Genomic DNA, 57,671 nt, shown 5'->3' with positions numbered 1-57,671 from the left:
CCAACGCGAGACGTCGGTTTGGTGCGGGCCCTGGTTTCCCGAATCGCCGTTGCCGTAGTGGCGTTGCCAGTGCCAGTCGTAATGGAATTTTTGGCGTGTCACTTTGGGGTCGGTGTAGGTCGCCGGTCCGCTCCACAGATTGAAATCGATGGAATCGGGAACGGGGTAATCGCCGAGCGGCCCGATCGATTTGCGTCGCTTGTAACAAAGTCCGCGGGCCAATTTGACTTCGCCGATCCCGCCGCTTTGGATAAAGTTGACCAGATCGATCACGCCGTTGCTGCTGCGGCATTGCGTCCCGGTTTGGAACATGCGGCCGTACTTTTTGGCCGCCGCGACCAACGCGCGGCCTTCGTTAACATTGTGGCTGATCGGTTTTTCCAGGTAGACGTCTTTCCCGGCCTGCATCGCCCACACCCCGATCAGGGCGTGCCAGTGATTGGGCGTTGCGCAGGTGACGATTTGCAAATCGTCGCTTTCCAACGCTTCACGGATGTCGCGGTACACGGTCGGCTTCTTTCCGGTGCGTTTTTCGATCGATCCCGCACGCTGCTGGGCGACCTTGGAATCGACCTCGACGATGGCACGGACTTCCGTACGCGGATCACTCCCGAAACCCGCGACGTGCGACTGGCCGCGTCCATTCACCCCCGCGACCACGACGCCCAGTTTTTCATTCGGGCTGTCGGCAGCTTTGGCGGCCGAACTGGTGTGGACGGCGGTCGCCAGTCCGGCGAGCGATGCGGCCGATGCGGCGTTGAACTGGCGGCGGGTAATCTGTTTCATCAGAAAGGGCTCCAAGCAGATGCGGGGTTCGGGGTGGGACGGGGTCTCAAACGATCGAGAAGATGGCCAACCAGCATAACCCATTTTCCGCAACAACGTGAGAGAAAAGATTCGCCCCTTATTCCCAGGAACTGCCACGAACGACCGCAACACTTTGACGTAGCTACGCTCGATGCGAGCGTGGACCCCCCCGAGGATCCGCCTTCTGGCGAAGGTAGCTACGTTTGACCGGCGATTCGCAATATTTCTAGCGTGAAGTGGCGCTGTCCAGCTAGTGCTTCCCATCCGCCAATCCCAGCCGGGGATCGGAAAGGTCCAATTTGTACATGATTTGGTTGTAATCGTAGCGGGGCGTCGGATCATCATTTCCCGAGAACGTCGCCGTGTACGTGCCTTCGAAAAAGATCACCCGTCCGTCGTCCTTGGCGAAAACAGGGTGCTGTTTCGGATTGTAGAAACTGTACTGCCGGTGGCTGACGACCTTGCGGGCGTTGATCCAGGGGCCGGTCAGATGCTCGGATTCCGCATACCAGACTTCGCCCAACATCGATGTTCCCGCGTGTTGGACCCCGATCATCACCCAGCGGTCCCGTGACACATTCCAGGCCACCGATCCGCGATGCATCGTCACCGGCCGGTTTTGCTCGTCCACCAATCGGAACAGTCCCTGGTCCGAATCGAGGTGCCCGGCTTTGACCAGCCGATTTTGAAGCTGGGGAGTGAACGGAATCGTATCCGGCTTCCAACCAAACACGGGCTCGCCAGCGCTCCGTTCCACTTCGAACGCATCAACACGACTGCCCTGCGTTAAGCATGTGTAAGCCTGGTACTGAGACAAATCCATCAGCGCATCGGCGGTCGCGGGGACACGCACGATGGGAAACGGATCGGCAAAGTACACATAGTCGACGCCGTCGTCTTCATGAACAAAGGGATGCCCGAATGGAAACAGCGGTGCGTCGATCGCGAACGACATGCGTTTTTCGAATCGATTGGATGCGTCGTCAAACTCGGCCAACCCGCGCTGATAAACCGTCAGCGGCGGTTTAATTTTGACGTAGGCGGCAAACATCCGCTCGCGTCCTTTGTTTCCATCGTCTCTCAGCGTGATCAGTCCGTTGATCCAGGTCGGGCCATCGCCCGGAAGCTTCGCCATCGGTTTGGCAAAGCCGTCTTGATCAGCAAAGTACTGCAAGTCGACGCCGACTTCGGGGTCCAGCCCGCCGTCACTCGGCAATCGTGACACCGCACCGGGCACGTCAAAATTGCCCAGCGGATAAGAGGGCCGGTTCGTGTCACCCCAAAACCAAAACAATTTGCCGTTATAGACGGCGTTGACGACGCTGTCGGATCCGAGGACTTGCGCGTTCAAAACTGGCTGTGCGATCGGCACGGGGCGCCCGGCCAGGATGCTGTCACGATAGATGCCCGCCCCCGTGATGCGATAAAGTCGCTCGGCGATGTTCAACCGCTTGATCTTGAGCGTCACGGTTCCACCGGGCTGAACCTTCAATCGTGTGCCGCGATAGCCGAAGCCGTTCTTGGGGAATTCATAGCCGTGACTGCTGACATGAAAGAACACGGTTTGGTCCATCAGGCCGGGTTCGTCAAACGCAACGATCCCGGCCGAGTCGGTGTAATAGCGAACGTCGTTGACCGTCTTTAGTTCCACCATCGGAACGCCACGTCCCGAAACGTCGTCCACGACTTGGATCGCGAAGTAATCGTGCCCGCGGGCAGGAACACAGATCATCAGCGTGATCAAAGTGGCCGCGAGACAGGTTGATCTGAGCGATGGCATGTCAGTGGAAATCGCAATGAGGATGCTGCCGAGGGGGAACGGACGCTGGAAGTCACCGTCGTCGCCTGCAGCATATCCCAATGCCGCCGACGCGTGCCACTTGTGGTCGGCGGGACCAACCGTTTGCCACCCGCCTACGACCCCATCATTCTGCCCCGAAGCATTCTGCCATTCCACTGCCCGATTCCGACCGACTGAAACGAGGGTCCGGCGAAGGCGAAACTCGGGGACGAACGTGCCGAGAAGTTCGCCGCACCGTCTGGCCGCCGAAGTTAGAATGGGCGGCATCCGATCCACGAACCCCTGGAACATCGCATGAAATCCACGCTGTCGATCCTATTCCTTGTCAGTTCAGTTTTCGCCACATCACCACACCTTGCCGCCGCCGATCCGATCGTCATGAACGTCTGGCCGGGGACGCCACCGGGCGAGACAAAAACACTGCCCGCCGAAGCGGATCAGACGAAACCGGAGGATCGATTGATCGCCGGACGCCGGATCATCAAGCTGGGCAACGTTTCCACGCCCCAGATCGCGGTGTATCAACCACCGGCCGAACAAAGCAACGGAACCGCCGTGGTGATCTGCCCCGGCGGCGGACACCACATCCTGGCCTACGACCTGGAAGGCACCGAGGTGGCCGAGTGGCTGAACACACTCGGCGTGACCGCGATCGTGCTGAAGTACCGCGTGCCGGCGCGCGACCCGGAACGCCGTTGGCGGGCCGCCGTGCAAGACGCCCAGCGGGCAATGAGTCTGGTGCGATCCCGTGCCGACGAGTGGATGATCGATCCGGAAAAAATCGGAATCTTGGGCTTTTCCGCCGGGGGTGAAACCGCGGGTTTGACCGCAATCTTTCAGGAAGATCGTCAGTACGAAGCGGTGGACAAAGTCGACCAGGTCTCCATCCGGCCGAACTTTGCGCTGTTGATCTACGCCGCCGGCATAGTGGAAAAGGGCACGACGCAGCTTCACGATTACATCCAGGTTGACCAGGACACGCCGCCGATGTTCTTTGCGCACGCGTTTGATGATCGCGTGTCCGTGCACAATTGTCTGACCCTGGCCGGTGCGCTCAAAGAAGCTGGCGTCCCGGCTGAGCTTCACGTCTATGCGACCGGAGGCCACGGATACGGACTGCGCGTCACCGACCAACCCGTCACCCGCTGGCCCGAACAAGCGGCCAATTGGATGAAAACGATGCAGCTGATCCCGTGAGGGAGCGATTGCGAACACGGCATCATGGTTGGTGCGCAGGCATCAGCCCGATACCGCGAAGTTAAGACTAACGCGGAGGCCGCTCGCACCGGCGCGAACCGGCTGATGTCAAACGAATAACAGCCGTTTGGCGCGAGCCTACGGGCCCTTGCCGAAAGAGAACGACGCTTCACATCGCGGTCTTGGGCTTTCGCCGCCCGCCGCCCGCCGCCCGCCGCCCGCCGCCCGCTGTCCGCTGTCGCTGCGAAGCAGCGACCGGGAATCGCCTAAAGGCTAGCTGGACAGCGCCATTTTGCTCAAAAAACACCGTGAATCGCCGGTCGAACGTAGCTACCTTCGCCAGAAGGTGGATCCCCGGGGTTTTCCACGCTCTGGCGAGCGTAGCTACCCCAAAGTGGCGCTGTCCAGCTAGGCACTCTCATGTTACCGCGCGATTGCGTCAGCCATCCCCTGAAGCGTTTGCAATTTCGTCGTCCACTTGTCGGAGGACTGGGCAAACGTTGCGATCAACTGTCGCAGATGCAGCTTTGAATCCTCCACCAAGCGACGTTGCTCGTCGGGCGATGTCGTCGCGCGAGCCTGAAGGAGACGACTTTCGTTAAGATGGAATCCGGCCAGGAGCAACCGGTCCAGGTAACGCGTTTTGTCGTCGTTGTCGAAGTGCATTCGCGCCAGAGTATTGGTCAGTTTTGCCCAGCCCCAAATCGTGTCGTCGCCGCGTCCGCCCACCGCTTCGGCAAACCGCTCGGCGTGGCCGGTCGCTTTCGCTTCGGCCAGCAACACCTCGGCCGCTTTGATTTGAAGATCGATCGCGGCGGGTGATTGACGGAGGATTTCGGAAAGCAACGTGAGTGCCCGTGGCGCATCCCCGGAACGTTGCGCCAAATCGATTCGCTTCAGCCGCAATGTCATCTTCTCGGCCTCGCTCAATTCCTTCGATTCAGCGGCGATTTGAAGCAATTGGTCGGATCGCGACTGACACAACGATCGAACCTGTCTGTCATTCGCCCGAGTCTCCAGCTCGGACCACGCCTGGACGGCCCACAGCATCACCCCGACCGATGGCTTTCGCTTCGGATCCAAAATGGTTTCCAGCAACGCGTCGAATTGTTTAGCTTGTTCCATCGTGACCGGTTGATCGGGATCCAGGTCGGCCAGGTAATCCTTCGCGATTTTCGTTTGCAGGCTCGCGATCCGGTCACGACCGCTCGCGCCATAGCGTTTGGAGAGGTCGGCGAGCGAGGACTGGATTCCCTGCAAATCACCCGCTTGCGAATAGGCTTGAAACAGACACTCCTGGGCAGCGGTGACAAACGCGTCGGACATCTTGGACTTCCTGGCTTGTCGAATGACCCCGCGTTCGCCGTCAACCAGCTCAATCGCCTGCTGCGGATCACCACGCATCAGTGAGATCTCGGCAAGCGACAACATGCCCGCCAGCTGTGGCGATGTCAGGGCTTGATCGGCATCGGCCAAGTCGATCCCGGAACGCAGGTGCTTGGCCGCACAGCTCACGATTCCGCCGTGCTGTTTCTTGATTCCATCCTTCTCGCGGCGCAGCGCCTCGGCCCAGAACTGTCGCCCCGCAGCCAGCTGGGCTTTGGCAAACAGGGGAGAACGTTGCGGAATTTTGACATAGTTCTGCGCCGCGGTCAGATGAAACCCGTCACGCTCGAACAGCTGTGCCGTCGCGAAACGCATCGTGTCCAACTGCGGGTGCTGGATGCCGCGGCGGGCAATGAGATCACACAGCTTTGACAACTGATCGAGGTCACCCGAACGGTCGGCGCCGGTGTAGTGCACCTGATGAGCTTCTTGCAGAGCGGCGAACGTGAGCGTCGCGGCCGCCTGAGTGATCGGTTGTCCGGCGTCGGCCAGTCGCGTGACGAACAACCCATAAACCGCGGCGTGATACAGGTGCCCGGCATCGAAATACAGCATGGCAAGCGTAGATGCGATCTGAAAACGCTGTTCGGGCGTCGATTCGCTGTGCGGTCGACCCAGGCACTGCTGGAACAGTGTCACGCACTCACCCAGCAATACTTCCGCCTCTTCCGATGAAGCCCCCGACTCTTTTTGTTCCGCGTACGCTTGGTACTTTTCAAATGCGACCTCATAGACTCGATCAAACGAGACGAAGGCGGGTGATCGCGGTGGCAGCGGAACCGATTCTCGCATCGGCTTTTCCGGGGTGTGCTCCAGCGGTTTTCGCTGGACCGGGATAATCGAGCTTGGGTCAGGAGCTGGCGGCGCTGTCCGCGGCGACTCGGTCGGTTTCGCCGATTCCGCATCCATCGTCTGCGGCGGTTTGCGAGGCGATTTAGGTCGACGACCGCGGGGCTTTTTTGCGGCCGGCGTGCGATCGGATCCTTCCAGTGCAAACGAACCGTCGCCGGCGTCCGCCAGAACGTTTTTCGCGATCGTGTCGGCACTTGTTCTGGACCTTTGATCAGGAGCCGGCTGGGTTTGCGACGTGCGATGGTCTTTTTCATTGAGCGCCGGATCCGGGGCGATGCTCGACGGGGAACGGGCAGCGCGATCGGCGGTCTGTTCGGCAGTCGGTGTCGAAGCCTGCGGTCGCCGGAGGTACATCAGCGTCGTGGCGACCAACAATCCCAACACGGCGATGATGCCGATCCACTCCACCCCGGAAAGCCGCCGCCGGCGCGGTCGTTGCGTTTCATCCGGATGGCCGGGATCTGCGTCTGCGACATCGCTTCGGGGATCTGCCTGTGTCGACAGCAATCGCATTGCCGTTGCCGCATCGAGCGATTGCCAACCGTCGGGGGCATGTTGTTCAGGCGACGGTTTAGCAGTCGGAGCCTGTGCGTTGTTGACCGTTGTGGGTGCGGCTTGCTTGGTCGGCTTGTCGGCCGATGGCCGCGGCGACAAAGCCTTCGCACGCGAGCGCCATGATTGAGAGTCCGTCATTGGCCGTCCAGGTCCGGTCCTAATTCATCTTGTTGTCGTTGGCCGGCAGCTTGAGTCCCCAGTAGCCATTTCGCGTCCGGTTTTTTGGACGCGGAAACTGCTTTGCGATCACGGCGGCTTGCGGGTGGACGCCGACGTCTTGATAGGTCCCGCGGTGTTTGTCGGCCAGTTGCTTGAACGTCGCGGCGTTCTTGGCATTCACCTCCATCCCCAAGGTGTGAACGACGACGTCCTCGTTGGGTCGCTGGCTGAAGTAGCGGGAGGCGCCGTCGGTAAAGGCTCCGTCGCCGAGCACAAACATGACGTCCGGTTCAAGGTTGAATCCAAGCTGAAGCGCTTCCTTGCCGTCGGTTCTCAAGCACAGCGGCACGGTTTGCAACCACTGGACCAGCATCTGCTTGTTTTTGGTGGTCGCGGGGACAAGCGTTTTCGGCGAGTAGGGATGGAACAGCGGATAGGCGGTGTCGCTGTAGAAGATCACGTAGAACTTCTGTCGCTTGTTGAGCTTGCCGACTGCTTTGACCAATTCATTCAGCGCGGTTTCAAACCGGCCCTGTGTCATGCTGTTGGAATTGTCGATCACAAAGACAAAATCGACCGCTTCGGTTTTCGAGCCGAAAAACTGCAGCTTCGCCTTGGCCGGCGTTTCCATCGCATCACCATCGCCATCGCCGGCCGGTGGCGCCAGCAGACTGCCGTCAAAGGAGTCGCTCAGATCGACGGACACGAATTGCTCGGTCACCTCCGAGGTCACGTCGATCGACTCGGTGACTTCCTCGACGACCTCTTCGACCGGTTCGGTGACTTCGACCTCCACCTGTTCGATCACGACCTCCTGGATCGCTTCCTCCACCGCGGTCGAAACGGTGATGATATCCGGGTTGGAGATCCGCTCTTCGGCCAGGAAGATCGTCGACAGGAGCAGCAGCAACGCCACGTGCAACGCGATGCTTAATCCGTTGGTTCGCAATTGCCCCAACAGTGCTTCACGCTGCTCGAACCACCACAGTCGAATCCAGGCCAATGGTTTTCCAAGGATTGACGCGTCATCGACGGCCTCGCGAAGCTGCTCATGCAAGGCTTCCTGTTCCAGTTCTGCGCGGCGATAGGCGGAAACGGCCTGCGACGGAGCCTGCCGCGCCGAGGCGTCCTCGGAAGATTCGCCGCGTGAATCGACCGCGTCACAGACGATCGATGGTCGTTCGATCGCCAGCACGTCGCGGTACCCCTCGGCCATCGCCGCCGGCAAATCTGCCAGCGGGATCTCAAAGATCTGGGTTCCGTCGGAAACGATGGTCCGCCCCAACACACCCGGGCGGTAGTATCCCCCACGTTGAGCTCGTGGCAATTGGCCCGACGGGATTCGGAAGAACTGTTTGCCGTTGGAGACGGTCACAAGATCAGACACGAATCACCTCAAGAAAAGTATTTAGCGGCTCCCCATCAAAACGTGCGTCTTCGTCACAATGGACTCAAAAAGCCGGCGAGAAACTCGCGAAGCGAGCGTCACAGTGGCAGGGTCCGCAAGAATCGGAGCCCGAATCGGCCATAGTCCTGCCCGTCAACGTCCCCATCAAAATCCGAGTCCAGGCGAGAGTCAAATCCCGCTTGTCCCACCGATTTCAAGAAGGTGAGACCGAAGCGACCGTAATCTTGTCCATCGACATCGCGATCGCCGTCGGTGTCTCCATAGAACCTGAAGAACGCGTCGGTCGCCTGATCACCGAATCGATAGTCGTCCTCCGCATCCACGACCCCGTTGCCGTTGCCGTCCAGTTGTAATCCGGAGGCAGTGATCAACGGCGACTTGAGGATCAACACATGGTTCCCGTCGACGATCTCTGACGGACGGGTGAACGTGATCTCCAGGACGGTTTTTTCATCGGCAACCGAGGCCGCGAGTTCGATCGGTACCGCCGCGCCAGAGTCCCGATTCAGCACTTTCACGGCAGGTTCCGGGCCGGATGAATCGAGCGTCACCTGCTGGTCGAATCGCACGCTGATCGAATCCAGCGACGACCTTGACGGATCGCCGCCATTGAGTTCCACCTCGATGACCGTCGGCGCCGCGGGCACGTCAAGCAGCAATAGTTCGTTCTGCGCCATGGGGGTGACTGCCGGGGTGGCTGAAAGCTGCACGACAACGTCAGACGAACTGCTCGTATCGGCGACGGTCTGGATCGGAAAGATGACGCGATCGCTGCCCGCCGGAATCGTGACCGAAGTGGGAACGGTCACCAACGCTGGATCCGAGGTCAGATTCACCACCAAGGGGCCCGATGTCCCCGCGCCATCATCGCTGCGTCGAACGTTTCCAAACAGCGTGGTTCCTTCCGACGTCTTGCGTTCGCTGAGCCCTAAAATCAATTGTTGCGGTTGATTGACCGACGTGACGATCCCTTCCACCGAGAATTCGTAGACGCCTTCGTCCGCATCATCCGTTTCGATCCTCACTTGGCCCGCGAAATGTCCCACCGTCGTTGTCGACAACTGGACCGTCAATGTGTCCGATTGCCCGGGGGCCAAGGAGGCCGGCAGCGGGTCGGTGACGGTGAATCCCGAGGGGACCGTCACGTCGCCGAGATGAAGCGTCGCTTCGCCATGATTCTCCAGCACAAAACTACGTGATGGCGCAAACGACGATTGCGGGATCGTACCAAAGTCGATCGGGGTGACGCGGTCGTCAACGATCAGCGCCCCGTTCTGTAACACGCGCGCTTCCGGAACACCTTGGGGCGCGACAACAAAGGATTGTTCGGCGAGCTTGACGCCGTTGATCAGGACATCAATGGTCCAGGTCCCCAGATCGGGCTGGTCGGGAAGAAAATAGGAGTACCAACGCCACTGGTGCGCCCAATCGTTGCCCGCGGTGACATGATTGACTCGGAACACCGATCCGTCGGGGCGACGCCAATCCAAATGGATCACATCGCCCTGCTCGACGCCGGAGAACCAATTCCAAGTGTAAACGAGTTGACCCGATTTCTGCTCAAAGACGTTGAACTGCGACGTCCCTTCGCGAACGTGTGGTGCAACGGGAACGTTGGAAATCCCGTTGCTGAGCACGTATTGGCTCTCACCGATGTACTCCAGCGTTGCAACCGAGTCGTGCAGAAACGTCGTCGGATCGTACCACGGTTCGACGGAAAAGCCGTAGTGCTCCAGCGCGAAGTGGAGGTGGGTGATATCGGACCAACCGGAACTGGCCATGTAACCGAGTTTGTCGCCGGCGGAAACGACATCGCCAACAGAAACCTGAACAGAATCTCGCCGCAGATGGACGTATCGTGTCGTCCAGCCGTCTCCATGATCGACCACCACATAGTTGACCGGCGGAAACGTCGATCCGAGGTTGGTTTGTCGATCAAATTCCCCATCATGGGTGTCGATCACAGTTCCATCCGCGGCCGCATAGATCTCGATCCCGGCGTCTTGTTCGTCATAGCCACGAACGGCGATGTCCCACGCCGAGTGTCCGTCGTATGCGTATCCGCCGCCGCGAAAGTCTTCGATTCCCCCGGTCGGATCGACATCCACATATTTCAGGAACGCGTGGTCGTGATACGGTGTGCCTTCGACGGGCCAGATCAGCGGCTGGGCAAACGTCGTCGTTCCGGTTGTGAAGGTGAAACTGATCGAATTGTCCGTCTCGTCACTTTCGACAACCGTATTGAACGCATCCGCTGTCACGACGACTTGATGGGTACCGGGCGTCGCGAACCATCCGGCTCGCCATCGAAACCCCGTGTAGGCCGACTGCCCCGCACCGGTGTTCAGCACGCCGCTGCCCAGCGTGACCCCGTCGACGGTGAAGTGAAACGCGTGCGTTGATCCGGCGGGAAGATCGGTCGTTTCAAACTGCACCTGAATCGCCAAGCGTTGGCCCAAGAACGGCGATTCGATCGGATTGCCTTGACCGTCGCGCACATAACCTGCGATCAGACGCAAGTTCGGCGAGGAACTTTCCGCCAGTTTCGTTTCACGCAGCCCCTGTTGTTGATAGACGGTGTGCACGTCGCCATCTCCCGACAGCACGTCTCCGGACCAGACAGATTCATCATGGGGGTGTTCGGAATCCGAGGTGGCCGCCCAGTCCCCGACGGGGTTCCCCAGGTCGGCTGACAACAGCGCACGAGTTTCAAGACGCTCGATCGATCGCGATCGAAAACGACGTTCGAAGCTTCGGTCGTGCGGATGCATCTTGATGCCTGAACTCGGTCGAGTGATCTGGTTTTCGCCGCCATTGCGGACGATGGAGGTCCAAAGAGAGCCTAGTCGCATCACATCTCGCGTGCAGCGCCCGTTGGTGTCTAGCCGTTAGGCGATTCCCCCCCTCGCTGCTTCGCAGCGAATCGCGACCGCCCGGAAGGGCCGTCGTACTCGGAAGTGGGGCGTCCATCGGAAGGGGCGTCGTGCTTTCTGGGGCGGTCACGACTCGGGATCGTCGTCGCCGTTCTCCGGCGTGTCCCGGCGTTTGATCAGGGTGACCTCGTTGCCTTTTTCGCTGAACGTGACTTCATCCAAGAACGTGCGAATCAGCATGATGCCGCGGCCGCTGGCCTTGAGCAGGTTTTCCGGGTCGGTCGGATCGGGCAGCGACGTCGGATCAAACCCCGGCCCTTCATCGCTGATCACAAACTTGACCTCCGACTGCGTCAGCGTTGCATTGATGGTCACCCGGCGATCGCGATACGGTGGCTCGTGGATCCGCTGGTCGGCGAGTGCTTGATAGGATCCATCGTCCTCTTCTCGCAAGTCGGAGTCCAATTCCAAATTACCGTGGTCGATCGCATTGGTGATCGATTCGCTCAGCGCGGTCGTCAATTGCACCAGCGTCGACTCGTCAAAATAGTTCAACAGCTTCAATTGTTCGTGTAGATAGCCGACCAGGGCCTGGATCCCCCCCGGTTCGTATCCCAGCACGAATCGCGATTCACTCTCCTCCAAGAAAGCGAGGACCTTTTCTCGCTCCTGAATTGCGTGCACGACCGACATCACCGTGCGGAGAGCTTCGCTCAAGCCCTTGCTGAGATTCTCTTTGGGGACATAGCTGGATGCCCCGGCCCGCAACGCTCGAGCGGCCACCTCTTCACTACCGAATCCCGTCATCAGGATGACCGGCAGTTGCGGGTAGAAGTCGCGAAGCCGTTCGACAAGCTCCAGTCCGTCCATCTTGGGCATCTGCAGATCCGTCAGGACGATGTCCGGCTTTTCAGCGTTGACTGATTCGAGGGCTTCGCAGCCGTCAGCGGCATAGCGTACGTCACACCCGGCTGCCTGGACACAGGCGCCGGCCACACGCTGGCAGACGGCGGAATCATCGACAATCAGGACGGTGGTCATGGAAGTCAACCTTGGCTGAATCAAAGAGAAGGTCCCGGGGGGCAAACAGGACAAGCCTTTGATGATACCGTATTGACGCGTGTTTGGCCCGGCGTGGGTGCGGCGATACGGTGGTGATCCGCGATCGGCACGCGTCACAACCTGACTTTTTCACTAAATGTGCGGCAAAAGTAGCCGAATCAGCACGACAGGCGACCAGATAGGTCGCTCGTCGATCATTCTCCAAGCTACTTCGCCTTACGCCCCGGCGGAATCGTCAACAGCACCGGTGCCCCGGTCGTCTCGGGCAACGGGTCACTTAACTTTGCCGTGCCGATCTTCTTTTCCCAATCGACCGCCATCAGCAAGTCGAACCCAGGGTTTTGGTTTTTCACCTGGCATGAGCACGGGCCGATGATGAATCGCGATGCCAATCCGATCGTCAACTCCGAGATCCCCTTGCCGACCAAGCCGTACAACACCCGACCACGCCCCAGTACGGGGAACGCCATCGGTTGGTCCAATGCTTCCAGATCCGGCTCACTGGCCAGCAACATTTTCAACAAGAACTGTTCCTCAGGGTCGTCACGATGGAGCGTCAGGATCGAAAAATCCAAACGCAATTCGATCGCCAACTGCTCCAACAACGCTTGTTCGTCCTCGATCTCCTCCTGCTCGGGCAACTCCAACGTCGTCTCGTTTTGCTGGACAAAACGCGTCAGGTTTTTGAGCGCCACTTCGTCCTGCTTGGGGTCTCCGCAAGGCACAAAGATCCACACCGCCGACTCGCCGGCGACCAGTCGTTTCGCGATCTCTTGTCGAATCGGCGAGTCGACCAAGTTGGCAACCGTGTCGGCGTCCAGTGGTCCGGCGTCGATCAAGCGGTCCGGGACCTCTTGCGCCGTGACCGGATACAAGGACGCCAAAACCGCTTGCCCCGGTCGGCCGTGTTGCGCCCAAACCGATCTCAGCAGTTCGTCTTGCGCCTTGCCGGCTTCGATCACCTTTACACCGCAATTGGCCGATCCCGACGATTGGTGTCCGGAATCACGCAAGCTGTCGACGAGCTTTGATTCTGCATCACCGAGCGGTCCGTCGTGCAGAACAACCAGTTCGAAATTGTCTGCGGGCCATCGTTCCAACGCATAACGAAACACCGGAACCTGGCAGGCATCGGCCGGCGCCGCCGTGATCGCGATCAGCCCGATCGACAGCAACAAGGTTGAGATGATGGGCAACGGTTGTCGCATTCGATTCATCGCTCTTCCTTTCGTGTGACCTCGATTCCCGACAGGATCGGCAACCGTGATGGATCTTCGGGAACCAGTTCGACCAACAGCGTATCGTCAACGGTGATGTCGGAAAACTCAATGGACTTCGCTTCCGCAGGCTCTCCTGGCGTGGCCGCGATGACGATTCCCGATTTGACGGTTTCCGATTGTAGCTTGATCGCAAACGGCCCCGCGTCGGTTTCGTCCAAATTGGCGAACAAGAACTTCACTTCGTACCGGGCCGCCGGATCGTCCTCGCCCAACAGCGGGATTTCAATTTGCTTCAACCCCCGCGCCCCCGAAGCGTAAACCCAGGGTTTCTCCGATCCGTCCAGGGCGACCGATTCCAGGTTGCGGCTGTACCACCCGCCGCCGCTGGCAAGTTGCGGTTTCAAATCGAACACGAACTCCAACCGTCCGCGACTGCTGGGCCGCGGATAGCCGAACCACTCGCGGCCGGCGATCTCTTTGCGGTCTCCCGGGGCGCCGAAGTTGATCCCGATCCGCTTGACCGGCGTCGTCGGGCCGACGGCGCTGAAGATTCCCCAAGACTTGTTCTCCGATTTCGGTTCCATCACCACCGTCGATGCGATCGAAAACTGACACACACATCCCGCGCTGGCTTCGGGGATCATGACCAGCCCGTTGCCGGGGATGGCGTTGACCCAGCATCCCAGTCGCTGGCCGGCGAAGTGCCGCGTCCCGCTGTCCTCGTACAGGTCATAGTAGCCGATGAATCCGGATCGAAAGAACATCATGTTCGGCGTCGCGGTGATCACGCCGCAATGATGCCCCGGGCGGCTGAAACGCCACTGGCTTTCGGCGCCGGTCAACGGGTGTTGCCGCGTCTTCGGCTGGCCGCTGTGCAAGTTGAACGCCCAGGGCTCGGCATAAATCACGTCGCCGACGACGGCCGGCCGGTTCATGTAGTTGGCGTTCTTGGACCACATTTCCCGACCGTCGGCTGCGTCCAGCACCAATAATTTCCGCCGATCAAACTCCCCGGCAAGAAACTGTTTCCAGTAGTGCCCGTTCGCGTTCGCACCGCACAGGACCACCCGCCCGTCGGCCACCATCAGCGTCAGACTGCCGCCGCCTGCGCTGACGTTCGTGGTGTCGGTGACGTCGACCGGTTTCTCCCACAGCTTTTCGCCCGTGCGACGATCCAAGGCGACGGCCAACCGCACGTCATAATCCTTCATCGCCGCTTCGGCTTGCTCGGCCGCTTCACCGGTCAATTGCTTCAAGTCTTCCTTGTCTTTCAAGTACAACTGTTGACGTTCTTCCGGGGTGATCGAACTGTCGATGAAATAGATTCGCTCGGGGCCGATTGCGATCGTGGTGTGCAGGATGTTACTGCCGCGGTAGGTCCACATCCGCTCGCCCGTCGCCGTGTCGACTGCAAACACCGAATCGGTCTGACTTTTGACGGTCAGCCCACGGCGGCGCATCCGCTGTTCCAACTCCTCGCGAATCGTGCTGGTGCCGAACACCTGCCCGTTGTCATAGGCCAGGTAGGCCCAAGCTCGTTGCACGCCGTCGGGTGATTCCGGGGTTTGGTAGGTCGCGTTGACCGTGCCGGTTGCGGCATCGAGCGCCAGGCATCGGTTGTTGATCGCGACATAAAGTGCATCATCGCTGGCGGCCAAATTGTGCGTTTCGCGGTTGTTGAACACGCCCGTGCGGATCGCACCGGGATTCTCAAACTCCCACAAGAAGTTGCCGTTGTAGGCGTCATAGGCCATCAGCCGATCGGTTCCCTGGATGAACATCCTCCCGTTGGTCGACAACGGCGCGCCGGCGGCTTCGTGACGGTTGATCATCGCACTCGGCCCCGGGTCGCCGTACCACAACACTCCCAGCCCATCGCGAACGCGGTGATCGTCGCTAAACGACGTGTTGGCGACGTTGCCGTATTGGTGTGACCAGTTACCGGCACCCGGCAACTTGCCGCGACGCAGCAGTTGCCAATCCGGTCCGGTGACGACCTCGCCTTCCTCCTGTCGATAAAACTGCGTCAGCCAAGCCGTCGCCTCCTCCACCGACGCCATCTCCGGCAGATTTGCCGCGGTTGCGGGACGTCCCAAGATCACGACGCCGCCACAGGGTTTCAGATGGCGGGCGATCACTTCCGGGGCACCCGGCAATCGACCGGACAGCAGCATTGATTCGGACACGATCAAGTTGGCAAAGTAGTTGGAAAACGGCATCGCGTCGATCGACGCGTTGACCACCGTGATGCGGGTCGCGTGGATGCCGGCGCGCTCAAGTGCCTGACGCGAAGCCGTCGCCGTCGCCGCATCGGGCTCGACCGCGTAAATGATCAGCTCACTCTGCTGTGCCAATTCGTAGGCCAAGCGTCCTTGACCGCTGCCGACGACCAGACAGTATCCGGTGTGTTGAGCGCTGTGTTGCAGGATCTCGCGTGCCGCGGCCTGGTAGAACTCGGTCAGATCATCGACGGGAAACGGCACCGCCGCCGGCTCCGGCCACGTCGCGGTTTGTTCGCCGGCCACGTCGCTTCGAAACGCGTAGATGTTTCCGCTGTCGGTGCTGACGGTCAGCACATCACCGTCGATGGCCAGCCCCCGCACATTGCCGTCAACATCGGCTTGCCACAGGACCTCGCCGCTTTCACGGTCCAGCATCAGGACTTCGTTCATACCGCCGGCGATCACGGCGTTGTCCGAAGCGACCAGCACATCATCAAAGTCGCTGCTGTATTCCCAGACGATGCCGCCCTTCATCGCCTCCTTCATCATCTGCTTGGCGTGGGCCAGTTTCTCCGGCGTCGTCGGCCGCTCGCGGAGTTTCAGGAACCACTTCTGTTTCTCTTGACTGGCCTTGGCGTGCTGGCTGCGGTTGACGCAAAAGATCTTCTCGCCGTCCATCAAGTACGCCAGCTCGCCGGCCAATACCATTTGCCGGCCGTTGATCCAGGACTCGCCGACGTCGCCGGTTGCCTGGTCCATGGCCAGAAAGTGGTGGGGCCCGCCGGCGTAGACCTGGCCGTCACCGAGCAATGCTTTTGTGCCGCCGACGACGCCACCGGCATCGGTGCGCCAAGAGTGGGTGCGCTGAAAGACGATCTTTCCGGTTTCTTTGTCAACGGCCACCGGCAACGAGCGTCCCGAGGGGACGTACAAGTACTTGTCATTGGCCAGCAGATAGCCCTGCGGCGAAAGGTCGTTGCGACCGGCGTTCTGCTCGCTGATCGTGTCGTTGCGCCAGATCACCGAGCCGTCGACGGCATTGACGGCGCACAAGTAAACCGTTTCGTGTGGGAAAACACCGGCGCCGAAATATGCCCTGTCGCCGTCGATCAACACGCCCGTTCGCACCGGCCAACGCGAGATCATTTCACCGCGACTGAGCAAGCGATCATCTTGCGGACCGACACGCAGCTTCCAGACGACCTGACCATCGGTCGCTCGCAAGCAATAAACTATGCCGTCGTCGGATCCGAAGTAAACGTTGCCGTGGGCCAGCGTCGGCGCCAGGCGAATCGGCCCCTCGGTGTAGAAGTCCCAGATCGGTCGGCCCGATTTCGCGTCGACGCAGTGCAGTCGATGATCCACCGTGCTGCCGAAGTAGACACGACCGCCACCGATCACGGCCTGCAACGCGTCGTCAAAATCGACGCGGTGCTTCATCACATGGCCTTCGATCGGAGTCTCTCGCGGCCCCGACCACGCCTTGATCGGCTTGGCCGGAGACTGGTAGGTCCAGGCGAGTCGCAGCGAAGGCTCCAGGGTTTCGGATGTGAATCCGGCTCGGTCGTTGCCGTTCAAATAGGCCGGCCAGTCTGCCCGGACCATCGTTGTCAGGAGCACACACACGAAACCGATAGCAGCGAAAATCGATCGGGCAATCATGGCAGGGGATCCATTGGGCGGGGAAAGATGGAGGGTTCATCCATGATAGGGACATCCAGTCTAGCCGCCCGGATCACCCCGTGCTGCCCCGCCCAACCTCCGCCGAGTGCTCAATTCCTGGTGTCAGCCCCACAATTCCCGGCCGAACCACCAATCCGTCCCAAAAAACACATCAAACGATCAAGCAGACTTCACCAAAACAGGCGCCCAGGAAGACCGAGCTAAAAATGCCGGGGATGTTTCAACCACAGAGGACACCGGGTCCAATGCCCGGGTCTTTCTTTTGGTTCTTCTGTGGTCGACCTACATCCGGCTTCAATTCGCGAGACGTTTGATGCCATCTTTCAGTCGAGTGACATTGAAATTGATGAGCAATCCGATCTTCCGTTCGCTGAGCTTTAGGTACGACAATTGAGCGTCATAGAGCGAGATCATTTTCTCGACCGATTTCAATTCCACGATCACAAGGTCATTCACCAGCAAATCGACACGATATCCAACATCAAGCTTGACGTCTTCGTAGACGACGGGCAGCCCGACTTGCACTTCAACATGTAATCCACGCCGACGAAGCTCGTATGCCAAGCATGCTTCGTAAGCAGATTCTAGCAAGCCGGGTCCCAGATGCGTGTGCACCTTGATTGCTGCGTCGATGATCTGGCCGGTGATTTCGTTGATTTCCATCTGACGGATCCTAAACGGTGTGTAGAAGTCGAGAAGGTCATTGGATGAAATGACAGCGCCGATCTATCGATCATTTGCAGAACGCAGTATTTCGCGTTGGTGCGATCAGCCAAGCACGACTACTTCTTCCCGGTGATCTCCTCATTGGGAGACCGAGCTAAAAATGCCTCGAATGATTCAACCACAGAGAACCACGGAGTTTAATGCCCGGGTCTTTCTCTGTGCTACTCCGTGTCCTCTGTGGTAAATCTGTCCCCATGACCGCATCTCGCGCGCCCTCGGTTTTCGAATCCGTGCTCTCTCGCTAAATTCCATGTTTTCCATTCAATCCAGGAGTTTGACGTGGCCCATTTCGATGTGTTCAACGGTGATGCGGACGGTATATGCGCGTTGCATCAACTTCGCTTGGCCGAGCCGCGTGAGAGCACCTTGGTGACCGGCGTCAAACGCGACATCAGTCTGCTCCGGCGCGTCACGGCGCAGACGGGCGACAGCGTGACCGTCCTTGACATCTCGCTGGACAAGAACCGCGACGACTTGGTGCGGTTGCTCGACGGTGGCGTCCGGGTGACCTATTTCGACCACCACTTCGCCGGCGAGATCCCCGAGTCGGAAAATCTGAGCGTGCAAATCGACACGGCCGGAGACGTTTGCACGGGATGGCTGGTCAATCAACATCTCGACGGCGCCTTTCTGCCCTGGGCCGTGACGGCGCTGTTCGGTGATAATTTGCACGACGCCGCACGCAGCGCCGCACGACCACTGGACCTCAACGGGTCACAGCTCGATCAACTCGAAACGCTCGGCACGTTGCTCAATTACAACGGCTATGGCAGCACGCTGGACGATCTGTATTTCCCGCCGGACCAGCTTTATCAGAAGATCCAACCCTATGCCGACCCGTTCGAATTCATTGCCGCCGACACCACGTTCCAAACGCTTCGCGACGGATACGACAGCGACATGAATCGGGCGGCGTCGATCGATCCGGTTTTGAAAACCGACGCCTGTGCTGCATTCGTGTTTCCCAACGATTCCTTCTCGCGGCGTGTCAGCGGCGTCTACAGCAATCAACTGGCGCGAGACAACCCCGACCGGGCGCACGCCTTGGCCAGCCTGTTGCCCTCGGGCGATTATTTGGTCAGCGTCCGCGCTCCCCTGGCAACCAAATCCGGCGCCGATGAACTGTGTCGCCAATTTCCCACCGGCGGCGGACGCAAAGCCGCCGCAGGGATCAATCAATTGCCCGGCGATCAACTGCAAGCCTTCCTGGACGCCATGCAGAAACAATTCGGCTGATGGGTGTGGGGTAGGCTGGAAGCCTGTCCCACGTAGGCCCCGTTTCAAAGGCATCAGGCCGTGGCGATTCGACGCGCAAGGGGGGGCTTAAGTCAGGAGGAACGCAGCAGTCGCTGGTGTTCAGGCTTTAGCCGCCCACTGTCGCTGCGAAGCAGCGACCGGGAATCGCCTAAAGGCTAGACACCAGCGCTTATGCCCGTGTCATTCAACCCCCGTCCCCTTTTCGCTCGTGGCGAGGTTTCAGACAGGGCCTAGGGCGAACCGATCGCCGCGTCGACATCGTCCATCGAAACCTTTAAAACCTCCATCGTTTGCTTCGCACCGGAAAATGCGATCAGCAGGTGCCCGTCGTGTTCAATCAGGTGTGGATAGTCGACGTGCCGACCGCCGACGAGTCGGAATAGGTGCGTGAAGACCAGCCCGTCCGCACTGATCGCGAGTGTCAGCGGATCACGTTGATCGGGATTTGAATTGGAGACCATCGCATAGTATCCCCGCGACGTTCGCAGCACGAAGAATTTGCTGGTCGCGTCGGGGAAGTTAGTCTTCACAATCGGGCTCCACGTCCGTCCGTTGTCGCACGAAAACGTCCGCAGCAATCGACCCGAACGTCCGTTGTCGCGAATCAGTCCGACAAGGTTCTTTTCATCCGGCAGCACATACCAATACGGTTCTTCCGGGCGACCGTTTGCGTCGTAGCTCGCCAGCGGATGGATGTTCCAGTCGTCATACGCGGTGTCGCCGCCGATCATCACGGACACCTGTTGGCGGTGGTCGCGACGAGTCATCATGAACTCGCCCTGCGGCAATCGCTTGGGCGGAAAGTTGTTCAACGTGTCATCCAAGACGGTGCCGTGATCCTTCCATTTCACCTCCGACGCATCCCAGCGAAACGCTTCCAGGCTGAGCCCTTTGCCGGGATAGCCCGGTGCGTTGAAGTGACTTGCCAACGCAAGCAATTCGCCCTCGCGGACCCACAACCCACGCGCGATCCAGCCGAAACCCTCACGTCGCGGCGGTCCTGACAGATCCGCGGGCTCGCTCCAATGCAGTCCGTCTTCACTGGTGGCGTAAGAAACACGCGTATCCGGTCGGTCATGCCCCGGGACCACGTTGCGATGCCGTTGCGGCGTCAGTCCCCGTTTCGGCACCCCCGGACCATCGCTCCACATCGCCCAGTACTTGTCATCAAAGTGTGTCAAGTAAGCGTGTTGGTGGACCCAGGTCCCGGCTCGATCTCGGACGTCGCTGATCACAGCATGCTGCGAAGGAAGGTGGGGCAGGTTTGCAAAATCGATTTGCGACGGGGCCGAACCGCTGGTCACCAGGTCCAGCATGTGTGGGCTGGTCGGATGCGTCAGCGGGTGTGGAGGTTTATCGGGGCGTGAGGCGGCAACCGTCGGCCGCGCGGCCAGCTTTGCCGACAGCTTTTCCACGAGCTCGGCGATGGTGCTTTGGTGCTCATCCCGCTCAGCCACATTGACGCTCTCGTGCGGGTCTGTCCGATGGTCGTACAGTTCCCTGGCCAGCACACGTTTGGAGGGAAAGTCTCGCCACTCGGTGTAGCGAAACTGCTGGCTGCGAATCGAATACCCCATCACCTCGGGCAGTTTTCCGCGCGGATAATTCGGACGCGGTGTTTGCGTCAGGGCGACTTCATGATGGCGGTTCGACGGATCGTCCAGCAGCGGCATCAGCGAGACACCTTCGACGTCCTCGGGGGCCTGCAAGCCGGCGAGTTCGGCCAGTGTCGGATACAGGTCCAATAATTCAACCAACGCTTTGGTGCGTCCCGCCGCCGGATGCTTCGGTGCGTCGATGATCAAGGGGATCCGCGCATCGAGTTCAAACGCGGTCGTCTTTCGCGTCAATCCGTGTTCACCCAGATGCAGCCCGTGGTCCGACCATAGCACCACGATCGTGTCGTCTCGCAACCCGAGTGCATCCAATTCATCCAGCACGCGGCCCACTTGAGCATCCAAATAGCTGATCGCCGCCAGGTGTCCGTGATGCATCTCGCGCAATGCATCCGACGCCGCCCCTCCGCTGAATCGCGCGCTCGTCAACGCAAGGTCGGGAACGTCCTTCGGTGGCTGCACGTTGTTGGGAATCGGCACGTCGTTGCGATCGTACAGATCCCAGTATTTCTTGGGCGCGTTGAAGGGCCTGTGTGGTTTCCAAAAACCGACGGCAAGGAAGAACGGCTGGTCGCCGCGACTCAAATCCCGCATCGTCGCGACCGCGGTCTGGGCAACTCGCCCGTCAAAGTAGGCGTCATCGGGAACATCGCGACATTCAATGCCGCCTTTGCCCGACGCCAAGTTCGGCGGCACGACACCGTCGACCAGTGGCTTGTCATTGGAGTGGCTGTTGTAATGCAGCACCGATGGGACGCTCCACGAACGGGGATCGCCCTTCCAATCGTCCTGCCGCCAGTTATGAAAGATCTTGCCGACACACTGGGTGTGATAGCCGTTGGTCTTGAACAGCTCTGGCAAAGTGACCGCATCGGGCACGTTCTGACGAAAATGGGTCGGCAGGTCCCAGACCCGCAGCGTGTCCGGTCGCATCCCCGTCAGTAGCGAAGCCCGCGACGGATTGCAGACCGTTTGTTGACAATACGCGCGCTCAAACAGCATGCCCCCAGCAGCCAGTCGGTCGATGTGCGGCGACTTCACCCACGTTTGGCCGTAACAACCAAGTTCCACACGAAGATCATCGATCGCGATGAACAAGACATTGGGCCGGTCGGCACGGGCAATCGCCGCGAGCAGCGTCAGGCAACAGGTGACAATGATGAACAGGACTTTCCGGGGCACGACATTCAACCTCTCGACCAGCCGGAAACGGGCCTCGCTATCGGCTATGATCGAAAACACGCAAAAAACTCAAAGTACGCTGAATCGACAGAGATTGTAATGAACGCGCCCGCGCGAGGTGGCGTGCAATCGATCCGTCGTTTCACCGCAGGCTTCCGGGCCACCAAGCGAGGATCACCATGACGGAATCGAAGCGAAGACAGTTTTTGAAGACCGCGGCCGTCCTGGGGCCGGCGGGATTGCTGGTCAACCGACACGCCACCGCCAGCGACAACGCAATACCAATCAATTCGTTTCCCGACATCGACCGCGGCCACGTGCTCCGAACCAGCGGTCAACTGACCGAGTCGGCTTCGATCTTTCAAGAGAACAACCGGGCCGTCCCCGTCGCCGGACACAGCCAAGTGTTGGTCTGTGGTGGCGGGCCGGGCGGAATCGCGGCGGCATTGGCCGCCGCCCGCAGCGGCGCGACGGTCCAGTTGCTCGAATTGGCAGGCTGCTTGGGAGGCGTCTGGACGGCCGGAATGCTGACGAAAATCCTGGATGTTTCGGGTAAGTCCGGCATCATGCAGGAAGTGCTCGCGGCGTTGGCGGCCAGGGGGAGCGAGGTCGCCAAACGCTCCGCCGGAACCGTTTACGACCCGGAGCTTGCGAAGGTGGTCCTGGAAGAAATGTGTGTCGACGCCGGGGTCAAGATTCAATTGCACACCATGGTGGTCGGTGCCGTGACCGACGAAAGTAATCGCTTGGTTGCGGTGGTCACAGAATCTAAGTCGGGACGGCAGGTGTGGACCGCCGATCGGTTCATCGACTGCACCGGCGATGGCGATCTCGCGGCCCATGCGGGCTGCCGCTTTGACCTCGGGTTCGGCGAGGACTGTACTTGCCAGCCGATGTCGATGATGGCGCTGGTCACCGGCCCGCAACCCGAAGACGTGCACGAATTCATCCGCGAAACCGGACGCGAGGCCAAAGCGAGACTCTACAAATTCATGCAAGACGCCGGGATCAACCCGTCGTATCGAGCGCCCACGCTGCGTCACCTGCACAGCGGCATCTATTCGATCATGACCAATCACCAATACGGTGTCTCTGCCTTCGACGCCGGCGCGATCACCAAGGCCACGATCGAAGGCCGGCGCGAGGTCCACGAGATCGTGCGGGGGCTGCGAGACTTGGGGGGCGTTTGGAAAGACTTGGCGGTGGTCGCAACGGCCGAGCAAATCGGCATCCGCGAAGGTCGCCGCATCAAAGGGCGTTACACGATCACCAGCGAAGACATCACGACCGGGCTGAAGCATCCCCAAGCCGTCTGCCGGTCGAAGTTCTCGATCGACGTGCACTCGCTGGAAATCGCCGGAAACCCCGAGAGTATCGAAACGCTACGGGCACGCGGCGTTCGGCAATACGACATCCCCTATCCGGCACTCGTCGCCGCCGACGTGGACGGATTGCTGATGGCCGGACGCTGTATCAGCGGCGACTTCTTCGCCCACGCCAGTTACCGAGTCACCGGCAACGCCGTCCCGATGGGCGAAGCCGCCGGTCAAGCCGCCGCCGCATCCATCGACCAAGGCATCATGCCCCATGAATTGACATGGTCCGCCGTCGCTACCGAAACGGCGAATCCGGCTCCAACCGCTGGGCAGCTGCCAGTCACTTCGAAATGAAGCCGCGTTACCGGAAAGAGAACCCACGGATGGCAGAGCGTACCCACGGATGTCATGCAGCCTGGAATCCGTGGGTACGCTTTGCCATCCGTGGGCAAATTCTTTCGCGCAACCGTGAGAGAGGCAATTCTGTTTAACCATCCTGAAATCAATCGTCTACCGGCCGCCCACGCGCCCCATCATTCTGCCACCCCACCATCATGTAACTTTTGTTCACTCGCCAGCTGTCATGAATCTTTCTTCTTGAAACTTTTCTACTGCGGACCACGTCCCCACCTGTTAAAAAGCGCAGCGGTTCCGAACCACTCAACCAATCGTGATGGGGGCAAAGATCATGTGGCGAGCAAGAACATTCAGCCTGCTTTTGCTGATCGTGTCGTCGTGTGTGTGGGCAGGAAACGGGATGTCCGACACCGTGGATCCGGTGGTCACGATCACGTCTTTGAATGACCAGGACGCCGTGGGCGGCAGGGTCGACATCGCCGCCGACGCCAGTGACAACGTCGCGGTGGCCGAGGTGGCGTTTTATAAAGATGACACACTGGTCAAATCCGACACGGAAAGCCCCTACTCCGCCGGGTTTGATTTTAATGCCGATGCGCCCGATCAAACCTACCAGATCAAGGTTGTCGCGAAAGACACTTCCGGAAACGAGTCCACCGCGGCAGTTGAGGTTCGCAAACCCAAACACAGCTTCCAGCCACCGGGTAGCACGCTCAACGGCAACGGGGTGTTTTTCAAAGTTTGGGCGCCTCACGCGAATAAGGTGGCGTTGATCGGCGATTTCAACCAATGGGATCGCAGCGACCATCTGCTGTGGAACACAGGCGGCTGGTGGTTCGGGTTTGAGCCCGGTGCCAACGCGGGGCACAAGTATAAGTACGCGATCAATGGAACGATCGATCGCCCCGATCCCTATGGCCGCCAAATGGAACATTCCGCCGGCGCCTCCATCATCGTGTCAAAGGACACGTTCAATTGGACCGATGGCCAGTGGAAAACGCCTCGGTTTGAAAACATGATCATCTATGAGCTTCATGTCGGGACGTTCGTGGGCAAGAACGACGGCCAAGACTATCCGGGTAACTTTCAAAACCTTTTGACCAAGCTGGATTACATCAAAGGCCTGGGTGTCAACATGATCGAAATCCTGCCGGTCCACGAAACACCCGGTCCAGACCATCCCAATCCGACGCCCTACCTGGGCTATGCCCCGACGGGATTGTTTGCGATCGAATCGAGCTACTCCAGTCGCAACGCGCCGTCCTACCAGGAACTGAAAGCGGTCGTGGATGCCGCCCATTCCAAAGGGTTGGGTGTCATCATGGATGTGGTTTACAACCACTTCAGCACCAACGGCGGACGTGACAACTGGTATTGGGACTACGACGGTGACAGTGAAGGAAACGACGGCGGGATTTACTTCGACAACCAGCACACTCAATGGGGAATCGCACCGGACTGGGACCGTAACGAAGTCCGCGACTACATCAAACAGAATTGCCGTTATTGGTTGAATGAATTTCATCTGGACGGCTTGCGCTGGGATGCGACGACGGAGATCAAGAACAAGCCCGGTGGTTGGGACGCGATGCGAGACATCGTCTGGAGCATGCGCCAAGAGTTTCCCAGCAAGATCATGATCTGCGAAAACTTGCCCTATGAAAGTGAAATGGTACGCTCGGGCAATTTCCATTCCGGCTGGTGGGTCGAATTGCACCACAAGATCGAAAAAGCCTTCAAAGCGGAGACGGAAGCGAATCTGAGTGACGTCCGGCACGGCATCAACGGGGGCGACTACGCAGACTCGACCCAGCGAGTGATTTTCGCGATGTCGCATGATGAGTGTCGCAACGGCAATGCGTACCTGATTTCGGAGTTCGGCGGACGCGGCAGCTGGCATGCCCACGCCAAATCACGGGCTGCGGCGGCAATCAGTTTGCTTTCGCCCGGGATCCCGATGATTTGGCAAGGCGAAGAATTTGCCCAGGACGGCTGGTTTGACGACAACTACGACCACGCCGTCGATTGGAAATACGAACGCGATTCCGACGGCTGGAAGATGAAGGAGCTGTACAAGCACACGATTCAACTGCGCTGGGACAGTGACGCCATCCGCCGAGGATCATTGGAGTGGACGCACGAAGACACCAACAACAAAGTGGTCGCTTTTCGCCGCGATTGGGGCGACGATCACATCCTGGTGGTGATCAATTTCAGCCCCACCAATTTCACCAACCGCAGCTACGGAGTCCGCGCGGGACTCGATGGCCAATGGACGCAGGTCTTGTGCAGCCAAGACGCGCGATTCGGCGGTTGGGACGGGGCGGGAAACGCGTTCTATGAACCGACGGTCCAAGCCGATGGCAAACTTTATCTGAACGTACCCAAGTTTTCCGTCATCGCGATGCGACGCAAGTAGCAGGGCCAAGGTGGTGAAGGTCGTTGGTCAAAAAATGAAGCTGGTCAAAAAATGAAGCCAGCCGGAGGGACACATCGCTTGATCCTTCCTCACGCAATCTCCATTTTTTGACCACCCCATTTTTTGACCGTTGCTTTTCTGTCCGCATCTCGCCTCTGTTTTTCACGGCTTCAGATTCTCTGTGGCACTTGCTTGCCGGTCATGATCCAACGATGATGTGAGGCCCCACTCCGCCTCCCACCATTCCGCCGCCCACCTGAGTCATCATGAGATCTATCGCCCTGCTTCCCGTCATTATCCTACTGGCGATGCTTCCCGTCGGTGCCGCCGACGTTCCCACGGGAACGGTCACTGACGGTGTTTTTTCCGACAGTCGGATTTTCCCGGGCACGACGCGGCAATACAGCGTCTACGTGCCGGCACAGTACGACGCGGACGAACCGGCCAATTTGATGGTGTTCATGGATGGCAAGAATTACGTCCGAGCGGGCGGTGCCTTTCGTGTCCCCGAAGTCTTTGACGACCTGATCCATCAGCAAGCAATGCCGGTCACGATCGCCGTGTTCGTCAACCCGGGAACGATCCCCGCAACCAAGCCCGGCGCGAAAGATCGCAGCAACCGTTCGCTGGAATACGATTCACTGGGCGACCGCTACGCAACCTTCCTGGTCGATGAGTTTTTGCCCGTGGCGTTGAAAGCCTTGAACGTTTCCCAGGATGCCGACCGTCGAGCGGTGTGCGGGATTTCGTCCGGTGGGATTTGCGCGTTTACCGTCGCCTGGGAAAAACCGCAGCAATTCGGCAAAGTGCTCAGCCACATCGGCAGCTTCACCAACATCCGCGGCGGATGGGCCTATCCCGGATTGATCCGCAAGACCAAGGACGATCCGAAGCCGATCAAAGTTTACCTGCAAGAAGGCAAAGACGACCTCAACAACCTGCACGGCAACTGGCCGCTGGGGAATCATGACATGGCGGCCGCGTTGCAGTTTGCCGGATATCACTACAAGCTAGTCATCACCGAAGGCGGTCACAGTGCCAAATGGGGCGGCGAAGTCTTTCCCGACGCGCTGCGTTGGCTGTGGTCGGATGATTCCCAGCCGACCGTGATCCCGCCGACACAAACCAAACCGCAATGGCAACCGCACCCTGATGCCATCGCCAAGGATTCGGTTCCCCAAGGCACCGTCGAGCAAATGGAACCGTGGGAATCGAAAGTCTTTTCCGGCACCGTCCGCGACTGGGCGATCTATGTCCCGGCGCAGTACAAAAGCGAGCAACCGGCGGCGTTGATGGTGTTCCAGGACGGCGAGCGGATGCGCGACGTCAACGGCCGATGGCGAATCCCGACCGTGTTCGACAACCTGATCGCTCGCGGCGAGATGCCGCCGACGATCGCCGTGTTCATCAACCCGGGGCACGACAAATCCAAGCCGCGTCGGGGCAACAAATCCTCCAACCGCGGCTTCGAATACGACAGCCTGGGCGACCGGTACACACGGTTCTTGCTGGAAGAGATCCTGCCCCAAGTTCAACAGCGATACAACATTTCGTCCGATCCGGCGATGCGGGCCATCGGCGGATCCAGCTCCGGCGCCATCTGCGCCTTCACCGCCGCCTGGCAACGTCCCGACCAGTTCGGCAAAGTCTACTCGAACGTCGGCAGCTTTACGAACTTGCGCGGCGGCAACGTGTACCCGGCGCTGGTGCGTAAAACCGAACCGAAGCCGATTCGCGTTTACATGTCCGATACCAGCGGCGACGTCGACAACGCGTTCGGAAGCTGGCCCTGGGCGAACCAGCGGATGGCGTCGGCATTGAAGTACATGGGTTACGACATCCGTTTTGATTGGGCCGAGGGCTATGCGCACAACGCCGACTTTGGCAGTTCGCGTTTTCCCGATGCGATGAAGTGGCTGTGGCGAAGCGAAACGCACACGCCCGTGTTGGATACCAGCGGTGATCTGCGCGGGGACCTGACGCTGTTGAATTTGTTGATCCCCGGCCAGTCCTGGGAAATCGTTGCGTCGGACCTGGGATTTGCCGATGCGCCCTGCTGTGACGCCGACGGTAACTTCATCTACAGCGACATGAAGGCGCCCGCGGTCTACCGCGTCAGTGCAACCGACGGAAAACAAACGTTGATCGCCAAGGAATCGGTCAGCGGACTGATGCTCGGCCCCGACGGACTGTTGTATGGTTGCCAGGGTGCGCAAGATCGAGTGATCTCCATCGATCCCGAATCCGGTGCGGTCAACGTGGTTGCAACCGGCGTCAAGCCGAATGATCTGGCCGTCACCGCCGACGGCATGATCTTGATCACCGAAACCCGGTCCAAACAGGTCACGCGAATTGACCCGCAAACCGGCGCGACGACGGTGGTCGACACCGGCATCACCCGCCCCAACGGCATCGCGCTGTCAGGTGATGGCGGTACGCTCGCGGTTTCAGATTCGGGTGGCGAGCACACGTGGACCTTCCGGGTGAATCCCGATGGCAGCCTGGACGCCAAGATGCCGACGATGCCGATGCGGCTGGCGATCGATGCCAAGGGCGATTTTAAATTCAACGAGCCGCCTCCGTACCTGACGGCGTCACGTGGCGATGGCATGGCCGTCGACGCGGCCGGACGCTACTACGTCACCAGTGCGGTCGGGGTGCAAATCTTTGATCCGACCGGTCGGCCATGCGGTGTCCTGCCGACACCCGATCCGACTCAACCGTTGACCAGCTGCACGCTGGCCGGAACGAATCGCGATTATTTGTACATCACCAACGGTTCAACCGTGTACCGCCGCAAGCTGACCATCCGGTAGCGCAGCAACCGAGTTCCCCCGTTGGTGTTTAACGTTGATGTCTAGCCTTTAGGCGATTCCTCTCGCTGCTCCGCAGCGAGACCCCCAAGTACGATGGCCCTTCCGGGCCGTCGCCCGTGGGGCTCTGCACGACGACCTAGAAAGGACGTCGTACACCCTCACCGCGATGCCCCGGAAGAGACGTCGCACACCTTCTCCACGACGCACCGGAAGGGACGTCGTACCACACACCGAACGCAATAGACCGCGACCGTTTCGTGTTACAATTCCCGTCGACATCAGCGGCGAGCGCCGCCTTCCGTTTCCCCGATCGAGCGAGAGAGACATGACCGAGACGACTTCGCGGGTCAACCGTCGCCAATCCCTCCAGGCCGCTGCGGCCGGAGCCGCCGGCCTGTTCGCCGCCCCGGCGATCGTCCGCGGACAAAACTTGAACGACAAGATTCGCGTCGCGATCGTGGGCATGGGGGGACGTGCCAAAGCCCACGCGGAAAGTCTGGTCGAACTGGAAAACGAATCGACCGCCGGCGTCACGCTGGCCGGTCTGTGCGATTGCGATCAAGCCAAACTGAAGTCTGCCGAAACGGTCTGGACCGAACGCAGCGGACACAAAATCGACACCTACGATGACATGCGACGCGTGCTGGATGATCCGTCCATCGACGCGGTCACCTTCGCCACCCCCAACCACTGGCACTCGCTGAACGTGATTTGGGGCTGCCAAGCCGGCAAAGACGTGTACGTCGAAAAGCCCGGATCGCACAACATCTTCGAAGGCCGCAAGATGGTCCAGGCCGCACGCAAGTACAACCGGATCGTCCAGCACGGGACCCAATGCCGGTCGTCACCGAACATCGTCGAAGGCATCGACAAACTGCATCAAGGCGTGATCGGCGAAGTCTACTTTGCCCGCGGCATCGCCTACAAAATCCGTGGCGACCTGGGCAAACACGCCCCACGCCCGGTCCCCGACGGACTCGATTGGAATGCCTGGTGTGGTCCGGCGGCGGTGCATGAATTCAGTAACTTTCAACATCGTCGCTGGCACTGGATCTGGGACTACGGCAACGGAGAAATCGGCAATCAAGGCGTCCATCAAATGGACATCCTGCGTTGGGGGTTGAAGTTGGACAGCCACCCGATGCAGATCTCTTCGATCGGGTCGAACTACATGCAAGAAAAGGTCCATCAAAGCAGCGCCGAAACCCCGGGCGTTTTGTCCACGTCGATGAAGTGGGCCGACGGAAAGATGATCGAGTTCGCGGTGCGGGACTGGTACACGAACGCCGAAGCCGGCTTTCGCGACAAATACCCGTTCGTGCAAAAGGACTTCCCCGTCGGAACGATTTTCCTGGGCACCGAGGGCACGATGATCATCCCCGATTACTCCAGCTATTACACCTTTCTGGGACGCAATCGCGAACCCGGACCGAGTGCGTTTGAAGAGGGCAGCCCGATTTCTAACCTGCCGCACTTCCGCAACTGGGCCCTGGCCGTCCGCGCCCGCAAGCAAGAGTTTCTGTCGGCGGAAATCGAACAAGGCCATTACTCGGCCGCGCTGTGCCACTTGGCCAACATCGCCTACCGCGTCGACCGCACGCTGCACTTTGACGGTGACAGCGAAACGTTCAAAGACGACGCCCAGGCGGATCAGTTGCTCACCCGTCCGCCGCGCGGTGCGTTTACCGTCCCCGACGTGGTCTAACCTGGACGGCAACTCCACGTTGAAAATAAGACATTGACGGTCGCCGATCAAACGTAGCTACCGTCGCCAGAAAGTACGTCCCTGTGGTTTTCCACGCTCTGGCGAGCGTAGCCACGACGACGTGGCATTGCTGAGGGTCGGTCAGATGTCCGACATTCTAGACTGAGAAACAAACTAGGAACTAATCATGAATCGATACGGCGACATCCTGTTGACGTTTGTACTGGGGATCGCGCTGGTCCCGTCCAATGCCGACGCGGACTGGCCTCGCTGGCGCGGACCGCAGGATCAAGGCAGCGTCGCGGCGGGAACCTATCCTTCGGAGCTCAATGCACAGACCCTGCGATGGAAAGCACCGCTGCCCGGCAAGGGTTGTTCTACCCCGATCGTGGTCGACCAAAACGTCTACGTCACCGCCCCGACCGACGGCATCGATTCGGTGCTGGCGTTTGATTGGTCGGGAAACCAAAAATGGAACACCAAATTCGGTCCCGAAGTGAAGGGCAAGCATCGCAACGGGTCCGGCAGCAACGCGTCCCCGGTCAGCGACGGCGAAGCGGTTTACGTGTATTTCAAAAGCGGCACGTTGGCTGCGGTGGAACTGGACGGAACCGTGCGCTGGCAAACGAATCTAGTCGATCGGTTCGGCAAAGACACGTTGTATTGGGATCATGGCACCTCACCCGTGCTGACGAAACGATCTGTTGTGTTTGCCCGAATGCACAACGGGGAATCTTGGCTGGCTGCGTTTGACAAACAATCCGGCCAACTCATCTGGAAAGAAGCAAGGAATTACGAAACGCCACGCGAGTGTGACCACGGCTATTCGACTCCGCTGGTGATCGAGCACCAGGGCCGGGAGTCGCTGTTGGTCTGGGGAGCGGAACATCTGACGGTCCACGACGCTCTGGACGGACGCGTGACCTGGACTTGCGGTGATTTTAATCCCGACGGCAACCAGCTCTGGCCCGTCGTCGCGTCGCCGGTCGTGGTCGATGACATGGCCGTCGTCGCGTTCGGCCGCAACGACAAGGGGGCGCCACGGCTGTACGGAATCCGCATGGACGGCAGCGGTGACGTCACGGACACGAATCACGTTTGGTTTCGTGATGACATTTCGACCTTCGTCCCCTCGCCGGTGGCTTACAACGGAAACGTGTATCTGGTCCGTGATCGCGGAGAAGTCGAATGCATCGATCCGGCCAGCGGAAAAACGGTTTGGAGCGATGCGCTTCCCAAGAACCGTAACTCGTACTATGCATCACCGACCATCGCGGCTGGAAAACTTTACGCGGCGCGTGAAGATGGTGTCGTGTTTGTCGCCGATGTGGCCGACAACGAATTCGAATTGCTTTCGGAAAACGATTTACAGGAGTCGGTGATCGGGTCGCCCGTCCCGATCCAAGACCATCTGTTCGTCCGTGGTGAAAAGCATCTGTTTTGTTTTTCGTCGAAGTAGGCTGGCGTCGACGGCTAATCCCACCAGAGTTCGGCGGATTCGAATCTTCTCACACCCCCACCACCCCACCCAACATGCAACGACATCCCCTCCTGCTATCCGTCGTTTTCATCCTACCGGCGATGATGTTCACGGCGCGAGCATCCATCAGCCAAGACGCGTCCACCGTCTGGCAAGCCAACCCCGATCTGGTTGAAAAACTGACCCGGCAACGCCGCGAATTCAACTACGTCGAATCAAAGGTCCCGACGTACACGCTGCCCGATCCGCTGGTCAGTCGCGACGGCAGCCGCGTCCGTTCGCCGAAGGAGTGGAACGACAGCCGTCGAGGCGAGATACTGGATCTGTTTCGCGATCAGGTTTACGGACGCCGCCCCGACACGGAGTACTCGTTGCGATTCGAGCAAACGGCCGAAGAGACGCAAGCGTTTGACGGTTCCGCGACGGGACGAGAGATGAAAGCGATCATCGAAATCGGCGATCGCAGCTTTTCGTTCCCGTTCGTCGTCTTTCTGCTCAACAACGCGCCCGGACCGACACCGGCGGTGATCCACATCAACAACCGTTACTTCGTTCCCCTGGCGACCGCTCTGGAAAAGTCGGACCCGTTTTGGCCGGTGGAAATGTTCATTGATCGCGGCTACGCAACGGCATCCTTCCATACGTCCCACGTCGACCCCGACAAGAAAGACGGCTATGCCGAAGGAATTCGGTCCTTTTTCGCCGACGGCGATCCGCCCGACGACACCGCCTGGCGAAGCCTGTCTGCCTGGGGCTGGGCGGCCAGCCGAGTGCTGGATCATTTGGAAACGATCGATTCGATCGATGCCTCGCGCGTTGCCGTGTCAGGGCATTCCCGCGGCGGCAAAACGTCTCTTTGGGCGGCGTGCGAAGACGAACGTTTCGCGATCGCCTATAGCAACAATTCGGGCTGTGGCGGGGCCGCGCTGTCGCGTCGCGCTTATGGTGAAACGGTCGAACGAATCACGAGTTCTTTCCCGCATTGGTTCTGTAAACCGTTTTCAGATTTCGCCGGCCGTGAACACGAGTTGCCCGTCGATCAGCACGAAGTCATCGCGTTGATCGCGCCGCGGGGCGTTTACGTGGCCAGCGCCGACGAAGACCTGTGGGCCGATCCGAAAGGCGAATACGCTTCGATCGTCGCCGCCGCTCCCGTCTTCGAACGGTTGGGGAAACAGTCGATTCAAACGCCCGTCATGCCGCCGCTGGGACAGCAACGCATGGACGGACAAACCGGCTATCACATCCGCAGCGGCGGTCACGGCCTGGGCGAACTGGACTGGGGGCTGTTCCTGGACTTTGCCGACACGTTGCTGAAGTAGTTTTGATTCATGTTTGAACTGCGCTGCACCGTCCGGAATTGTTGTCAACCGCTCCGTTTGGAGGGCAGTGCACTCCGCTGTGACTCCGGGCATCATTTCGATCGAGCCAAGGCGGGTTATTGGAGTCTGCTGCAACCGCAAGACCGCAAGTCGACCAAAGCGGGCGACTCCAACGATGCCGTTCTGGCTCGTCACCGCTGGCTCCAGCGGGGGCTTGCCGCGGGGCTGGTCGAAACGCTTCGCCCCTGGATCCGATCTCCGAGCCCCGACGACGATTCACAACCGGTTCGCACGCTGGACCTCGGATGCGGCGAAGGCTCCTTCGGACCGGCCTTGTTTTCGGACAATCCGAGTGGCTACTGCGGGATCGACCTGTCCAAACGGGCGATCAGGCTTGCCGCCCGCGGTTGGCCCGAGGCGACGTGGGTGTTGGCCAACGCGGACCGGACGCTGCCGGTCGCAGACGGGAGTGTGCATCAAGTGATCTCGTTGTTCGGGCGTCGTCCGGCCGACGAGATTGCGCGAGTGCTGATTCCGGGCGGAGCGTGCATCGTCGCCGTGCCGGGAGAAGACGACCTGATCGAACTGCGTGAAAGCGTCCAGCAAGTGGGGCGTCGGCGCAGTCGCTGGGAAGCGGTCGTGGATGATCTCTCAGCGGCAGGGCTGGAATTTTCCCGGCACGAGCTCTGGCAACAACGGGTCGAGTTGCAGCCCGACGCGATCGCCGACGCGTTGGCGATGACCTACCGCGCCGTCAGGCACAGCCAACAGACGCGCGCCGAAACGCTGACCGCGATGACCGTCACCCTGGCCGCCGACCTCGTCCTGCTGCATCGCCCAGCGGCGCACGTTGGTGTCTAGCCTTCAGGCGACTCCCCCTCGCTGCTCCGCAGCGACGAAAGGCGGCTAAAGCCTGAACACCAGCGCCGTTGGTGTCTAGCCTTTAGGCGACTCCCCCCACGCTGCTCCGCAGCGTCCCGATCGGTTAAAGCCTAAACACCAGCGCGATGCCGATAACAAACCGAGTTCGAAAACCGCACCACGCGTGCAGCAGGCTCGGACAGCCCATAGACTATAGTATCCTTGATCGCTGGCGGTCGTTGCCACGCGGTCCACTCCCACCCAATGCACTCCCACCCGATCCAATCCCCCACTCACCATCAGCCCAATTCAACCATGAAACGCCCCACCGATTCGCGACGGAACTTTCTGAAAACCTCCGCTGTCCTTTCCGGCGGCTACTGGCTGGGATCATCGGCGACCGCCCGTGCGGCATCACCCAATGACAAACTGAACGTCGCCTGCATCGGCGTCGGCGGACGCGGGTCGGCAAACGTCAGTGGCGTCGACGGTGAAAACATCGTCGCGATGTGCGACGTCGACGAGGTCAAAGCGGGCAAGCGTTTTCAAGAGTTCGACAAGGCGCGCAAGTTCCAAGACTTCCGCGTAATGCTGGATCAAATGGACAAGCAGATCGACGCCGTTGTCATCAGCACTCCCGATCACACCCACTTTCACCCGGCCCGCCAAGCGATGCTGATGGGCAAGCACGTGTACTGTGAAAAGCCCCTCGCCCATACGGTGTGGGAGGCGCGCGAGCTGACGAAGATCGCCAAGAAGATGAACGTCGCCACCCAGCTCGGCAACCAGCGGCATGCCAACGAAGGCATGGCCCGCACCGTCGAAGCGGTCCGATCGGGAATGATCGGCGATGTCACCGAAGTGTATTGCGCGATCGGCGGCTCACGCGGCATGCCCGAGATGCCGACGGAGTTTCCTCCCGTCCCCAGCCACTTGAATTGGGACTTGTGGCAAGGGCCGGCCCAAGAACGCCCCTATTCGCCAGAGTACTGTCCCTACAAATGGCGTTTCTGGTGGGACTACGGCACCGGCGAAACCGGCAATTGGGGCTGTCACATCTTGGATATTCCCTTTTGGGCGTTGCAACTGAAGTACCCCAGTCGTGTCGATCTGGATGAAGTCCCCGGCGCCGACCAGATCGATCCCCATCGGACCCCCAAGGCGATGAAAACTCGCCTGGAGTTCCCCGCCGAGCAAGGCCACGGAGCGTTGACCTTGCACTGGTGGCACGGCTCGCTCGGCGAAGTGTTCAAGCAGCACAAGACGGTTCCCCAAAAGGGCAGCAACACGCTGTTCGTCGGCACCAAAGGCACCATCGACGCCGGTTTCGATGGATACCAGGTCACGCTCAGCGACGGCGGCGATCCCGAGACGCCTGAGCGAACGATTCCCAAGTCGCCGGGATTCCACCAAGAATGGATCGATGCCTGCAAGGGCGGGCCGAAGTCGACCTGCGACTTCGTCGATTACACCGGACCGTTGGCCGAAGCGGTCCTGTTGGCCAACACCGCTTTCCGCGCCGGTGGCGGATTCGACTGGGATGCCAACGCCTTCAAAGCCAGCGGCAATGACAACGTCGAGCAATACTTGATGTCGCATTTCCGCAAAGGCTGGGAAGTCGACCCGGTTTAACGGAACTGCCGAATTCGACGTAGCTACGCTCGCCAGAGCGTGGCCCCTCGGACCCCACCTTCTGGCGAAGGTAGCTACGATTCCCGCTACCGCCGGGAGACGGACTCGAACGGATGCCATCCTATTACATGTACGACACCATCATCATCGGCGGCGGCCACAACGGACTGATCACGGCGGCCTATCTGGCCAAAGCCGGTAAGAAGGTCTGTGTGCTGGAGCGTCGCGGGACTCTGGGTGGGTGTGCGACGACCGAAGAATTGCATCCGGGCTTTCGGTTTTCCCCCGCCGCCTATGTCGTCAGCTTGCTGTTGCCGGAAGTCATCGCCGAATTGCGGTTGAAGGACTATGGGTACCATGTGCTGCGCCGTGACCCATCGTCGATCACCTTCGACGGCCAGGGCCGACATCTGGTCTTGGGGCACGACGCCAAACGCAATTTTGAATCGATCTCGGGGTTTAGCAAAAAGGACGCCGAAGCGTTTCCGGCGTACGAAAAGATGCTGACGGAGATTGCCGAGCGGTTAGAACCGCTGTTGAAAACCGTACCGCCCCAGTTGCCCACGCGTCATCGAAAGATGGGCTGGTTGGACAAGGCCAAGAATCTGGTCGGCGGGATGAAGCAGGGTCTGCTGATGAAACGGTTGCTCTATGAGAATCCCGGCGCGATGGAGGTTTTGACCGGTGCGGCCGACCGCATTTTGAACCGTTGGTTTGAATCCGATCTGCTCAAAGGCACCTTGGCGACCGATGCGATCATCGGTGCGTTTCACGGGCCATCGTCGCCCGGCAGCGCCTACGTTTTGCTGCACCATGTGATGGGCGATGCCGGAGGTGCACGGGGCGTTTGGGGCTACATCAAGGGCGGCATGGGCGGGCTGGCCAATGCCCTCCAACAGGCCTGTTGCGAGTTGAAGGTCGACATCAAAACTGAAATCGAAGTCAACGAAATCCTGGTGGAAAACGGCGCCGCGTGCGGTGTGTCCACTTCCGAGGGCGAATTCCTTGGCAAATCCGTTGCCTCGGGCGTCGATGCCAATCGAACCTTGCTTCGAATGCTCGATGCACGCCATCTGCCAGACGAGTTCATCGGCCAGGTCCGGAACATCGACTACGCCTCGGCCAGCGGCAAGATCAACCTTGCCCTGGACGCCCTGCCCGATTTCGGCGTCGACCCCCGATTGCTTCGTGGGACGATTCACACCACGCCGGACATGCACTACATCGAACGTGGATACCAGGAAGCCCTGGCAGGGAATTTCAGCAGCAAACCGGTCTTGGAGATGACGATTCCATCCAACGTCGACGACTCGCTGGCCCCGCCGGGAAAACACGTCCTGTCGATGTTCGTCCAGTACGCCCCCTACCAACTGTCCGGCGACCGGCACTGGGATCAGGAAAAAGACGCTTGGGTCGAAAACTGCATCGACACGTTGCAGGAATTCGCGCCCGATATCCGAGACAAGATCCTGTTCACGCACGCGATGACGCCGTTGGACCTGGAGCGGACCTACGGGTTGACCGGCGGTAATATCATGCAAGGGGCGATGCATCTGCATCAACTCGGGCCGTCACGCCCGCTGATCGGCTGGTCGGATCACCGCACGCCGGTCAACAGGCTGTATCTGTGCGGTGCGGCGTCGCACCCCGGGGGCGGCGTGATGGGCGCCTGTGGACGCAATGCCGCGGGCATCATCTTGCGCGATCTCTGATCGAATTCCCTACGTACAATCATCGGGATGCAACTCAGTCTTCAAACCAAACTGACGATTTTCGTTGCGCTGGTCGTGTTTTTCACCGCGACATTGGCGAATCTGACGAATTATCAATTCGCCAAAGACGGAGTGACCGAGCAGATCCACGCGCGACTGGAGACCGCCGCGCACGATCGCCAGCAGCGTGTCTTGGCGTACGTCAATCAGCAGCAAGAACGCGTGTTGCTGGTTGCCAGTCGGACCCGTCTGCGAGGCTATCTGTACGAGCGAATCCATCGTGAAATCGATGAGGGAAAATTCCGGCACGGCGTCGAGCGAATCCTCCGCGACGCGATGGCGAGCACCGATGAGTTTCTTGCCATCTCGATCACCGACCCCCAGGGGCGCGTGATCACGTCCACCGATCCGGGCGAGCTGGGCAAAGACTTCTCCGATCAACCCGACTACCGGCAAGGACGCTCTGAAGCCCATCTGGGAACCCCATTTCGCGACGATGCGGGCAATTTTGTGGCTCGGTTGACGGCCCCGGCGGAAACCAACGATGAAGAGTTTTTGGGGGTCGTGATGGTGCGATTGGACGTCGATCGCTTGGCCAAAATCCTCCATGACACGACCGGTCTGGGAGATTCCGGTGAAGTGCTGATCGCGGCCAGACGAGGCGAGCAGTTCCATTACCTTTTCCCTTCGACGAAACGTAACGAAGATTCGTTGGCAATCACCGACGCCGAAGTGATGAGCCGAGCGATCGATGGCGATCGCGACCAGGACATCAGCCGCTACGCCGGGACAGATATCTTGTGCGCCTGGCGTCCGATCGCCTTTCAAGCCCCCGAGTTTGATCGTTGGGGCATGGTCGTGAAAATGGATTGCGAGGAAGCGTTCGCGCCGATCACCAAGCTTCGCAACATGCAATGGTTGCTCGAAGCGGCTTTGATCCTGTTGAGCATCTTGGGCGCCTTTGCGTTGGCAAAGCGGTTCACCGCTCCGATCTCACAGCTCGCCGAAACCGCCGACCTGATTGCCGGGGGAGACCGTTATGCTCGCGTCGCCGTCCGGTCTGACGATGAACTCGGGCAACTGGGGAATTCCTTCAATCACATGACGGACGAACTCGTGCGCGCGCAGGTCACGCTAGAAGACCGGGTCGACCAGCGCACCCGAGAACTCGCCCAGTCCAATTGCCATCTACAAACAGCGCGCGAAGAGGCAGAGCAGGCGAATCGTGCGAAAAGCGAATTCCTGGCCAACATGAGCCATGAGATTCGCACGCCCATGAATGGCATCATCGGCATGTCCGAATTGCTCGAGGGCACCCAGCTGACGCCCGAACAACGCGAGTACCTGGGGATGGTGCGTGGTTCGGCCGACTCGCTATTGCGGCTGCTCAACGACATCCTGGACTTTTCCAAGATCGAAGCCGGAAAGCTTGAGTTGGAATCGATCCCCTTCGACCTCCGCGACGTCGTCGAGCGGACGGTTCGATCACTCGGCCATCGCGCCGCCGAGAAAGGTCTCGAATTAGCCTGCCGCGTCGATCCGGAAGCCCCACAGGTGGTTGTCGGCGATCCCGGGCGACTCCGTCAAATCGTCGTGAACCTGGTCGGCAACGCGATGAAATTTACCGAAACCGGCGAGATCGTTGTCGCAGTCGACTTGGACCACCATGCCGGACAGAACGCCCAACTCCATTTTTCGGTTCGCGACACCGGAATCGGCATCCCGGAGGACAAACAGGGAACCATTTTCGAATCGTTCTCACAGGCCGACGCGTCGACCACGCGGCAGTACGGTGGCACGGGACTGGGGCTGACGATCTCCGGTCAATTGGTCTCGATGATGGACGGCCGGATTTGGGTGGAAAGCGAGCTTGGCCAAGGGACGACGTTCCATTTCAGCATCCCCTTGGAGATCGGCCAGCCGCTCGAAACGTCTCCACCGGCCGCACTCGCCGACTTGGCCGGTTTGCCCGTGCTGGTCGTCGATGACAACCAAACGAACCGCCGGATCTTTCACGAAATGTTGCAATCCTGGGGGCTGGCACCGACGACTGTCGCCGACGGGCCGAGCGCTCTGAAAGAACTGCAGCGAGCGGCCGAGGACGCGACGCCGTACCAACTGGTTCTGTTGGACTGCGTGATGCCGGACATGAACGGCTATGACGTGGCAACCACGATGATGGAGCATGACCAGCTGCGTGATACCAAAATCATCATCATCTCCTCGGCCACGAGTGAGGACAAACAGCGGTGTCGCGACTTGGGCGTCGCCCGCTACGTGACCAAACCGGTTGTGCAATCGGAATTCCTGGAAACGATTCTCAACGTCATGGTGTCATCGGATGGCATCGACCGCGATGATCAAGACAGCCCCGTTGAAAAAGCCGATGTACCGCTGCGCGTGTTGATGGTCGAAGACGGCTATGTCAATCAACGTGTCGCCACCGGCCTGCTCGAGCGGATGGGCCACCAGGTTCACATCGCCAACGATGGAAGCCAAGGCGTCGACGCATGGAGAAACGGTAACTTTGACGTCATCCTGATGGACTGGCAGATGCCCGTGATGGACGGAAAAGAAGCGACCGAGTTGATTCGCGGCGAAGAAGCGACCACAGGAAACCACATCCCCATCATCGCGATGACGGCTGCGGCGATGAAAGGTGATCGGGAACGATGCCTGGAAGCCGGCATGGATGATTACATCAGCAAGCCCGTTGACCCCGAGGAATTGGCAATGGTCCTGAACCGAAACGTAAACGTTGATCAACCAGCCGACCGCCCGCCCGCCACGCCTTCCTCCGAGGCGGACGCACCTAGGGTGACCGAGGATCAGTCTGTCGATGAACCCCAACCGTCCCGAGACGGAGAAGAACGCTACCAGGTCATCGATGTTCAGCACGCCCGCGACCGGATGCGGGGCTGTAATGACGCCTTTTTGACGGAGATCGCGAAAGTCCTGCGCGAAGAAGCGGCCCAACGCGTCTCGGAAATTGAAACGGCACTCGCCGCAGGAGACGCCAAGGTCGTCGCCCGCGGCGCTCACACCCTGAAAGGTGCCGCGGGGAATTTTGGCGCCAAGCCCGTCGTCCGGATCGCCGAACAAATCGAAGCCCTCGGAAAAGACGACAATCTGGCCCCCGTCCCCGAACTCCTCGAATCACTCAAACAACAAGTCGCCCAACTCGACACCGAACTCGCTGCCTTTGTGGATCGCAATGCATCGTGAATCTTCGCCCCGTCGTAGCTACCTTCGCCAGAGGGTGGTGCAGTTTTTCAAATTAATCCTCCTGGCTGGCATTGGTGTCTACACAACTTTTCGTGGCTCCCTTCTCCCCCGGCTTTGCGGGGGAGAAGGGCTGGGGATGAGGGGGCCAGCAGTCTGCCTAATGCGAGCCGACTTGTGTAGACACCAATGCTTGGCAGGAGGGGCGAACGCAGCGAGGGGCATAGGCACCAAGTTAAGACAAGAACCCTCCCTGCCAGGGAGCATGAAGTCGTGAACTCTTGTAATTTCAGAGACTAAAAACCGCACGACCTCCAGCAAGAGGATCCCCAGCGTTTTCCACGCTCCGGCGCAGTGCCGCGAAGTTTAGCGTTGTTGGTCTTCTGGCCAGCCCGGCGACGCCAGAACGCCGTCGTCCGGCGAGGTACTACTTGATCTGAATCGGTGACGTTTCCGGCGGGTCACTCCCTTCGATTGACTTCATCAGCGCCCTTAGCTTCGCGACCTTCTCGGGTTCCTTGGCGGCCAGGTTGGTTTGCTCGCCGAGATCAGACTCCAGGTCATAGAGTTCTTCAATCTTCGGCCGATCGTCTTCAATCGCGTAGCCGTGAAAGTAGGCGTCGGGTTTGAGGTATTTCAAATTGCCCAGACGCACGCCGGCGTTGTTGAAGTAGAAATGCTCCCGACCGGTGTCGCGTTTTCCGAGCAACAGGTCGGTTTGATCGATGCCGTCGATCCGGCGGTCGGTCGGGACTTCAAATCCGGCCAGATTCGCAAAAGTCGGCATGAAGTCGATGGTCGCAAACATCGCGTCCGAAACCCGTCCGGCCGGCACCTTGCCGGGCCATCGCACGATGCAGGGCAGCCGATACCCGCCCTCGTACGGAGATCCCTTGCCGTTGCGAAGCGGACCGGAGGCACCCCAGAAAATCGATCCTTTCGGATGCCCCTTTTTCCTGTCGGTGTATTTGGGTTGATTCCAAGGCCCGTTGTCACTGGTGTAGATCACCAATGTGTTTTCGCTCAGTCCCAATTCATCAAGGACGTCAAGCAGCCGTCCCGTTTCGTAATCGAATTCTTCGACAACGTCGCCATAAAGTCCGCCATCCGATTGGCCGCGAAATCGATCCGACGCGTCGATGATCGTGTGCATCATCGTGTGGGCCAGATACAGCACAAACGGCTTTTCCGGATCGCGTTTCTCTTTCAGAAAGTCGATCGCCTTGTCCGTGTACAGCGTGGTCAGGCTGCCCATGTCGTCGGTCGCCCCGGCCGGTTCGTTGTTCTCATGAAATCGAACGTTGCCGCCGTCGTTCGCCCCCAAGGTCCCGAAGTAATAATCGAATCCCTGGGCAAGCGGCATCCGATCCAGGATCGCCTTTCGATTGGACACATCCCACTTGCCGATGCAAGCCGTCTGGTATCCCGCCGGGCGAATCAATTCGGCAAAGGTGATTTCCGAAGCCGGCATGCCCCAACCCTTGCTGCGAAGCGGGTAGCGTCCGGTCAATAGCGCCGATCGCGACGGCCCGCAAACGGTCTGGGAGTAGAACGAAGTGAACCGAGTCCCCTCGGCCGCCAACTGGTCCAAACGCGGCGTCTTGTTGGTTTCGCTTCCGTAACAGCCCAGGTCGCCGTAGCCTTGATCGTCTGTAAACACGATCAGGATGTTGGGTTTGTCGGCCGCGTTGGCGACCGAGGCGAGCAGTAGGAAGACGAGTAACGCGGCGGATCGCAGATTAGGGTTGGGTGAGTCCATGGCTTTCTCGAGAGGTGTCGAAGAGGATGGTCTGTCTGGTAGTGTCACGTGCCGCTCGCTGACGCGTCCCGCTGGCACGGCTGCCGCCTCTTGCCGGCATGGGATGCCAGCACGTGGCGTTAGCCAGTGGCCTGTCATCCGCTACCGTTCGGCCAGCAGCGGATCGACGGTGCCGGTGCTGTCGGCGAATCGTTTTATGTCCAACCCCATCAAACGTGCCTGGGTCAGCCACAAATTGGCCAGCGGCGTGCCTTCGGGCATGTTGATGTGCTGGCCGGACTGAACGCTTTCCCCGCCACCGGCGACGATGATCGGCAAGTCGTTGTATTGGTGCGTCGAACCATCGCCGAGCCCCGACCCGTATGTGAACAGGGTGTTGTCCAACAACGATGTCCCGTCGGACTCTTCCACGCGATCCATCTTGTCGATCAAGTACGCGTATTGCTCCATGTGAAAACGATCGACTTTCAACAGATCGTCAATCATCTTCGTTTGGTTATGCGACATCTGGTGATGGCTTCGCGGTGAATCGAACAGGCTTTCGAACAGGAACGGCGTGTCCCAACGCTCCGGCCCGACCATGAACGTGGTGACATTCGTCAACCCGGTTTGCAGGGCGACCACCATCAGATCGCCCATCAAACGGATGTACTCGCCGCGAGGCAAATAGGCTTCGGGCGGTTCTTCGAAATCGACTTTTGCCAGTTCCGCCTTCATGCCCTCCAATCGATCCATCTGTGTTTCAATCGTGCGAATCGAATCAAAGTATTCGTCAAACTTGACGCGATCGGTGTACCCCAGGTCGCGTTGCAGCGATCGGGCGTCTTCCAAGACCAAGTCGGTCACGTCGCGGTAACGATCGATTTCCTGAGTCGAAAACAGCCGATGGTACATCTTGCGGGGGTCGCGGATCGACGGAGCCAAATGTCCCGTGCCGTACCAGGAAATGTTGTCAAAGTAGATCGATTCTTTGTTGTCGCGGTGGCTGTTGCAGCTGAACTCAAGCGTCGGAAAAGGTGTCGTTTGGCCGACCTGATCGGCAACCAGATGATCCAGCGTCCGATCCAGCGGCCACGCGGTGCCTTTGATCGTGTACGGCTGGGCACTGCTCAAATAGCACGAAGCGCACTGGGCGTGCACGTCGGTGCCCTGCTGGAACGTCCGGTCCATCCCGGTGATCAAATTAATCTTGTTCTTGTACGGATCCAGCGGCTGCATCGTCGGCGTCAATTCGCCCAGCGGATTGACGCTGAAGTACGGATCCTGTTTTCCGAGTGATGCCATCACGTTCCCCAGGTTCCCTTTGGGGATCACATCGTTGGCCTCACCCGGAAAGAAGCCGCGTCGGACGACACCGATCGGCACATAGAGATGGGCCATCCGTTTGGGCACGCCGGTCGAATCGCCTGCCGAAACCAAGCTCTCCATCCAAGGCAACGAGAGTGCCGCACCGCCGAGTCCGCGCAGAAAGGTCCGTCGTGAAGTAGGCTGCATCATCATTGTGCTTTGGGAATCATTGGGCTTTGGGGTTTGTCTTGCTTTGAAAGGGATCACTCAGGATCACTTCGCGGATCAGGGTCTGGATCTTGTAGCCGTCGGCCGCGGCGGTCGAAGCGATCTGGTCGAGGGCGATCTGGTCGGCGGCGGTCAGTTCACGGGCGAGCGCGAAGGCCAGCAGGTGTCCGGCCAGCCCGCGGGCAAAACGGTCTTTCTCGGCCAGGATCGCGTCCTTGAATTCGACGACATCGTTGAACGCGTGCTTGCGAAACAGCGTGCCCGAGACATCGACCGATCGTCCGTTCTCATATTCTGCACGCCACCGCCCGACCGGGTCGAAGTTTTCCAGCGCAAACCCCAGCGGGTCGATCTGCTCGTGACAGCCCTTGCAATCGCTCCGCTCGCGGTGCAGCGAAAGCCGCTCGCGAAGCGTCAAATGCTCTTCGCCGGCGGCCGGTTTTTCACCCAGCGGCGGCACGTCGGCCGGCGGCGGTTCGGGCGGGTTGTTGAAAATCACCGTCGCGATCCAGGCGCCGCGTGTGATCGGCTGCGTCCTCTCGGGGCCGGACGTCATCGTCATCACCGCCGCGTTGGTGATCACGCCGCCGCTTCGTCGATCCGACACGGGGACGCGATAAAACGGCAACACCGTCACCGCGCCGCCACCGGTCTTTTTGACATCCGACGGCTCGCTGCGAAGCTCCCCGTAAGCGTCTTCCAACAACACCGAACGGTAGGTGAAATCTGAATCGATCAGCTGTGTAATGGGATGGTTTTCGATCAACACCGTTTCGAACAACAGCAGCGGTTCGATCATCATATGCATGCTGTCGCGGTACTTGGCGAAGTAGAAATCGGGATACTTCTTCGGATCGGGGACCGAGGAGATGATCCGTTCCAATTGAAGCCACTGCGCCGGAAACGAGTCGCAAAACCGTTTCAGCTTTTCGTCATGGAGCATCCGAGTGATCTGGGCGTCCAAGCTGGCCGGACGTTTCAACTGCCCCGCGATGGCCAGATCAAGCAACTCGCGATCGGGGATGCTGCCCCACAGGAAAAACGACAATCGCGACGCGAGTTCCAAGTCATCCACGGGTGCCGCCGTCGCCGACTCGCTTGACTTGTCATAGCGATACAGGAACTTGGGCGACGAAATCGCAGCGGCGGCGATCGATTTCATGGCATCGGAAAACTCGACTCCAGCGGCGAGTTGACGCAAGGTGAAATGGACGTAGCGATCCAGATCGGCATCGTCGACCGGACGTCGAAACGCCCGCGTCAAAAAGGGCTCCAGACGACGCCTGACTTCTGTCTCCAGCTCCGTGTCGTCATCCGGTGCGGCAAAGAATGTCGCCCAGATCCCGACGTTCTGCGGGTGAAAGTCCGGGCTGTCGGTGATCGATTGCCCCAGCGACAAGAATGATTCCATCAACAGTGGCGACAATGACAGGTGATCGCCCCGATTGTCGAATCCGTGTTCGGCTCGCAAGTCCTGTGGAAACGCTGCAACCCCGGCCAACCGTGGTTCGATCAATTGTGATTTGCCTAGCGGCCGGCTTCCCACCCAAACCGCGTCGTCCATCTGACCGGTTTGCGGTTTGAAGTACCCCCGGTGCTCTCGCATCATCCGTTCGGGCAAGGTGAACACGGTGCAATTCAAATCGAACAGATCGATGACGGCATTGTTGTATTGAAAGCGATTCATGCGGCGAATCGGAGCGTGCGCGAACGCCTTTTTCTGGTCGATGGCCGTTTGCAGGATCCCTTTCAGTTCCGTGATCAATCGACGGCGCAACTGCGGATCCAGTGGCGGTTCGTCTTCGGGCGGCATCGCTTCCAGGTCCAGGACATCGATCAGCCCGCGTACCAATTCCGTGTTGTCCCTCAGCCCTTCGCCCCGTACCGCCAACAAATCGACGTCGCCTTCCCGTTCGCCGTTTTCACCATGACATTTGATGCAATGAGTCTTCAAAGCAGGCGCGATGATTTCGGCAAACGCATCGGTTTCATTCGCCAGGCACCATTGTGGGAGACTGCCTAGCAGCATGATCGAGGTGGCAATCACGGTTGCCGACCATTTCTGGAATGCGTGGTTCGAGCTCACCGGCTGATTCCGCAAGTGCAAGGAGGGGGCCGAGAGCGGCCGGGGGGGGCGGGAGTGGAAGTCGCCAAAACGCCAATCATCGGCCGGCCTTCCACACATTCGATTCTAACCGCTTGCAGCCTGAGATGCCAACTTGTCGGTCCGATCCGAGTTGCATGCATCAGCTGAGGGACTCGTTCCGGGGCAGACTCGCACCACGGACTTGTACTTCGTCAATTCGCCCCACGACATTCGGGAACGCTACAATGGCTGATCGGCCAGGGCCAATTCGCCAGTGCCAATTCGTCGATGCAGTCACCCCCTAACGACGGGACGATCCGATGATGCTCCGATTCGCGTTTCCGGCCATCTTCGCCGCGATGACACTTTGCAGCGTCCAGACGGTCTTCGGCGGCCAGGCCGACGAGGATCTGCGGCGAATGCAGATCGACAAAGGGATCGTCGTCGTTGTCGGTCTGCCCGGCGGCCAAGCCGACTATTTGATCGACCTCTGCCGATCAAGTGATCTGACGATCTATTGCCAAACCAACGATGCGGATCTTGCCGACGCTGCGCGGCGAGCGGCCGATGCGGCCGGGTATTTGGGATCGCGTCTGTTCGTCGATCTCGGATCACCACGCTCGATCCAACTGGGCAACAACATCGCCGACCGCGTCCTGGTCTACGGAACCGATGCCCCGTCGAGCGAAGAAGTTTTGCGGACGCTCCGCCCCAGGGGGATTGCGTTTCTTGGCGATCAAACCATCACCAAACCCGTCCCCGAAGGCGTCGACGACTGGTCGCATCCCTATCACGGACCCGACAACAACCCACAATCCGACGACCAACTGGTGCGGGGCAGTTTGCGAACGCAATTCATCGGTTATCCGAAATTCAGCCCGATGCCCGAACAAACCGTGGTCGCCGGCGGACGGATCTACAAGGCGATGGGGCACATCGCCCACAAAGCCAACCAGAACGAGATGCTTAACACGCTGTTGTGCATCAACGCCTACAACGGAACCATCCTGTGGCGACGTCCGCTCTCGCCCGGGTTCATGTTGCACCGCAACACGATGGTCGCAACCGACGACGCGCTTTACTTGGGCGACCACGAAGCGTGCAAGATCATTGACGGGCAAACCGGCGAAACGATTGACGAGATCAAGGTCGATTCCGAAATCAGCGACGGTCCGGTCTGGAAGTGGATGGCGATGCGTCATGGCATTCTGTTCGCCCTGGTCGGCAACCCGGAAGCCAAGCTGGAAACGCAACGGGCCATTCGACGCGGGCTGGGCCATTGGCCCTGGGGCATGTGGGACGGCCACGATTACAACGATCCCCGCACTTCGTTCGGATTCGGTCGCACCGTCGTGGCCATCGATCTCAAGACGAAAGAACGACTTTGGCACTATCGCGATGACGAGTTCCTTGATGCGCGCGCCGTGTGCATGAACGACAGCCAAATCTTTTGTTATTGCCCCGGTAAATTTCTGGCCTCTATCGATCGGTACACCGGAAAGCTGAACTGGAAGAACACCGACAAGGATCTGTTGGATGCGATCGGGGACAACCAGAAAGCCCAGCACTACATCACCGGCTACGCGACGTCGTGTTACATGAAGTGCAGCGAAGACTACTTGTTTTTTGCCGGCCCCCAGCGAGCCCGAATGGTCGTCGCCTCCGCCCACGACGGCAAGCTCGCATGGACACACGAGACGGGGAATCTGCAATTGGTCCTGCGTGACGACGGCGTGTGGGCGGCCGGTCCACAGAAATCCGAAAGCGGGATGAAGTTTGATTACAAGACCGGCGAAGTGCTGGCGACGTTTCCTGCCCGCCGCGCCTGCACGCGTGCGACCGGCTGTGCCGACAGCATCTTCTATCGTGCCAGCGGGGGCACCGTTCGTGTGTTGACCGAATCCAACACGGCCCAGCACATCGATCCGATGCGTCCGCCCTGCCAAGACGGGGTGATCGTCGCCGGCGGGCACCTTTACTGGGGCCCGTGGATGTGCGGCTGCCAGTTGTCGCTGTACGGCAACATCGCACTTCGCCCCGGAGACGATGCCGCAAACGAAGTGGACGATTCGGTCGAACCCAAATTGGTCCGCGGCGACACGAATGCGGCAGTCGCGCCGCTGGACATTGATCCCGATGACTGGTCCACCTACCGCGGAAACAACGCCCGCACCGACGTTTCCAACGTCACGATCCCTGAACAGGTCCGCCCCGGGTGGGCCACCCAGGTTTGTCGCAACGCGTTGCCGACCGCGCCGGTCACCGCCGACGGCATGGTGTTTATCGCCGATCGGACCGGTGTTGTGCAAGCATTCGATGGGGACGGGGACCGCGTTTGGAAGGCCTACACGGCGGGTCCCATCTACTACCCGCCGGCGGTTGCCAACGATCGCGTCTATGTCGGTTCGGCCGACGGCCGCGTCTATGCCTTCGCCGCCGGAGATGGACGTTTTCTTTGGTCCTACCGAGTCGGCCCGAAAAGCGACCGGATTTTGGTCTATGACCACCTGATTTCGGCATGGCCCGTTGCGGGCGGAGTGGTCGTCGACGGCGACACGGTCTATGCCGCCGCCGGGATCACGCACTACGACGGCACCCACGTCGTCGCACTCGATGCGACAACCGGCGCCTTGAAAGTTTCCAACACGACTTCGGGAACCTTGCAGCAAGAAGTCAACAACGGAATCAGTCTGCAAGGCAACTTGACGATCGTCGACGGTGAACTCCGCTTCCTGGCCGGCGGCGTTTATGAAACCGCCCGCTATGACTTGAAAACGCTGGAGTGTCTCAATACACCCAAAGCACAGGTGAACTCACAGTTCCGCACCGCGTTCTACCCGTATTATCCGGACTATGGAAAGTACGTTTCGCTGGACTATCAATGCGGCGACGGATGTCAACTCAGCCACGACGCCAGTTATGAAGGCAGCCAATTCGTCAATCTGGCCCGGCAACCACCGTTGGCGCCAGGAACTCCCAAACCGTACAAGGAAGCGGCGCGTTGGATCCGCCGCGGGGGGCAGGCCCCGGAGGCGATTTGGCAAGACAAAGGCAACCGACGTTTCAACAGTTTCGCCGTGACCGACGACACGTTGCTGGCCACCGGGCATCCCGATGGGAATGAAGCGGACGCGTTCCTCGTTTCCATCAACACCAGCGACGGAAGCGATCGATGGATCCATCCCTTGCCCGCCCTCGCCGTCAAAGGCGGCACCTCGATCGACCACATGGGGCGGATTTATGTCGCGTTGGAAAACGGCCAGTTGCTCTGCTTCGATCCCGTGGACCCTGCGGCAAACTAAGACGCTCCGGCAAAAGGATTCGGCAACCGCAGGGGCTCAATTGTTGGTGTGTACTCTAAGCCCACTGTCGCTGCAAAGCAGCGACCGGGAATCGCCTAAAGGTCAGGCCTGAATGGCACGGGCTTGAGATCACAAACTGAGCCGTAGGCGCTAGCCTCGGGCCTTACAAGTCTCGAAGCGCAATCCCGGGCCCGCGGCTAGCGCCGTCGGCTCACTAAGCCTGTGCCATCGGTGTCAGACCTGAATGGCTGGTGCCTGATCCCTTGATCAATTAAAAAAAGAGCACGGCCGAATCAACGACCGTGCTCTCAAGCGTATTCATCAGGGCGCGCCGAATGAACGGCGATCGACTTAGTTGATCGCCTTGTTGACCGCTTTCATCACGGCGGCGACGTTCACCTTGTCGGCTTTGTTGAACTTGCGTGCCGCGACGACTTTGCTGTCGTTGGCGATCACGACCGTCACGGCAGCCTTCTCGTCGATCTTGTAGTTGCTCGGACCGGTCTCGTGGTCGTTTGCAATGACGACCGGAACCGAGGTTGCACCGGAGGTTTCGGCGACCTTGGTGGCGGTGTCTTTCAACGCTTCGGCATCTTTGCCCATCAGCGTCACGAAGCCTTTCAGTTCGGCCTCTTCGTTCGCTTTGACCGCCGCATCGATTTCCTTGACCAGCTCATTGAGCTTTCCACCGGTGTCGCGTGCGAACACCATCACCATCGGGCGCGAACCGTATTTGCAGCGATAGCAAAGTTTTTCACCTTGCTCCACGCCATCATCCTCGGCACCACAAACTTTCGTGACATAGAACGCGCCGATCGCATCGCCAGCCTTCAAACCCGCATCGGCTTTCTTTTTCTTTGCCGACTCCTCGGCCGAAACCACCGAACAGACCAGCAGACCAAGTACAGCCAAAGGCAACATCAAACGAGACATGCGTTGAATCTCCAACAGAAGGGGAGGCAAAAAAGGAGGGACGTTTCTCTTACTCTCAAGGACGTTTTGACAAACGCCCTGCCGGTAATGGGCAAGCCATCTTACCATCCGCCACCGCAACCCGCAGGTTCGTCACAAAACTACTGCAAAAAAAATCGCGATGGCGAAAAACCCCCGAGATGCAGCAGATCGGCACGAAGAATCTTTCTCAGGGGTTTCGTGTAAGACCCCGCCAATTCGTCCGTGTACAACAGTAGAAGCCTTGTCTGTCGAATCCATCCGATGAACGTTTGATCCTGTGTCAGCATCTCCCATCACCCGACCGAGCCTGCTGTTGCGGTTGCGTGACCGCGACAATCACCTGGCGTGGAGCGAGTTTTTGGAGATCTACGAGCCGGTGATCTACCGTCTCGCCCGGCGACGGTATCTTCAGGACGCCGACGCCCGCGAGATCGTGCAAGAGGTGCTGCTGCGGGTTGCCGCGGCGATCGACCGCTTCGACCCGACCGCCTCCGGCTCATTTCGTGGCTGGCTGTCCCAAACCACGCGGCGCGTCGTCGTGGATCGATTTCGACGGATCGGCGACACCGCCCTTCCCGTGGGTGGGCAGCTGGATCTTTTGGCTGGGGTGGTCGACGGAGCGGAAAATCCCTTCGAAGTGGAGTTTGATCTGGAGCACCGTCGCCAGCTGTTTCGATGTGCCGCCGAGCATCTTCAACGGGAACTGTCGGCGACGAGCTGGGCGGCGTTTTGGCGCACGGCGGTCCAGGGCCATCCGGCCCAAGTGGTGGCGTCGCAGTTGGGCATCAGTGAAGGCGCGGTGTACGTGGCGCGATGCCGAGTTTTGAAGCGGATCCGAGAGTTCGTCCAGCAAAGGGAGGCGGAGTGAAATGGTCGCCGTCAATCGATCTTCGTGGGGCAAGGCGTTTCCAGGCCATTGCGATGAAGCCGTCCTGAAAGGTTTATTGGACGAATCGCTCGCGGCCGATCTGCAAGCGGTCGCCGAAGATCACCTGGCGGCGTGCACGTCTTGCCGAGACCGGCTGGAGACACTTGCCGCTGCCCCGGCCCTGTGGACGGAGACGCGGCGTATTTACGAGGCGGACGAATCCACTCGACACGCGACGGCGTTGAATTTCGGTTCTGCGGTGCAGCAGGGCCGGTCCGATGATTCGATCACGTCCTGGCTGAGAGCGATCGCACAACCCTGCCAGGAAGACGCCTCCGGCTCGTTGGGCCACATCGACCGTTACCGAATCGATTCGGTGATCGGATCGGGCGGCATGGGCGTGGTCGCGGCCGGGTTCGATGAACAGCTCGCCCGCCCGATCGCGATCAAGTTGCTGGCGCCACATTTGGCCGGGCTGGCGCCGGCGCGTCGGCGGTTTGCCAGAGAGGCCCGCGCGGCGGCGGCCATCGTGCACCCGGCGATCATGCCGATTTATAGCGTCAGCGAGCAATCGCATCCGCCCTACTTGGTCATGCCGTTGGTCGGATCAGCCACGGCCGGTCGCAGTCTGCAACAGCGGATCGACCGAGAAGGTCCGCTGGATCTGGAAACGGCGCTGGGCATTGCCGCCCAAGTCGCCGAGGGGCTTGCCGCGGCGCACGAGCGCGGAGTGGTCCACCGGGACATCAAACCCGGAAACATCCTGATGGAAGAAAACAGTCCTCGCGTCCTGATCGGCGACTTCGGCCTGGCCCGCGCGATCGACGACGCCACGGTCACCGTCAGCGGGATGGTGGCCGGAACCCCGCAGTACATGAGTCCCGAACAGGCGGCCGGGGAAGCGGTCGGACCGGGCAGCGATCTGTTCAGCCTGGGCAGCGTGTTGTACGCCATGCTGACCGGTCGCCCGCCGTTCGTCGCCGATTCGCCGATCGCGGTGCTTCGCAAAGTCATCGACACACCGGTTCAACCCGTCGTCAGTCGCGTCGAATCCTTGCCACCCTGGGTCGATCGATTGGTTCGGCTATTCCTGGTCAAAGACGCAAACGCGCGTATCGTATCAGCCGCCGAAGCCGCACAACTGCTCCGCGAAACGGAAGCCCATGTCCGAAACCCTTCGCGCTATCCGCTGCCGGCTCGGCTCGGCCCGCCCCACCGGCTCAAGACCAAGTCGACGATCACAGCGATGATCGCCGCGATCGTATTGGTGATGGTGGGCGCATCACTGCCGTTGCTGCGACAGCAAACGCCGCAAGGTTCCAACGACAAAAGCAAACCGGGAGTCGCTTCTCCCAAGACCCTACCGACGGGGCAGACCTCCGCCGGTCCGTCCGTCACGGCGATGGAGCGATCGGCGGCTCCAACAGAAACAGATGTGTCGTGGCATTGGGACGCGTTGCCTGTCGAACTGCAACAGATTCGCGACTCATTGCACGAACTGGAACGCGACCTGAATCTCGACGCCGTTGGCTTCGAATCAATCGATGATCGTCGACATCGGGGCCAACCGGCTAGCGGGACAGCGACACAGTGACGTCTTCGCGTTCGCCGGAGCGGGGAACTTGCCGGGGATCCACCTTCTGGCGAAGGTAGCTACGTTTGGGCGGCGATGCGGTGAGGAGGATCGAAACTCTTGGCGAGTTCCGCTACCGAAAAATTCAGCACGACTTGATTTCTGTTACTCCCATCCCAAAGGATGCATCACATGTTGGAACCGAAACTCAGACGCTATTCCATCCTCGTCGCCGCGGGGGCGACCTGCGCTTTGGCGATCGGCATCGTCTCGCTGACGCCCCCGATCACCGCGCAAGACGCTTTGACGCTGGATGCGGCCGAGCAGATCATCATCCGGCCGCGTGTCGAAACCAGCTATCGCGAGGTGGTCGAGGATGGTGTGACGCGCCGAATCCCAGAAACTCATGTCCGTTACGAGAGAACGATTCGACGGCATTCGGACGTCAGCGGCATGCCCGCTGGCCAGATCCGCCCGCTGCCCCACACACGCGAAATCGGTCCCTTGGTGCAGCGGATCGCTGCGGCGAAACCGGACGACGAGACCGAAGAGCTGAAGGAAGAGCTTCGCGGCATGCTCGACGACCAATTCGAAGCGATGAGCGCCGAACAACACGAGCAGATCGAACAGATCAGCAAACGACTTGAGCAGTTGAAATCGCAACACCAGGCCCGCGCCGAAGCCCGTGAAGAGATTATCCGGCGACGAATGAACGAATTGTTGCGTCAACCCGATCCGCTGGCCTGGGACACGAACGCGAATCGCCGCCGTGGTGGTGACGTTCACACGGATGTAACTGTGAGAACCATGCCGTCTCCATCGCTACCCGCGGTGCCGGTCCGTCCGCAACTGCCTGCGAATCACGACGATGATTGGCGACCGGACCCCAATCGGGATCAGTGGGAGCGTCCGCAACTGAATCCCCCAGGTCGTCCTGCAGATCTGGGCCGTCCCGCAAGTCTGGGCCGCGCTGCAGAACTGGATCGCGCGTCAACGTTCGGCATTGCCCCGGCACGGATCGCGTCGGATCCGCGCGCGGATCACTACCTGGACGCTCGCCTCGCCGGCGCCGCGCACGGCCTGTACTCGGCCATCGGGCGTCACGCGGTGGACCGTTCGGAGGAGTCGGAGCGAAACTTGCGCGACGCGATCAAAAACGCGCAGCGGATGATCGCGACGGTGGCACGCCGCGACGATTCGAACGTTCGAAATACTCCGTTGATCCGCGCGATCGAATCGGCAGCGTCACAGTTGATGGGCTCCGACGCCGACTTGGAGGAGGACGACGAGAGCGTGCTGGGGGACGATCGACGACAGGATCGCCCGGACAGCGACGATGACGAGCGACGGGATTCCGAATGACGAGTCGAATCGGAACGTGAAGACCACGAAGGCTGCGTTACCGATCGGAACGCGGCCTTCGATCGGTGATGGCTGATGAAGTCATGCCGCTTGCGCGCTTTCACGCACTGCGATCTTCCGCTTCGGCCGCGACGGATTGGCAACCGGAGCGTGGGGCGCGGGCTGCCATAAGCCGCGTCGCCGCTCTGCGAAAAAGTGCCGAAAGATACTGATCAGGCTGCCACAACGCACGTCCAAGCTGGTTCCCGATTGCGCGCACAGACGCAGGTACATCAACAGTTCCTTCAGCACGGGATGCTCGATCGTCCGGAACTCCTTCGATGCCAGCTTAGGTAGTAACGTGATGTCGTATCCGGCAGCATTGACGTACCAGTTGATCATTGCATTCAATTTGAGTGCATACTGCATCTTTTGGGCTTCTGACCAGGTCCTGCCGGAAAAGTGGTTGCTCTCGTGCACCCGGTAGCGGACCAGTTGCTCGCCGATGTGATACTTTTGCGCTCCGACGATGGATGATGCGAGCACCAGCACATCGTCGGCGCGGGTTCTCCAGTTGCTCTCATTGGGATAGGGCAAAATGCGTTCCAGCAGCGAAGATCGCATCGACAAGCAGGACGTCGGGGCACCGACCCAGTGGCGAAAGAAAATCGACGCCAAGGCGCTGACGCCTTGGTCGCGTGTTCGTTTCTTGCGCTGGCGATCGTTGACACAGGGGCCGAATTTTTCGTGGTCGACACTCAAAAAATCGATGTGTTGACGTGCCTGGAAGACCGACTGAACCGTCGCATGCAGGTCGCGGTGTTGGCAGTCATCGGAATCCAGCAGGAAGATCAGCTCTCCAGAAGCCATCTCGACGGCCCGCTGGATACAGGAAAGTTGGCCGCTCTGTTCTTGTGCAACAATTCGAATCCCGGTGTGTCGCCCGTAACGCGCGTTCAAAACATCCAGTGAATTGTCGGTCGAGCCGTCGTCAACAATGATGATTTCGTCGAACGGCAGGCTTTGCTCCAGCGCACTGTCGACCGCTTCGCAGACGTACTTGCCGTAATTGTAGTTGTTGATCAGGCAACTCGAACTCAACGGACCGCTCGCTTGGAGTTCCGGGGGAGATGAATACGGCCGGCCATATCGTACCACGAGTTTGGGTCCGCGAGCGTTGGAGTGGGAGTGTAATGACATGGTTGCTTTGCGGCGAATGGGTCGGCTGGAAAGTACATCTGCCGTTTTGATCTCCCCACCGAAGGAGAGTTCCCTAACGATATGGCATCGACTGAAATTTGAAAAAACTAGGCCGCACGGTTTCGTGATCTAAAGTTTTCTTTGATTCTTCGAACCTGAGTTTTCCAGCGTTCACGAGCAGGTTTGTAGTGGTGTCCCCACCACCGTCGCATGAATTCATCCGGACGTTCGGGTTTCCAACCATGCCAATCGGTCTGTCGGACTTGTTTTCGGAAGGCATCGGTGTACGGGTGCCGACAGAAGTAGTTCCACGGTTTGTCGGGCGAGCAAAAATGGACGATCCAAGGATCCTCGACGATGGCACGGTGGGTGCTCGAGTCGAACGGGCTGTGTTCGCCGCTGGGATAAACGTAAAGGTGGGCTCCCTGGTTCCAGCGAAGATCGAGACTTCGCCAGGAACCTGCCAGCACAACATTCAACGCGTACTGGTCCCACCACAGCACGTGCTCGCGATGTTCTTCCAAACACTCAAACAGGTGTTTCGCAAGGTTTCGTTCCCGCCACGCTTTGACATCGATGACGAGCATCCCGCCGTTAAAGTAGGGGGCATCGGCGGGCAGTCCGAGTTCACGAAAATTGGCAATCGGATGGACGGCCGCAAGGTAGGGCTGGGCCTGTTCAAAATTGGTCAGGCAGGTCGATGCGTCGATGAAGGGAGCCGCATAGTCCTGAACCGCCAACAGTGCCGCATCGCCCTGGGGTTCGTCCCAAAGGAGTCCCAGGTCTTGGCGGACGAGCATGTCCGCGTCCAAGTAGATCGCTCGCTGGACCGATGCGGGCAGGTACTCGGCGATCGCCAACCGCATGTACGTCGCCGCATTGATGTGGTGGCTGACCGGGAAGCGTTCGAACGATTCCCGGCTGACGGGAATCCATTGCACGCTGACCCGGGGATCCTCCCATGATGCCAGCAGTCGCCGCTTGGATGCATCGGAGATCCCGCCGTCGAGAATGTAGACGTCGAGTCGCCGGTCGGCCGAAAGCGACTTGATCGCCGATGCGATCGTGACCGCCAGCGGCAGGGTGTAGGCATCGTCGGATCCGCTTACCAGCGCGATTGGTTCTTGGTTTTTCATCAGGTTCCTGTCCCGCTATGCGGCCTTCTTTAGCTCAGGGCTGTTTTCCAAAAGTCGCTTTGATGTTTCGAATGCCGAACGATCCAACGGTCGTTTATCCATCGTCGCTCGGTGTCGGGTCCGGTCTTCGCCGGGCGATAACAGTTGGCCGATGGTCCCGCGGATGACAGCGGCAACGCCTTTGGTCAGTGACGAGACATCCTTCCGTCGCAGATTCCATGCCTCGATCAGCAGCTGACCGCCCCTGACGGGATCCGCCGACGGGTCTTTGCTCGGATCCGTTCGGCGGTGCAGACGCGCGGCGGCGAGCAAGTTGTCGTAGGCGAACGAAAGACTGGTTTCCCGGTCGACGGCCGGCGACTTGGAGTACCGCAAGATCGTGTACGCGACCTCTTCGATCGTTCCGGCAAGACGCTCTGTCGTCGCGCCGGCATGTTCCTTTCGATAGTCGCATGTCACGTCATCGACGTGAATAAATTCAACCCCCGAGGAAACACAGCGGAGGAAAAAGTCGAAGTCCTCGCAGTACTTGTGCTCGCAGCTTTGCGGACCCACGACCTCCATCACCTCACGCCGCATCACCGTGGCCGAAGGTACGACAAAGCAGCGATTAAACAGAGAGATCGGGAAACGAGACACTTCATCGTCGGTCGGTCCATAGACATCCAGTTCGGCGCCGGTTCCATGCTGGAACATCTGGACTTTGGCGTACCCGATGTGTGCCCCATGATTGCGGATCGCGTCGACCACGCGGCTGAGATGATTCGGTCTCCACAGATCATCGCTGTCCAACGTCGCGATGAATTCGCCCCGCGCTTTGGCAAAGCCGCGGTTGCGAGACGCCGCCGCACCGAGGTTTTGTTCGTTGCGAGAATAGGAAACGGATTGCGTCACGGAGCGTCCGAAGTCGCCAACGATTCGCTCGGTTTCACCTTTGGAAGAGTCTTCGATCACGATGACTTCCCAGTTGGTGTACTCTTGATCGCGCACCGTCTGGAGCGTCGCGCCGATAAAATCGTCCCGGTTGTATGCCGGGATCACGATCGAGACCAATCCGGGAATCGGTGGCTCGGAATAGGTAAGTTGTTG

33 protein-coding genes (2 of these 33 only partly in view) are annotated in these 57,671 nt (G+C 59.6%); 16 read left to right on the top strand and 17 right to left on the bottom strand.

The window, feature by feature from the left end:
- Together Mal15_RS30475 and Mal15_RS30470 are read right to left on the bottom strand one after the other, a co-directional pair.
- Positions 1 to 786: the 5' portion of a Gfo/Idh/MocA family protein gene (locus Mal15_RS30475; protein ID WP_147871209.1), read on the bottom strand. It extends 762 nt beyond the left edge of the window; only the first 786 of its 1,548 coding nucleotides appear in the window; its start codon is at positions 784 to 786; its stop codon lies beyond the left edge, outside the window.
- A 271-nt stretch (positions 787 to 1,057) separates the two neighbouring features.
- Positions 1,058 to 2,539, bottom strand: coding sequence for a hypothetical protein (locus Mal15_RS30470; protein ID WP_147871208.1), 1,482 nt, complete (start codon positions 2,537 to 2,539; stop codon positions 1,058 to 1,060).
- 363 nt (positions 2,540 to 2,902) lie between these two features.
- Between Mal15_RS30470 and Mal15_RS30465 the strand changes: the two genes are divergently transcribed.
- Positions 2,903 to 3,805 (top strand): alpha/beta hydrolase, encoded by a 903-nt coding sequence (locus Mal15_RS30465; protein WP_147871207.1) that lies wholly within the window; start codon positions 2,903 to 2,905, stop codon positions 3,803 to 3,805.
- A gap of 423 nt (positions 3,806 to 4,228) precedes the next feature.
- Here Mal15_RS30465 and Mal15_RS30460 read toward each other — a convergent pair whose 3' ends face one another.
- The 7 genes from Mal15_RS30460 to Mal15_RS30430 form a co-directional block, all read right to left on the bottom strand.
- Complete coding sequence (locus Mal15_RS30460) at positions 4,229 to 6,736, bottom strand: hypothetical protein (RefSeq protein WP_147871206.1); 2,508 nt, start codon at positions 6,734 to 6,736, stop codon at positions 4,229 to 4,231.
- A 19-nt stretch (positions 6,737 to 6,755) separates the two neighbouring features.
- Positions 6,756 to 8,144, bottom strand: coding sequence for a VWA domain-containing protein (locus Mal15_RS30455; protein ID WP_147871205.1), 1,389 nt, complete (start codon positions 8,142 to 8,144; stop codon positions 6,756 to 6,758).
- A 98-nt stretch (positions 8,145 to 8,242) separates the two neighbouring features.
- On the bottom strand, positions 8,243 to 11,017 hold the full coding sequence (locus Mal15_RS30450; protein WP_147871204.1) for a peptidoglycan DD-metalloendopeptidase family protein: 2,775 nt from the start codon (positions 11,015 to 11,017) through the stop codon (positions 8,243 to 8,245).
- A gap of 147 nt (positions 11,018 to 11,164) precedes the next feature.
- Positions 11,165 to 12,079, bottom strand: coding sequence for an ATP-binding response regulator (locus tag Mal15_RS30445; RefSeq protein ID WP_147871203.1), 915 nt, complete (start codon positions 12,077 to 12,079; stop codon positions 11,165 to 11,167).
- 227 nt (positions 12,080 to 12,306) lie between these two features.
- A complete protein-coding gene (locus Mal15_RS30440) occupies positions 12,307 to 13,317 on the bottom strand; it encodes a hypothetical protein (RefSeq protein ID WP_147871202.1) in 1,011 nt (336 codons plus the stop codon).
- Complete coding sequence (locus Mal15_RS30435) at positions 13,314 to 17,147, bottom strand: outer membrane protein assembly factor BamB family protein (RefSeq protein WP_167547149.1); 3,834 nt, start codon at positions 17,145 to 17,147, stop codon at positions 13,314 to 13,316. Before Mal15_RS30435 ends, Mal15_RS30440 begins: the two co-directional genes overlap by 4 nt.
- A gap of 372 nt (positions 17,148 to 17,519) precedes the next feature.
- Complete coding sequence (locus Mal15_RS30430; protein ID WP_147871200.1) at positions 17,520 to 17,888, bottom strand: GxxExxY protein; 369 nt, start codon at positions 17,886 to 17,888, stop codon at positions 17,520 to 17,522.
- 342 nt (positions 17,889 to 18,230) lie between these two features.
- Between Mal15_RS30430 and Mal15_RS30425 the strand changes: the two genes are divergently transcribed.
- Complete coding sequence (locus tag Mal15_RS30425; protein WP_147871199.1) at positions 18,231 to 19,187, top strand: acetyltransferase; 957 nt, start codon at positions 18,231 to 18,233, stop codon at positions 19,185 to 19,187.
- Between the two features lie 251 nt (positions 19,188 to 19,438).
- On the opposite strand, the gene Mal15_RS30420 is transcribed toward Mal15_RS30425, so the two are convergent.
- Complete coding sequence (locus Mal15_RS30420) at positions 19,439 to 22,006, bottom strand: sulfatase-like hydrolase/transferase (protein WP_147871198.1); 2,568 nt, start codon at positions 22,004 to 22,006, stop codon at positions 19,439 to 19,441.
- Positions 22,007 to 22,185: 179 nt separating this feature from the next.
- Between Mal15_RS30420 and Mal15_RS30415 the strand changes: the two genes are divergently transcribed.
- The 10 genes from Mal15_RS30415 (at position 22,186) to Mal15_RS30370 (ending at position 40,851) form a co-directional block, all read left to right on the top strand.
- The gene (locus tag Mal15_RS30415; protein WP_147871197.1) at positions 22,186 to 23,676 is read left to right on the top strand and encodes an FAD-dependent oxidoreductase; all 1,491 of its coding nucleotides are present in this window, start codon (positions 22,186 to 22,188) and stop codon (positions 23,674 to 23,676) included.
- Positions 23,677 to 24,079: 403 nt separating this feature from the next.
- The gene (locus Mal15_RS30410; RefSeq protein ID WP_167547148.1) at positions 24,080 to 26,098 is read left to right on the top strand and encodes an alpha-amylase family glycosyl hydrolase; all 2,019 of its coding nucleotides are present in this window, start codon (positions 24,080 to 24,082) and stop codon (positions 26,096 to 26,098) included.
- A 308-nt stretch (positions 26,099 to 26,406) separates the two neighbouring features.
- Positions 26,407 to 28,914: an alpha/beta hydrolase-fold protein gene (locus tag Mal15_RS30405; RefSeq protein WP_233903591.1), complete on the top strand. Its 2,508-nt coding sequence runs from the start codon at positions 26,407 to 26,409 to the stop codon at positions 28,912 to 28,914.
- Between the two features lie 325 nt (positions 28,915 to 29,239).
- Positions 29,240 to 30,619, top strand: a complete 1,380-nt coding sequence (locus Mal15_RS30400) for a Gfo/Idh/MocA family protein (protein ID WP_167547147.1) — start codon at positions 29,240 to 29,242, stop codon at positions 30,617 to 30,619.
- Positions 30,620 to 30,806: 187 nt separating this feature from the next.
- Positions 30,807 to 32,078, top strand: coding sequence for an outer membrane protein assembly factor BamB family protein (locus Mal15_RS30395; RefSeq protein ID WP_147871193.1), 1,272 nt, complete (start codon positions 30,807 to 30,809; stop codon positions 32,076 to 32,078).
- Between the two features lie 74 nt (positions 32,079 to 32,152).
- Positions 32,153 to 33,421 (top strand): glucuronyl esterase domain-containing protein, encoded by a 1,269-nt coding sequence (locus Mal15_RS30390; RefSeq protein ID WP_147871192.1) that lies wholly within the window; start codon positions 32,153 to 32,155, stop codon positions 33,419 to 33,421.
- 9 nt (positions 33,422 to 33,430) lie between these two features.
- Positions 33,431 to 34,282, top strand: coding sequence for a methyltransferase domain-containing protein (locus Mal15_RS30385; RefSeq protein WP_147871191.1), 852 nt, complete (start codon positions 33,431 to 33,433; stop codon positions 34,280 to 34,282).
- A 315-nt stretch (positions 34,283 to 34,597) separates the two neighbouring features.
- Positions 34,598 to 35,914: a Gfo/Idh/MocA family protein gene (locus Mal15_RS30380; protein ID WP_147871190.1), complete on the top strand. Its 1,317-nt coding sequence runs from the start codon at positions 34,598 to 34,600 to the stop codon at positions 35,912 to 35,914.
- 113 nt (positions 35,915 to 36,027) lie between these two features.
- Positions 36,028 to 37,626 (top strand): phytoene desaturase family protein, encoded by a 1,599-nt coding sequence (locus Mal15_RS30375; RefSeq protein WP_199773763.1) that lies wholly within the window; start codon positions 36,028 to 36,030, stop codon positions 37,624 to 37,626.
- A 27-nt stretch (positions 37,627 to 37,653) separates the two neighbouring features.
- Positions 37,654 to 40,851 (top strand): hybrid sensor histidine kinase/response regulator, encoded by a 3,198-nt coding sequence (locus Mal15_RS30370; RefSeq protein WP_147871189.1) that lies wholly within the window; start codon positions 37,654 to 37,656, stop codon positions 40,849 to 40,851.
- Between the two features lie 424 nt (positions 40,852 to 41,275).
- On the opposite strand, the gene Mal15_RS30365 is transcribed toward Mal15_RS30370, so the two are convergent.
- From Mal15_RS30365 to Mal15_RS30355, 3 genes are all read right to left on the bottom strand, one after another.
- Positions 41,276 to 42,607, bottom strand: coding sequence for a sulfatase family protein (locus Mal15_RS30365; RefSeq protein WP_147871188.1), 1,332 nt, complete (start codon positions 42,605 to 42,607; stop codon positions 41,276 to 41,278).
- Between the two features lie 141 nt (positions 42,608 to 42,748).
- On the bottom strand, positions 42,749 to 44,104 hold the full coding sequence (locus tag Mal15_RS30360) for a DUF1552 domain-containing protein (RefSeq protein ID WP_233903122.1): 1,356 nt from the start codon (positions 44,102 to 44,104) through the stop codon (positions 42,749 to 42,751).
- A gap of 16 nt (positions 44,105 to 44,120) precedes the next feature.
- Entirely contained in the window at positions 44,121 to 46,208 is a 2,088-nt protein-coding gene (locus Mal15_RS30355) for a DUF1592 domain-containing protein (protein ID WP_233903121.1), read from the bottom strand.
- Between the two features lie 320 nt (positions 46,209 to 46,528).
- On the opposite strand from Mal15_RS30355, the gene Mal15_RS30350 reads away from it, so the two are divergent.
- Positions 46,529 to 49,510 (top strand): outer membrane protein assembly factor BamB family protein, encoded by a 2,982-nt coding sequence (locus Mal15_RS30350; RefSeq protein WP_147871187.1) that lies wholly within the window; start codon positions 46,529 to 46,531, stop codon positions 49,508 to 49,510.
- Between the two features lie 351 nt (positions 49,511 to 49,861).
- On the opposite strand, the gene Mal15_RS30345 is transcribed toward Mal15_RS30350, so the two are convergent.
- Complete coding sequence (locus tag Mal15_RS30345) at positions 49,862 to 50,443, bottom strand: hypothetical protein (protein ID WP_147871186.1); 582 nt, start codon at positions 50,441 to 50,443, stop codon at positions 49,862 to 49,864.
- Between the two features lie 298 nt (positions 50,444 to 50,741).
- Here Mal15_RS30345 and Mal15_RS30340 point away from each other — a divergent pair, with 298 nt between their 5' ends.
- The 3 genes from Mal15_RS30340 to Mal15_RS30330 all read left to right on the top strand — a co-directional run bounded on the left by Mal15_RS30340 (position 50,742) and on the right by Mal15_RS30330 (position 54,267).
- Positions 50,742 to 51,332, top strand: a complete 591-nt coding sequence (locus Mal15_RS30340) for a sigma-70 family RNA polymerase sigma factor (RefSeq protein ID WP_147871185.1) — start codon at positions 50,742 to 50,744, stop codon at positions 51,330 to 51,332.
- A gap of 1 nt (position 51,333) precedes the next feature.
- The gene (locus tag Mal15_RS30335; protein WP_147871184.1) at positions 51,334 to 52,926 is read left to right on the top strand and encodes a serine/threonine-protein kinase; all 1,593 of its coding nucleotides are present in this window, start codon (positions 51,334 to 51,336) and stop codon (positions 52,924 to 52,926) included.
- Between the two features lie 171 nt (positions 52,927 to 53,097).
- Entirely contained in the window at positions 53,098 to 54,267 is a 1,170-nt protein-coding gene (locus tag Mal15_RS30330) for a hypothetical protein (protein ID WP_147871183.1), read from the top strand.
- Positions 54,268 to 54,348: 81 nt separating this feature from the next.
- Here the strand turns inward: Mal15_RS30330 and Mal15_RS30325 are convergent, their stop codons facing one another.
- From Mal15_RS30325 to Mal15_RS30315, 3 genes are all read right to left on the bottom strand, one after another.
- Positions 54,349 to 55,347, bottom strand: a complete 999-nt coding sequence (locus Mal15_RS30325) for a glycosyltransferase (protein ID WP_167547146.1) — start codon at positions 55,345 to 55,347, stop codon at positions 54,349 to 54,351.
- A 206-nt stretch (positions 55,348 to 55,553) separates the two neighbouring features.
- Positions 55,554 to 56,582, bottom strand: a complete 1,029-nt coding sequence (locus tag Mal15_RS30320) for a glycosyltransferase family 8 protein (protein WP_147871181.1) — start codon at positions 56,580 to 56,582, stop codon at positions 55,554 to 55,556.
- Positions 56,583 to 56,597: 15 nt separating this feature from the next.
- Positions 56,598 to 57,671 carry the 3' portion of a glycosyltransferase family 2 protein gene (locus Mal15_RS30315; RefSeq protein ID WP_147871180.1) on the bottom strand. It continues 6 nt past the right edge of the window, so the window shows 1,074 of its 1,080 coding nt (coding positions 7-1,080); the start codon falls outside the window, past its right edge — the gene reads right to left on this strand; the stop codon is at positions 56,598 to 56,600.

Origin of the sequence: Stieleria maiorica, from assembly GCF_008035925.1 — a bacterium.
Classification (GTDB): domain Bacteria; phylum Planctomycetota; class Planctomycetia; order Pirellulales; family Pirellulaceae; genus Stieleria; species Stieleria maiorica.
This window is presented reverse-complemented; position numbering and strand designations above follow the sequence as displayed.

Coding starts and splice junctions, on each gene's coding strand:
- Mal15_RS30370 (WP_147871189.1), top strand. CDS start 37,654: ATGCAACTCAGTCTTCAAACCAAACTGACGATTTTCGTTGCGCTGGTC.
- Mal15_RS30385 (WP_147871191.1), top strand. CDS start 33,431: ATGTTTGAACTGCGCTGCACCGTCCGGAATTGTTGTCAACCGCTCCGT.
- Mal15_RS30320 (WP_147871181.1), bottom strand. CDS start 56,582: ATGAAAAACCAAGAACCAATCGCGCTGGTAAGCGGATCCGACGATGCC.
- Mal15_RS30430 (WP_147871200.1), bottom strand. CDS start 17,888: ATGGAAATCAACGAAATCACCGGCCAGATCATCGACGCAGCAATCAAG.
- Mal15_RS30470 (WP_147871208.1), bottom strand. CDS start 2,539: ATGATCTGTGTTCCTGCCCGCGGGCACGATTACTTCGCGATCCAAGTC.
- Mal15_RS30415 (WP_147871197.1), top strand. CDS start 22,186: ATGACGGAATCGAAGCGAAGACAGTTTTTGAAGACCGCGGCCGTCCTG.
- Mal15_RS30375 (WP_199773763.1), top strand. CDS start 36,028: ATGCCATCCTATTACATGTACGACACCATCATCATCGGCGGCGGCCAC.
- Mal15_RS30330 (WP_147871183.1), top strand. CDS start 53,098: ATGTTGGAACCGAAACTCAGACGCTATTCCATCCTCGTCGCCGCGGGG.
- Mal15_RS30440 (WP_147871202.1), bottom strand. CDS start 13,317: ATGAATCGAATGCGACAACCGTTGCCCATCATCTCAACCTTGTTGCTG.
- Mal15_RS30465 (WP_147871207.1), top strand. CDS start 2,903: ATGAAATCCACGCTGTCGATCCTATTCCTTGTCAGTTCAGTTTTCGCC.
- Mal15_RS30400 (WP_167547147.1), top strand. CDS start 29,240: ATGACCGAGACGACTTCGCGGGTCAACCGTCGCCAATCCCTCCAGGCC.
- Mal15_RS30350 (WP_147871187.1), top strand. CDS start 46,529: ATGATGCTCCGATTCGCGTTTCCGGCCATCTTCGCCGCGATGACACTT.
- Mal15_RS30445 (WP_147871203.1), bottom strand. CDS start 12,079: ATGACCACCGTCCTGATTGTCGATGATTCCGCCGTCTGCCAGCGTGTG.
- Mal15_RS30360 (WP_233903122.1), bottom strand. CDS start 44,104: ATGATGCAGCCTACTTCACGACGGACCTTTCTGCGCGGACTCGGCGGT.
- Mal15_RS30395 (WP_147871193.1), top strand. CDS start 30,807: ATGAATCGATACGGCGACATCCTGTTGACGTTTGTACTGGGGATCGCG.
- Mal15_RS30380 (WP_147871190.1), top strand. CDS start 34,598: ATGAAACGCCCCACCGATTCGCGACGGAACTTTCTGAAAACCTCCGCT.
- Mal15_RS30365 (WP_147871188.1), bottom strand. CDS start 42,607: ATGGACTCACCCAACCCTAATCTGCGATCCGCCGCGTTACTCGTCTTC.
- Mal15_RS30460 (WP_147871206.1), bottom strand. CDS start 6,736: ATGACGGACTCTCAATCATGGCGCTCGCGTGCGAAGGCTTTGTCGCCG.
- Mal15_RS30410 (WP_167547148.1), top strand. CDS start 24,080: ATGTCCGACACCGTGGATCCGGTGGTCACGATCACGTCTTTGAATGAC.
- Mal15_RS30345 (WP_147871186.1), bottom strand. CDS start 50,443: ATGTCTCGTTTGATGTTGCCTTTGGCTGTACTTGGTCTGCTGGTCTGT.
- Mal15_RS30390 (WP_147871192.1), top strand. CDS start 32,153: ATGCAACGACATCCCCTCCTGCTATCCGTCGTTTTCATCCTACCGGCG.
- Mal15_RS30435 (WP_167547149.1), bottom strand. CDS start 17,147: ATGGTCCGGGCAGACTGGCCGGCCTATTTGAACGGCAACGACCGAGCC.
- Mal15_RS30335 (WP_147871184.1), top strand. CDS start 51,334: ATGGTCGCCGTCAATCGATCTTCGTGGGGCAAGGCGTTTCCAGGCCAT.
- Mal15_RS30450 (WP_147871204.1), bottom strand. CDS start 11,017: ATGCGACTAGGCTCTCTTTGGACCTCCATCGTCCGCAATGGCGGCGAA.
- Mal15_RS30405 (WP_233903591.1), top strand. CDS start 26,407: ATGCTTCCCGTCGGTGCCGCCGACGTTCCCACGGGAACGGTCACTGAC.